48 protein-coding genes and 2 pseudogenes are annotated in these 52,899 nt (G+C 36.7%); 6 read left to right on the top strand and 44 right to left on the bottom strand.

Annotated features, from left to right (window positions below):
* Nucleotides 1-393: 393 nt before the first annotated feature.
* On the top strand, nt 394-993 hold the full coding sequence (locus tag IEV91_RS17675; protein ID WP_188498757.1) for a competence protein ComK: 600 nt from the start codon (nt 394-396) through the stop codon (nt 991-993).
* A 2-nt stretch (nt 994-995) separates the two neighbouring features.
* On the opposite strand, the gene IEV91_RS17670 is transcribed toward IEV91_RS17675, so the two are convergent.
* The 18 genes from IEV91_RS17670 to IEV91_RS17590 form a co-directional block, all read right to left on the bottom strand.
* Complete coding sequence (locus tag IEV91_RS17670; protein WP_188498756.1) at nt 996-1,922, bottom strand: sulfatase-like hydrolase/transferase; 927 nt, start codon at nt 1,920-1,922, stop codon at nt 996-998.
* A gap of 1,857 nt (nt 1,923-3,779) precedes the next feature.
* Nucleotides 3,780-4,403, bottom strand: a complete 624-nt coding sequence (locus IEV91_RS17665) for a YesL family protein (RefSeq protein WP_188498755.1) — start codon at nt 4,401-4,403, stop codon at nt 3,780-3,782.
* Nucleotides 4,404-4,420: 17 nt separating this feature from the next.
* Complete coding sequence (locus tag IEV91_RS17660) at nt 4,421-5,260, bottom strand: carbohydrate ABC transporter permease (protein ID WP_188498754.1); 840 nt, start codon at nt 5,258-5,260, stop codon at nt 4,421-4,423.
* Nucleotides 5,261-5,263: 3 nt separating this feature from the next.
* Nucleotides 5,264-6,175: a carbohydrate ABC transporter permease gene (locus IEV91_RS17655; RefSeq protein WP_188498764.1), complete on the bottom strand. Its 912-nt coding sequence runs from the start codon at nt 6,173-6,175 to the stop codon at nt 5,264-5,266.
* Nucleotides 6,176-6,334: 159 nt separating this feature from the next.
* A complete protein-coding gene (locus IEV91_RS17650; RefSeq protein ID WP_338106081.1) occupies nt 6,335-7,462 on the bottom strand; it encodes an ABC transporter substrate-binding protein in 1,128 nt (375 codons plus the stop codon).
* Between the two features lie 33 nt (nt 7,463-7,495).
* Nucleotides 7,496-7,630, bottom strand: coding sequence for a hypothetical protein (locus tag IEV91_RS21995; RefSeq protein WP_308420046.1), 135 nt, complete (start codon nt 7,628-7,630; stop codon nt 7,496-7,498).
* A gap of 180 nt (nt 7,631-7,810) precedes the next feature.
* Complete coding sequence (locus IEV91_RS17645) at nt 7,811-9,112, bottom strand: ABC transporter substrate-binding protein (RefSeq protein ID WP_188498753.1); 1,302 nt, start codon at nt 9,110-9,112, stop codon at nt 7,811-7,813.
* 20 nt (nt 9,113-9,132) lie between these two features.
* Entirely contained in the window at nt 9,133-10,692 is a 1,560-nt protein-coding gene (locus tag IEV91_RS17640) for a response regulator transcription factor (protein WP_188498752.1), read from the bottom strand.
* A complete protein-coding gene (locus tag IEV91_RS17635) occupies nt 10,670-12,451 on the bottom strand; it encodes a sensor histidine kinase (RefSeq protein WP_188498751.1) in 1,782 nt (593 codons plus the stop codon). The genes IEV91_RS17640 and IEV91_RS17635 overlap by 23 nt, the downstream gene beginning before the upstream one ends.
* Before the next feature lie 284 nt (nt 12,452-12,735).
* Nucleotides 12,736-14,820 carry a glycosyl hydrolase 115 family protein gene (locus IEV91_RS17630; protein WP_188498750.1) on the bottom strand — a complete coding sequence of 695 codons (2,085 nt, stop codon included), beginning with the start codon at nt 14,818-14,820 and terminating at the stop codon, nt 12,736-12,738.
* A 209-nt stretch (nt 14,821-15,029) separates the two neighbouring features.
* Entirely contained in the window at nt 15,030-16,331 is a 1,302-nt protein-coding gene (locus IEV91_RS17625) for a Gfo/Idh/MocA family protein (protein ID WP_188498749.1), read from the bottom strand.
* Between the two features lie 800 nt (nt 16,332-17,131).
* A complete protein-coding gene (locus IEV91_RS17620; RefSeq protein ID WP_188498748.1) occupies nt 17,132-18,127 on the bottom strand; it encodes a type I phosphomannose isomerase catalytic subunit in 996 nt (331 codons plus the stop codon).
* A 9-nt stretch (nt 18,128-18,136) separates the two neighbouring features.
* Nucleotides 18,137-18,814, bottom strand: a complete 678-nt coding sequence (rpe, locus tag IEV91_RS17615; RefSeq protein WP_188498747.1) for a ribulose-phosphate 3-epimerase — start codon at nt 18,812-18,814, stop codon at nt 18,137-18,139.
* A 24-nt stretch (nt 18,815-18,838) separates the two neighbouring features.
* Nucleotides 18,839-19,756: an ABC transporter permease gene (locus tag IEV91_RS17610; RefSeq protein ID WP_188498763.1), complete on the bottom strand. Its 918-nt coding sequence runs from the start codon at nt 19,754-19,756 to the stop codon at nt 18,839-18,841.
* 62 nt (nt 19,757-19,818) lie between these two features.
* Nucleotides 19,819-21,330 carry a sugar ABC transporter ATP-binding protein gene (locus IEV91_RS17605; RefSeq protein ID WP_204871335.1) on the bottom strand — a complete coding sequence of 504 codons (1,512 nt, stop codon included), beginning with the start codon at nt 21,328-21,330 and terminating at the stop codon, nt 19,819-19,821.
* Between the two features lie 33 nt (nt 21,331-21,363).
* Nucleotides 21,364-22,365: a sugar ABC transporter substrate-binding protein gene (locus tag IEV91_RS17600; protein WP_188498746.1), complete on the bottom strand. Its 1,002-nt coding sequence runs from the start codon at nt 22,363-22,365 to the stop codon at nt 21,364-21,366.
* Nucleotides 22,366-22,450: 85 nt separating this feature from the next.
* Nucleotides 22,451-23,686 (bottom strand): anhydro-N-acetylmuramic acid kinase, encoded by a 1,236-nt coding sequence (locus IEV91_RS17595; protein WP_188498745.1) that lies wholly within the window; start codon nt 23,684-23,686, stop codon nt 22,451-22,453.
* A gap of 90 nt (nt 23,687-23,776) precedes the next feature.
* Nucleotides 23,777-24,850, bottom strand: coding sequence for a LacI family DNA-binding transcriptional regulator (locus IEV91_RS17590; protein WP_188498744.1), 1,074 nt, complete (start codon nt 24,848-24,850; stop codon nt 23,777-23,779).
* Between the two features lie 259 nt (nt 24,851-25,109).
* Between IEV91_RS17590 and IEV91_RS17585 the strand changes: the two genes are divergently transcribed.
* A complete protein-coding gene (locus tag IEV91_RS17585; RefSeq protein ID WP_188498743.1) occupies nt 25,110-25,490 on the top strand; it encodes a helix-turn-helix domain-containing protein in 381 nt (126 codons plus the stop codon).
* A 207-nt stretch (nt 25,491-25,697) separates the two neighbouring features.
* On the opposite strand, the gene IEV91_RS17580 is transcribed toward IEV91_RS17585, so the two are convergent.
* The 5 genes from IEV91_RS17580 to IEV91_RS17560 form a co-directional block, all read right to left on the bottom strand.
* Nucleotides 25,698-26,081, bottom strand: coding sequence for a VOC family protein (locus IEV91_RS17580; RefSeq protein ID WP_188498742.1), 384 nt, complete (start codon nt 26,079-26,081; stop codon nt 25,698-25,700).
* Between the two features lie 108 nt (nt 26,082-26,189).
* Nucleotides 26,190-26,552, bottom strand: coding sequence for an ArsR/SmtB family transcription factor (locus tag IEV91_RS17575; RefSeq protein WP_188498741.1), 363 nt, complete (start codon nt 26,550-26,552; stop codon nt 26,190-26,192).
* Nucleotides 26,552-26,971, bottom strand: coding sequence for an SRPBCC family protein (locus tag IEV91_RS17570; protein WP_188498740.1), 420 nt, complete (start codon nt 26,969-26,971; stop codon nt 26,552-26,554). The genes IEV91_RS17575 and IEV91_RS17570 overlap by 1 nt, the downstream gene beginning before the upstream one ends.
* A gap of 515 nt (nt 26,972-27,486) precedes the next feature.
* Nucleotides 27,487-27,891, bottom strand: a complete 405-nt coding sequence (locus IEV91_RS17565; protein ID WP_188498761.1) for a VOC family protein — start codon at nt 27,889-27,891, stop codon at nt 27,487-27,489.
* Nucleotides 27,892-28,166: 275 nt separating this feature from the next.
* A complete protein-coding gene (locus tag IEV91_RS17560) occupies nt 28,167-29,111 on the bottom strand; it encodes a helix-turn-helix transcriptional regulator (protein ID WP_188498739.1) in 945 nt (314 codons plus the stop codon).
* A 393-nt stretch (nt 29,112-29,504) separates the two neighbouring features.
* Between IEV91_RS17560 and IEV91_RS17555 the strand changes: the two genes are divergently transcribed.
* Entirely contained in the window at nt 29,505-29,873 is a 369-nt protein-coding gene (locus tag IEV91_RS17555) for a VOC family protein (protein WP_188498738.1), read from the top strand.
* A gap of 212 nt (nt 29,874-30,085) precedes the next feature.
* On the opposite strand, the gene IEV91_RS17550 is transcribed toward IEV91_RS17555, so the two are convergent.
* The 3 genes and pseudogenes from IEV91_RS17550 to IEV91_RS17540 form a co-directional block, all read right to left on the bottom strand.
* Complete coding sequence (locus IEV91_RS17550) at nt 30,086-30,412, bottom strand: hypothetical protein (protein ID WP_188498737.1); 327 nt, start codon at nt 30,410-30,412, stop codon at nt 30,086-30,088.
* Nucleotides 30,413-30,671: 259 nt separating this feature from the next.
* Nucleotides 30,672-31,580, bottom strand: a complete 909-nt coding sequence (locus IEV91_RS17545; RefSeq protein WP_188498736.1) for a hypothetical protein — start codon at nt 31,578-31,580, stop codon at nt 30,672-30,674.
* A 752-nt stretch (nt 31,581-32,332) separates the two neighbouring features.
* Nucleotides 32,333-32,479, bottom strand: a pseudogene (locus IEV91_RS17540) (VanZ family protein); the annotation flags it as partial.
* 832 nt (nt 32,480-33,311) lie between these two features.
* On the opposite strand from IEV91_RS17540, the gene IEV91_RS17535 reads away from it, so the two are divergent.
* Nucleotides 33,312-34,082: a hypothetical protein gene (locus IEV91_RS17535; RefSeq protein WP_188498734.1), complete on the top strand. Its 771-nt coding sequence runs from the start codon at nt 33,312-33,314 to the stop codon at nt 34,080-34,082.
* A gap of 131 nt (nt 34,083-34,213) precedes the next feature.
* Here IEV91_RS17535 and IEV91_RS17530 read toward each other — a convergent pair whose 3' ends face one another.
* The 5 genes from IEV91_RS17530 to IEV91_RS17510 form a co-directional block, all read right to left on the bottom strand.
* Entirely contained in the window at nt 34,214-34,630 is a 417-nt protein-coding gene (locus IEV91_RS17530) for a VanZ family protein (RefSeq protein WP_188498733.1), read from the bottom strand.
* 4 nt (nt 34,631-34,634) lie between these two features.
* A complete protein-coding gene (locus tag IEV91_RS17525; protein WP_188498732.1) occupies nt 34,635-34,874 on the bottom strand; it encodes a hypothetical protein in 240 nt (79 codons plus the stop codon).
* 241 nt (nt 34,875-35,115) lie between these two features.
* The gene (locus IEV91_RS17520; RefSeq protein ID WP_188498731.1) at nt 35,116-36,237 is read right to left on the bottom strand and encodes an AAA family ATPase; all 1,122 of its coding nucleotides are present in this window, start codon (nt 36,235-36,237) and stop codon (nt 35,116-35,118) included.
* Nucleotides 36,237-37,400, bottom strand: coding sequence for a coiled-coil domain-containing protein (locus IEV91_RS17515; RefSeq protein ID WP_188498730.1), 1,164 nt, complete (start codon nt 37,398-37,400; stop codon nt 36,237-36,239). Before IEV91_RS17515 ends, IEV91_RS17520 begins: the two co-directional genes overlap by 1 nt.
* Before the next feature lie 11 nt (nt 37,401-37,411).
* A complete protein-coding gene (locus tag IEV91_RS17510; protein ID WP_188498729.1) occupies nt 37,412-39,091 on the bottom strand; it encodes an AI-2E family transporter in 1,680 nt (559 codons plus the stop codon).
* A 1,083-nt stretch (nt 39,092-40,174) separates the two neighbouring features.
* Here IEV91_RS17510 and IEV91_RS17505 point away from each other — a divergent pair.
* Nucleotides 40,175-40,447, top strand: a complete 273-nt coding sequence (locus tag IEV91_RS17505; protein WP_188498728.1) for a hypothetical protein — start codon at nt 40,175-40,177, stop codon at nt 40,445-40,447.
* 753 nt (nt 40,448-41,200) lie between these two features.
* Here the strand turns inward: IEV91_RS17505 and IEV91_RS17500 are convergent.
* The 10 genes and pseudogenes from IEV91_RS17500 to IEV91_RS17455 form a co-directional block, all read right to left on the bottom strand.
* Nucleotides 41,201-42,274 carry an ADP-ribosylglycohydrolase family protein gene (locus tag IEV91_RS17500; RefSeq protein ID WP_188498727.1) on the bottom strand — a complete coding sequence of 358 codons (1,074 nt, stop codon included), beginning with the start codon at nt 42,272-42,274 and terminating at the stop codon, nt 41,201-41,203.
* Nucleotides 42,275-42,308: 34 nt separating this feature from the next.
* Entirely contained in the window at nt 42,309-43,139 is an 831-nt protein-coding gene (locus tag IEV91_RS17495) for a carbohydrate ABC transporter permease (RefSeq protein WP_229745637.1), read from the bottom strand.
* A 12-nt stretch (nt 43,140-43,151) separates the two neighbouring features.
* A complete protein-coding gene (locus tag IEV91_RS17490) occupies nt 43,152-44,111 on the bottom strand; it encodes a carbohydrate ABC transporter permease (RefSeq protein ID WP_229745636.1) in 960 nt (319 codons plus the stop codon).
* Between the two features lie 53 nt (nt 44,112-44,164).
* Nucleotides 44,165-45,487: an ABC transporter substrate-binding protein gene (locus tag IEV91_RS17485; RefSeq protein WP_188498726.1), complete on the bottom strand. Its 1,323-nt coding sequence runs from the start codon at nt 45,485-45,487 to the stop codon at nt 44,165-44,167.
* An 86-nt stretch (nt 45,488-45,573) separates the two neighbouring features.
* Complete coding sequence (rpiB, locus tag IEV91_RS17480; RefSeq protein ID WP_188498725.1) at nt 45,574-46,041, bottom strand: ribose 5-phosphate isomerase B; 468 nt, start codon at nt 46,039-46,041, stop codon at nt 45,574-45,576.
* 81 nt (nt 46,042-46,122) lie between these two features.
* Nucleotides 46,123-47,070 (bottom strand): ribokinase, encoded by a 948-nt coding sequence (gene rbsK / locus IEV91_RS17475; RefSeq protein WP_188498724.1) that lies wholly within the window; start codon nt 47,068-47,070, stop codon nt 46,123-46,125.
* A 21-nt stretch (nt 47,071-47,091) separates the two neighbouring features.
* On the bottom strand, nt 47,092-47,310 hold the full coding sequence (locus tag IEV91_RS17470; protein WP_188498723.1) for a substrate-binding domain-containing protein: 219 nt from the start codon (nt 47,308-47,310) through the stop codon (nt 47,092-47,094).
* Nucleotides 47,274-47,645 (bottom strand): annotated as a pseudogene (locus tag IEV91_RS17465) (extracellular solute-binding protein); the annotation flags it as partial. The gene IEV91_RS17470 and the pseudogene IEV91_RS17465, both read right to left, overlap by 37 nt.
* Nucleotides 47,646-47,664: 19 nt before the next feature.
* Nucleotides 47,665-47,946, bottom strand: a complete 282-nt coding sequence (locus tag IEV91_RS17460; protein WP_188498721.1) for a hypothetical protein — start codon at nt 47,944-47,946, stop codon at nt 47,665-47,667.
* Between the two features lie 309 nt (nt 47,947-48,255).
* Complete coding sequence (locus IEV91_RS17455; RefSeq protein WP_373284465.1) at nt 48,256-48,486, bottom strand: helix-turn-helix transcriptional regulator; 231 nt, start codon at nt 48,484-48,486, stop codon at nt 48,256-48,258.
* Between the two features lie 160 nt (nt 48,487-48,646).
* Between IEV91_RS17455 and IEV91_RS17450 the strand changes: the two genes are divergently transcribed.
* A complete protein-coding gene (locus IEV91_RS17450) occupies nt 48,647-49,006 on the top strand; it encodes a helix-turn-helix domain-containing protein (protein WP_188498720.1) in 360 nt (119 codons plus the stop codon).
* Nucleotides 49,007-49,514: 508 nt separating this feature from the next.
* Here IEV91_RS17450 and IEV91_RS17445 read toward each other — a convergent pair.
* From IEV91_RS17445 to IEV91_RS17435, 3 genes are all read right to left on the bottom strand, one after another.
* Nucleotides 49,515-51,908, bottom strand: coding sequence for an AAA family ATPase (locus tag IEV91_RS17445; RefSeq protein ID WP_188498719.1), 2,394 nt, complete (start codon nt 51,906-51,908; stop codon nt 49,515-49,517).
* Between the two features lie 193 nt (nt 51,909-52,101).
* Nucleotides 52,102-52,260: a hypothetical protein gene (locus tag IEV91_RS17440; RefSeq protein ID WP_188498718.1), complete on the bottom strand. Its 159-nt coding sequence runs from the start codon at nt 52,258-52,260 to the stop codon at nt 52,102-52,104.
* 414 nt (nt 52,261-52,674) lie between these two features.
* The gene (locus tag IEV91_RS17435) at nt 52,675-52,845 is read right to left on the bottom strand and encodes a sporulation initiation factor Spo0A C-terminal domain-containing protein (RefSeq protein ID WP_188498717.1); all 171 of its coding nucleotides are present in this window, start codon (nt 52,843-52,845) and stop codon (nt 52,675-52,677) included.
* Nucleotides 52,846-52,899: the final 54 nt, after the last annotated feature.

Below are 52,899 nucleotides of genomic sequence, written 5' to 3'. Positions count from 1 at the left end.
ATAGGAATCATCTTCTAGTTGCTTAACCTCTTTTTTTATTGTGTCCTTGACATAGGTGCCAGATTAAGAAGTGACTCTCTTTTAATCTAACCATAAATTGATGCTGCCCTCTATTTCCTTTTTCAGGTTAAAGAGGGTTTTTCTTATGCGTCCTTCGGGAAAACCACCGCAAGACACATCTAAATTAGCATGTTAAAGTTTTTAAATTGATAGGATGTTATTAACTTGAGGAAACCCCATAATGGGAAATTGCCATTTTCAGTGGAGAAAAATGACGTTTTCAAGGGAATGAGACCTCAGAAAAACACATTTTCTGACTTATACATTTTCGGAGGCATTCTGCATAATAAATTCAAGAAATCACACTAATCTTTTAGGAGAGGAAGATCGACAATGGAAACCATTCATTCTCAAGCCCATTATGTGATTAACCCGGAGACCATGGCCTTATTACCTATTGACAGTCCATTCGGAGAGCATTGGACACTGGTGATCGAAAGCTATCGCGTCCTTCAGGTGACTCGCAAGCCCCTCACGATTATTGATGAGTCATGTAAATTCTTCGGTTCAAGTTATAAAGGGCGGAAAGAAGGGGCAGCAGCCTTATTAAATTACACACATATGGCGCCGATTGCCATCAGTGATGCTTTCGAGATCACCCTCTTTCCCCTGACCTCACCCAAGAACCGCGAATGTATCTGGCTCATCCACCAACACATTAAAAATTGTGAGGATGCACAAGACGGGACCCTAATCCAATTCACCAACTATCAAGTTAAAACTCTCCCGATCCATTTCGGAACCTTTGAAATGAAACTCAACCGTGCCGCCCAATACCGGTGCAAGCTCCTAGAATCCCGTCAATACTATCAATCCTACACTCCCCAACTCCAGTCCAGCAGTCTAATAGATTTAGAAAAAGCAATCAAGATGAAGGGAACGGGGATGTTTACCATCGAGGAAGATGAGAGTGCGTTTGTGGAGTATCCTTAAAATTAACGGGTAGGAAGCGAAGCCATTGCCTGGGACAGTAAACCTGTCCCTATGTCCCGCTTCACAAGTGACTCATCCAAAGTGGGCGGTGGCGCAATCGTTGGAACATCTTCACCGACATCAAACTCATAATAGGGACTTTTCTCAGTGAGCTCTCCGAACAAGGTAATATCGTGTGGATTCACAAAAGAGGCGACCATGAGCCAAGGGTTGTCTTTCCCTGATTCGCTTTTATCGAGTGTCTCTATGAGCTTCACCGCTTCCTCACTGTAGATAACATCACGACCGCTTAACCCAATACGTGCTGATGAACCTGAATTACGTGGGTCTGTTCCATGAGGTTCCGGCCCTATCCAACCCGTAAAACCATAATCATCGAGTCGATTGGCATCCCTGTAAATTCGTTCCTTTTTAGGTAAGGGGGAACCGTTTTGTGTATTATAACTTGGGAAAGCATTATGAGTGGCAGGAATAAGAATATCTTCATCTGAAAGATGCCATTTCCCTTTATAAAATGTTTGATAACCGGCCTCTCGAAAATAATCACCCATCGTTGGAACGGTGCTCTGATCTAGCCAATACACATCGGGATCAAAGGCACCCTTCGCTGCTCCGGTTGTTTGCGTAACACCATGTAAGGATGGGTATTGTCCCGTGAACAATGTTGTTCGACTAGGGCTACACGCTGCTGAACCAATATAATGGTGCTTGAACTCCACCCCCTTTTCTCGCATTATTTCGTGGAATATTAAGTTTTTCTTTCTCCATTCTTTAACTTCCTCACTTTCGTAAACTGGCGGATAGCGTTCTTCATCAACCATGAGGACTAAGATATTTGGACGTTTATTAGGGGAAGTACGTAATGAATCTGTGCCTTTTCTTTCCCAATTGTCATTAACATTTTGGTAGGAACTCCTTCCATTCAACATAAGCACTCCTTTAGGTAAAATGACTTTCTCTATAATATATGGTCAGCAGCCCAAAAGGTTATCACTTTCTATTTATGGAAGTTTTTATCTTTGAAACCTTAGGATAGCAAAGGTTAAAACAGGGTTCTCTTTTTTTATGATTCATCAAGAAATAGCACCATTTCGTACTCTTGAACTTCCTTATCTACTATATAGATAGACATCAAAGTAAGAACTATAAGCAATTTTCATCCCTTTAATAGATTTCTTCAGTGGTGACAGGTACTTGGCGTTCAAAAACGTATGGATTCAAGAGTCGCAATCATCGCTATTGAACCCTAAGTATATTTCATTTATAATGGCTGATGAGGAAAACATGCACTTCCTCAATGCTTCTACTTATCTCCGTCCGCTCGAAACAAATGGAATCACAAGAATCGTATCCATTGAACTCAAAGTATAATAAATATATAATGAACGTATAATAAAAAAGAGACTAAGCGCTGTGAATGCTCAGTCTTTCGCAACTACATGCCGCAAAGTGAGCGGCTGACCTTATTAAGGTTCTATGAAATAGTCACCTAGCGGGCCAAGCTATGGGTGGCTATTTCTTTTTTGTTATCGCGACGACAATACCAACAATAGTAGCTGTATAGACAGCTTCTAAGGTTAGAGCTGCTATTACAATTGTTAAAGTTTCAGATGTCGTCATAAGCTACACCCCCTTCCTAAAGGGAGTGTCAGCCGCCACCCTGCTATGTAGTTGCTCGTTTTATTTTATCATAGATACACAACGAACGGAATGTATGTTCCTGAATATTATTTGATAAATTTCGTTTGGTAACAGGCACCTAGGCTTTATCTCTATTGAACATAAAGTATATTTAGAGTGAATTTGTGGGGTATCCTTAAAATTAACGTGAGGGATAGCTATGGCTCTGGGACAGTAAACCTGTCCCTATGTCCCAAAGAGCTTCTTTATTGAACCCTAAGTATATTTCATTTATAATGATCGTATAATAAAAGAGACTGAGCGCGGCAAACGCTCAGTCTGGTGCAACTACATGCCGCAGAGTTAGCGGCTAACCAAATTTAAGTACTAAGAAATAGTCACCTAACTTGGGAGCAGGGTGGCTATTTCTATTTTGTTATCGCGACGACAATGGCAACAATAGTTGCTGTATAGACAGCTTCTAAGGTTAGAGCTGCTATTACAATTGTTAAAGTTTCAGATGTCGTCATAAGCTACACCCCCTTCCTAAAGGGAGTGTCAGCCGCCACCCTGCTATGTAGTTGCTCGTTTTATTTTATCATAGATACACGAATAAGAGAATGTATGTTCCTGAATATTATTTGATAAATTTCGTTTGGTAACAGACTCCTAGGCTTTATCTCTATTGAACATAAAGTATATTTAGAGTGCGTTTGTGGAGTATCCTTGAAATTAACGGATAGGAAGCCAAGCCATTGCCTGGGACAGTAAACCTGTCCCTATGTCCCGACATGCACTGCTTCTTTATTGAGCCCTAAGTATGTTTCATTTATGATGGCCGTATAATAAAAAGAGCGGTTGACCCAAAAGATAATAGTAACAAAAAAGAAAAAAGTAACTGCCTACTCTCTATCTGAGGCAAGGCGGTTACTTTTTTCTCTGTAAGACGGGCATCACAACATATTGACCCAGGCTTTTTAAGCAAGTCTGCATGAAGAAGCCTCAAGACCCGATCTTTTCGTGAATTTCAAGTTGCGGATTACTCGCGGAAAGCGCGTCTATTTTTGCTTACTTATAAAGCAACAAAGTTTATGAAAACACCTTAATAAATAGGTTTAATCTTCTACTCTCGCTACCCCTTAAAAGTGGAAGCAACGAGAAAGTCCTTAAGTTCGATGCTTGACATAGATTTTGTTAAACGCATTACAAGCGGGCTTCATGAATAATAAGGCAAGGAGATTTCCGCTAAATAAGAGACTAATAGGCGGCACAAATGTTAGGCCTAAGATAATGAAAACACTGCCGAGGAGCATAAAAAAAGTAGGGATCGGATTCATCAACACGACAAAAAAAGAATTTTTAATAACTTGTGGAATCTTCATCTCATAATGAACAAATATCGGTATCATATAAAACAGCATACATACGAACAGGCAAGTTACAATCAAAAATGGAATATAAAGTAACGATGTGATCCCATTATGGAACCTTTGCAAAAATAAAAAGTCTAAGAGTAAAACGAGGCCGACCAAAATAATGGCGATTCCTAATAGATTACTTTTTAGAAACTCTCTTTTATAAGCCGTCCAGAAGGTTTTTAAAATCGGGATCTCTTCGTTTCCAATCATCCATTTTCGAACAACGCTAAACATGGCAACTGTAGAGGGAAAGAAACCAAAAACAATGAGACCCGCCAAAGAAAACAAAATCCATAGAATATTTAAGATCGCAAGTTTCATGATCCAGTCCATCGCTTTGTATAAACCACTCCAAATACCATAGGTATCCATGTAGTCCCCTCCTTCTATTAACCTTTTAACCCGCTTGTACTAATGCCTTCGACAACTGAACGCTGAAAGATAAAGAAGACCACCAAAACAGGTATGAGTGTCACTACTGACATCGCAAACATGGCACCCCAATTTGAAACAGATTCATTGCTCAAGAACATATTTAATGCCATAGAAACGGTGTACTTGGTCGGGCTGTTTAAGTATAAGACAGGTCCTAGTAAGTTATCCCAAGACCAATAAAATGAGAAAATAGCAATTGTAGCTAATGCTGGCTTGATTAATGGCACTATAATTCTTGAAAAGATACTAAAGGTGTTGCACCCATCAATAGTAGCGGCTTCATCAAGCTCTCTTGGTATGGTACGTATAAATTGAACCAATAAAAAGATAAAGAACGGTTGACCAAAATAGCCAGGCACAACGAGTGGTTTTATGGAATTGAGCCATCCAAATTTGGAAAATAGAATGTATTGCGGTACCATAACGACTTCATTTGGAAGCATTAAGGTGACAAGCATCACCGCAAACCAAAAGGCCTTTCCTTTAAATTCCAATCTAGCAAACCCAAAGGCTATGACTGAGCAAGATATTATTTGTCCAATCATTGTCAGGATAACGAGCACAGCTGTATTCTTGATAAACAGACCAAAAGAGTTTCCACCAATCCCCTTCCAACCATCTAAGAAGTTAGTCCATACCCATGGATGTGGAATCAGTGATTGGGCCGTCGTAAAAATAGTATTACTAGGTTTAAAAGAACTCATAAGGAGCCAGATAACTGGATATAACATGAGAACGGCAAAGCCACCAACAAGAATATGGTAAATCCACCACTTAACTGATTTAGCCCGCATAGGTCATCTGCCTCCTTCTGATTCGTAATGAACCCATAATTTTGAGGTCAAGAAAATAAAGCCTGTTAATATTCCTACAAAAATAAGCATGATCCAAGCCATTGCAGAGGCATAGCCCATATTGAAAAATGAGAAGCCTTGCAGGAAGAGATAAAGTGAGTATAAAAGGGTGCCATCCAATGGACCTCCCGTACCTTTTGAAATGATAAAGGCGGGTACGAAGGTCATAAAAGCACTTATAGTTTGCATAACCAGATTAAATAATATAATGGGACTAAGCATAGGAAGCGTAATTTTATTGAATCTCTGCCATCCGTTGGCACCATCCATACTTGCGGCTTCATAATAACTTTTAGAAATACCCTTCAATCCAGCCAGGAAGATAAGCATCGATGACCCGAACTGCCAAATGGACAGAAAAATTAACATCCACAGAGCAGCTGACGGATTTCCGAACCAGTGAACAACTGGAATCCCTAGAAATTTTAGCAAAAGATTGATAATCCCTTGATCTCCAAAAATATTACGCCACATAATCGCAACCGAAACACTACCTCCGATCAAGGATGGCAAGTAAAATAAGGAGCGGTACAAACCGACTGCCCTTGATGCGGTGTTTAACAGCATAGCAATGAGTAGAGCGAAGGCAAGCCTTAATGGAACTCCTGCAAATACATAGATAAGGGTCACTCTTACCGAATGCCAATATCTTGGGTCATCTGTAAACAGTTTTTTATAGTTTGCGAATCCGATCCAGTGTGGTGCGGAAAACAAATTATAATTTGTAAACGATAAGTAGAGTGATGTAAGAATAGGAATGATGGTAAACGCCAAAAATCCGATAATAAATGGACTTATAAAGGCATAACCCTCTAAATTTTTCTTAAGTTTACTTTTTTTATTTTTTGGCCTCATAACAGGCGCAGACATACTATTCTGCTGAATTTCTTTTTCAGCTTTCTGAACACTCATATAGCCATCTCAACTCCTCTTTCTTTAAACAGTCCCCAAGAAGAAAGGGGAATAGCTGATCCGAAAAAGGATCAGCTATCGGATTAGGTTATGAAATATTTCTTATTTTGAGGTAGCTAAAATTGCATTAGCTTGTTGTCTAAACTGTTTGGCCGCTTCTTCCGGCTTCATTTTCCCATAAGCAATTTGATCAGATACGTTGGTTAAAAGAGTGATCACTTGACCAGCTCCAGAAGGATCTGGACCGTTATAAGCTGAACTATGGTCTTGAGCCCAAGCCATATATTCAAATACTTGTTTATTCGCTGGGGTTAATAAAGGTTCTAATGCTTTTTGGACTTTAGGAGATCCAGGAACACCGCGATCACCAAGCATTAATTTGTTCGCCTCAATATTATTGGTCAAGAAATCGACGAACTTGGCAGCCTCTGATTTATTTTTGGAGCTGTTAGCAATTGACCAATACATGGAGGGCTTTATAAACAATCCCTTATCAGCGTTTGGCCCTGGCATACCGGTTATTTCAAGCGGTCTGTTGGCTGCTTCCTGTAGAGGAGCCATTTGGGTAGCCCATTGGACAATACCGATCGATTGTTGTTTGACAACAGGATCATCTTCAAGTCCTTTTACTTGTGCTTCTACATCGGGTGATGGAATCGCTTTCCCTTTGACCATTTCGGCATACATTTTAAAGTAGTCTACAAACAGCTGGTCATCTGTATAGCCCAAGGATTTGCCATCTTTACTGTACAGGCTTTTCCCAAAAGTTCTTAAATAATAGTTGAATTCAACATCTGGAGCTTGCCCTGGTCCATCTACAAAATATAGACCTGCGGCAGCTGCCTTCTTAGCCATATTTTCATAATCAGTCCACGTCCAATTTTCAGGGATGGAATCAATGCCCGCCTTTTTCAACAACTCAGGGTCGTATTGGTAACTGACAGCAACGCCCCCCGCACTAAGTCCATAATAGTTGCCATTAATTTTTCCAGTGTCAAGAAAGTTCTGGCTGAGATCACTTGTGTCTATTTCTTTGCCAAGATATGGCTTCAAATCTGCTAATTGATTGTTGTTTGCATATTGTGTAATGTAAGATGGATCCATCTGAATAATATCTGGTAGTTGATTAGCTGCTGCTTCCGGAGAAAGTTTTTTCCAATAATCATCCCAAGTTGCATACTCAGGTTCAATTTTTACATTCGGATGCTTTTTCTCGTACATTTTAATAATTTTTAATGTATAATCATCTCTCGGTTGATTTCCTCACCAAGCAATACGAATCGTGACTTTTTTGTCACTTCCAGAGCTGTTATTACTATTAGTACTGGCGCTTCCACCGCAAGCGGTTAAGGCAAAAACAAGTAATAGCGAAAACAGTGCCATAATAACTTTTTTCATCGGTTCTTAATCCCCCTTAGAAATGTAAGTGTTTACATTTATAATTATAGGCTTGTGTTATAATTTTCTGAATTCAAATAACAGACCTCTTTGTTTAAAAAACCGTTATTTTATTTAGGCAAAAAAATAAGATTCTATCTCAACAGGAATCCTGTAAATATAGAATCTTACCAAGTTAAATTAGCCCTTTTTATTTTTCGAAAGGACAAGGTTTGCTTCTTTTCTAAAGAGCCTTGCCCCTTTTTCTGGCGTTATTTTTTTAAACAACACTTGATTTGAAATATCCTCCAAGTTATCAACAACTTGGACAGCTCCAATGGGGTATGCTTTTTCAATGTTAGGATTATTACTTTCAACACGTTCCACATAATCAAAAATCTTTTTCTGGTCATTAGGCAATTCCTTTTTAACTTCATTCGCTACATTAGAAGCCACTGGAACACCACGTTCTGCTTTTAATAGTTTGTTCGCCTCAATATTATTAATAAAGAAATTAATGAATTTAGCTGCTTCCTTCTTATGTTTTGATCCCTTCGCTATCGAAAAAAACTGACCAGGCTTCACAACCAAACCCGAATTTTGGCCAGGGCCTGGAGGAGGGAGGATTTGAAAAGGCTCTTTGGCAGCCTGTGAAAAACTATAATACTGATTGGAATGTGTCCAGGTCATGGCGGCTTGCTGATTAACTAAAGGTTCGTCTGCAATTCTATTGATTTGCTGCATAACTTGAGCAGTCGGCATGGCCCCTTGATTAAGTAAATGTAATTGCATATTAAAATAGTCAATAAATAATTGATCGTTATCATATCCTAGAGATGTCCCGTCTGAGTTATATAGACTTTCTCCTTTTGTTTGCAAATAATATTGAAAAAACACTTCCGGTGATTCTAGACCATTTGTTCCATAGAGTTGACTGCTTTTGTGAACGTCTAGAACTATATTTTCAAAATCTGTCCATGTCCAATCCGCTTTTGGGCAGGATAACCCTTCTCCTGAAAGCATTGATTTATTCAAAAGAACAAGAGGCGCATTGAGACCTAACGGCATTCCGACTAGTTTATCATCTACTACACCTGATGAAAGAACCTTCCCATCAACGGATTTTGTATCAATAGTGTGGTTTTTAATATAAGGGGTCAGGTCCTCCAATAAATGGCTTTTACTGTATGGTTTTAAATAAAGCAGGTCCATTTGGATAATATCCGGTAATTGATTCGCAGCTGCCAGCGGATCGAGCTTCTTCCAATAATCGTCCCAGTTTAAATATTCAAACTCAATTTTAATATCCGGATGCTCTTTTTCAAACAAGTGGATAACCTGCTCTGTCGCATCATTCCTTGGCTGTTCTCCCCACCAAGCCATTTTAAGGATCACAGGCTCCTGACTCTTTATTGAAGCAGAGGTCGAACGATTGGTACAACCGCTTAAGATCAAAAAAAATATAAGAGGAACAATAAAGACGATTTGTTTTTTTATGATCATGATCCTCCTTTACATTACCTCTATACACCATAAGCCATTTCTCGTTTATACTCTGATGGCGTAAAACCTGTTTGCTTTTTAAAGACTTGACTAAAATATTGCGAATTCTCACCAAAGCCCAGTTGATCCGCTAACTCGAAAATTTTAACATCACTCTGGGTTTCAAGCATATGAATCGCGGTATCAATTCGGATGCGAGTTAAAAAGTTTGTAAATTTCTCTCCCGTTTCTTTTTTAAAAAGCTTACCAAGATAATCCGCATTCATATATAACATTTCATTGGCCACCCACTGCAGGTTTAAATTGGGATCACTGATATGCTCTTTAACGATTTCAATGACTTGGTTAATAATAGATGAGTGTTTGTTTTTATTTTGATGATAGAAATATCCGGTAAGTTCATTTGCGATCGTTTGAAAAAAGGATTGCATCGCTTGGATTGTCTCCATTTCCAAAAGAATAGGCAGTTTGGATAAATAAGTGTTCATCTTTTTGGAATCACACAAACGAATCATGGCATTAAAGAGTTGAATCACATAGGATTTGGTTGCATAAGTATCAATTCTTAAATCGATCAGGCGCTTAAAAAAATCATGGATCTCTAGCTCCACATCCTCCCAGCATCCGGATTTAACAAGTCGGCAAAATTTCTGATCATCATAATAAACTGCTTTTTGATCAGGGCTATTTCTAATCCCAATATCTCTAGTTGTGATAATGCTTCCTTCCCCTAAATAAAAACGATAATGGAGACATTCGAGAGCTTCCTTATACAATTTATTGGCGTGATTCAGTTTTCCTGAATCGCTGACGGCAATCGTGCAATCCAATTTATAATATTGAAAGAAAGTCTCTCTAATCCTTTCAAGCTTCCTTTGAATTTCTATATATGCTTCCACGTCTTTTATGAGAATTAAAATAAGTTCTCCTACGGTACAGCACAGAGTGTATGTTTCAAAAGTGTGCTCGCTTATATTTTTCAAGGCAAATAATTGCTCATATTGAAAGTCCCCTTCTAATTGGAACAACATTAAACGGACATTGGTCATCATTAAATCAGTTTGGAATAAATGTTGATATGAAGATAGATCACTATTTTCATTTATATTTGTTACAAATTCCTTTAGTTTTTGCTCCTTGGCGTACGGGAGAACATCCTCAAGCGTATCCTTCATTCTTTGAATAAACTGTTCATGCTCGCTCGCCTGATTCAACTCCCCACAAATTTCTCCCAATGCTGCGATAATGTTTTTTTCATTACATGGCTTCAACAGGTAATGCTTAACACCAAATTCCATGGCTTGTTTGGCATAATCAAATTCACTGAACCCTGATAATAAAATAAACTTTGTTTCTGGGAAGGTGTTATTCACCTTTTTAACCAATTCCAAGCCATTCATCCCTGGCATTTTAATATCACTAATCACAATGTCAGGTCGGTTTTGTTTGATAATCTCGTAGGCTTCTATCCCATTTCTGGCCGTTCCAATTAAACGTGTCCCGAGTGATTCCCATTTAATCACCTTTGAAATTCCATCCACAATAATGCGCTCATCATCAACTAACATCACTTTGAACATGTTCTTCACCCCTTTTGTAAGGAAGAAGTATAAGGATTTTTGTTCCGTTATTAGGTTGGCTTTCAATCGTTACACCATATTGCGACCCAAATAAAAGCTTAATTCGTTCATCTATGTTGGATAACCCGATGCCTTGCCCCCGGGTTTTGATTTCTCCCTTTTTTACCTTTTCTAAAATAGCAGGATCCATTCCCGGACCATTATCCTCAACAATAAGCTGGAAGTTCTCTTGATATAAAATAGACTCGATGCGAATGTTGCAAGATTCAATCCTAGTCTCCAGTGCATAATTGATAGCATTTTCCACAAGTGGCTGCAGGGTTAGCTTCGGGATTAAAAAGTCAAATACATCAGGATTCACATTAATCGTGAAGTTTAATCTCTCCTCAAATCGATACTTTTGTATAATAATATAATTTTCAACAATATTAAGTTCAGATTCAATTGTAATCAGCGGCTTTTTTAAACTAATGGAGTTTCGAAGCAAAAATCCAAGAGCTTCTACCATCTTTGAAATTTGTTCCTGATCCCCCATTTTGGCCAACCAATTGATGGATTCCAAAGTATTATATAAAAAATGAGGATTAATTTGAGCTTGTAAGGCTTTGAATTCTGTTTCTTTTATTGTAATCTGCTTTGAAAGGTTTTCGTTTACAAGCTCGTCAATTTTTTGAATCATTTTTTGAAAGTTTTTGTGCAGCTGTCCCACCTCATCATCATGCAAAAAGGCAGGCTTTAAGAATCCTTTTTGTGCCTCTTTAAAATCTCCGATTTGTGCATAGTGCATGCCATTTACGAGATTCTCTAATGGGCTTGTGATGTTTCGAGCAAATCTGAGTCCCAAAATGGCTACAATAACATACATGATGATAAAAATGAGGATTAAAGCTGTTTTTACAACCCCAACCTTTTGAAAAATTTCATTAAATGGGATGACATTTACATAATCCCAGTCAAGGTAATGGGATTTAAAATGGACAATAAAGTAATTCTTTTCTCCCATTTTCCTAATTTCATATCCAGAATTTTGGTTTAATGAAAGTGTCAGATGTTTGTAGGCGCTGTTGATTCTTTGAGGATAAATAAGCCCTTGCTTATCAAAAATTATAAAATCCCCGTTTGACTCATTAGTTCCCTGCAGCAGTCCATTTACAAGGTGATCAATATCAATCCTTATAATCAACGTACCAATCGACCTAAAGCTTAGGTCATTATACTCTCGAACCTCTCGAGCTATAAAAAGAGTTAAGTCTTTGCCCTCAGGATTGATCCAGACTGCTGTGCCGTGTTCCTTTTTAGCCATATTGATGATCGTTGTCTGTTGTTTCTCTGTTAATTTAACTGTTCTTGTCCCAACATTGCTATCCTGTCCATTTACATCCACTAAATCAATGGATTGAATGTATGGATTGTTGTTAACATAGCTTAAAAGCTTGTCTGTCATGTTAGATCGAATCAAAAATCGATCATAGCTATTAGAATGTGTAATTTGGGAGATCAAGTCCTTTTGAACCTGAGGGTCTGTGACAATATTATAAGAAACATCTTTTATTTTTTGGAGCTCGTTTTCAATACTGCTAGATGAAGAACTCAGAAGCTGGGATGATTTTCTGTAAAGTTGCTTATCGTAACTATAAAAAGCATATTGGAGTCCTATAAAGGTAAAAGAAAAGGAAATGATCATAATTAATGAAATTAAAGTAAACAGCTTGTATTTAAATTTAAGATCACCATAACTCTTTTTAAACATCCGTGTCATTTGTGATGTCTCCAATTTGGCTCTTTTTAGAATTTTATTAAAAATGATAACGCATACATAGACCCTCAAAAAAATAGACGCGACTATCAGAACACTTGATACGCTTCCTAACCTTCTCTAGTCATTAAACTTATTTTATACTAACGGGCAAATGAATTAAACGGGAGAAAGGTTTTAAGTATAGACAGCACTTAAAACCCTTCGGCAGAAACAGATGAATGAGGAAAAGAACCTAGTAAAAGTGGGTCATCGCTTTTCCTTTATAACAGCATGATTCTAACAACTCATCCAAGATGTTTTCTAAACAGTTCTTCTAATTGCTGTGCGAGATCGTCATCTGATAATGGCTTTCGATGAGTATTTTCCAGATAGATATACTTTTCTGTTTCTGACATTAAGTATTTTTTGTACCATAGAAAGAAGTCCGGGCTGTCCTCCTGCATCCTAATATATTTACGTAATGATTCCAAACTATATAAAGTACTTTTTATGTTGGTTAGCCAATCGGCCCGGTAAAAATGCTTCCATTTATACTGTTCAGCCTTCCGTAATGCAAGAAGACTTTCATTGTAAGAACGAATCGACTGGGAGACTTGTACGAAGGCAACAGCATAGTTCTGTTTGGCAAACGAATAGTAAGCGTCACATAAAGCAATCATTCCCCTGCATCCGGAAGCATGTAATTCAACTTGCATCATGAGTTGGTCATAGAAACGCCTTTGATCCTCATCCCCCAGATGAATGAATAAATCGCAGCACTCCTCTAATAAATCCATCCAGCCCAAAAGAGCCTCCTCACATTTCGCCTTAAACCAATTGATTTGATCGTTAAAAGGAACCTCACCAGTCGCCCAAAATAGACTGCGCACAGGTAAATGACACTTACCTTGAAGCCAATGTCCGATAATGTGTCTAGCAGGGTGATGATAGAATTGCTCACCTGCCTGATCATCTGGATGGGGTCCATAAGATATAGTGTGGTTTGAATAATCCCGATACACATGCTCAATCCGCTTGTGGTATGATGAATAAAGTCGCTGAACAAAAGCCTCTAAATGCGGAATAATCTGGACTTCTCCGGTTCTCCATAAATGACTGACTAAATCTAATGGATAGAGATGCATCCGAATATTCCCGCTATTGAGCAATAGATAGGAATGAGCCCCAGTTTCAAAGGCCTGTTCGATCTCTCCTTTTACCAATTCAAGAGGGGACGGAAACATTGTTAAATGATTGGATGCTTGCAGGTCATGAAAAGTGACATGATAGTAGATTCCATGTTCTCCCGGGTCTCCATAAGCAGGTAATGAAGGTATTCGAAGGTTCTCATTTTCACGTCTCCGTGAAACCATCTTTCCGTATCCATTGTCAGCCCAAATTTTAATAACACCATCTGGAACACTTATATAGCCTTGTTTGTACAACTCTGAGATTTCACCGTACAAGGCCATGCAGCAAACGGGATTCTCGATCGATTCACATACCATTTGATATTGTTTTTCAACCACTTTTGAAATCATCTCACCTCGTTTTTGAGGTGTATCGAACTCAGGCGTATTTAACCAGAAAGGAGCATCACCCTGACCGCGGAACGAAAGAACCCAGATCACTTTTTGATCTTTTTGTTTTAAAATGGCCTCTCTCCAAAGCTGTTCGAACAACTCCGGATGTTCCATATAATTTGGATTCTTCCCAGGATAAGCACGCAAAAACATTTCCGCCCCTAATGGTTCAGCGTGATGATGCGTGACCCATAGGCCCATTTCCGAAGCCAGCTTGGCATGAATGCCCTCTTTCGGAAGATCCGTTCCAGGAATCACCATATTCCCTCCACACCGTAATAAGGCTTCAAAGACGGGGTACCATATTTCTTTTGACGGTGGATAGTCTTCCTTCCACCCAATTAAACAGACCTCATCATTAACAAACCAGCCGCGATACTTCACTTTGAATTTTTCTGAATTATAGTCAGTTGTCGGTATCTCCACCCTTACCTTTGTTGAGATTGGCAAGTCGGCCCAAAACCAGAATGGATCAACCCCTAAATAGTGTTGACTGTAATACAGCAGTCCATAGATAATTCCAAGATCATCCTGGCCAATGATGTGCATTGTCCATTTCCCATTGATCAGATGAAACCGAAAACAAAAGGTCTCTGGCCAATTTGGACAGCGGTCTTCAGGCAAGGCATAGCGGACGATCAAATCAGGAGCAGCACTAGGAGAGTTTGTTAATTCAGGTATCTTACCAAATACTTTTTCGTGATCCCGTCTAATCATATTTAATGCGTGCTGCACAGGGGAAGAAATGGACTCTGGCGGACGTATTATCGTATTTTGATCAATTAGAACAAAGGCATCCTTACTCATAGTGAACCTCCTTGTCTTACAGGTCTTCTTATATCAATCACGACATGAAAAAATTGCCAAAAAGATAAAATCTCCAACCTAAGTGGGCCACGCTATTTCTATGCCCTTAAATGATTAAACTCTTGAAATCTAGTTATCTAATAAACTTATCAGGGGGCAGAAGACACCCCCGCCTAAAAAGGAGAGTGTTACGCCACATCTCTCACCATTTAATGAGAGGGATGGCTGGGCTCTCGAAGCAGTTCTTCAATGCTAAACGGTCTATTCTCTTTACTAGACCGCCAAACAGCTTCTCCCATTGCAATCGAATAGGCGCCAGCCTCTGCTCCAGCTAAAATAGGAAATGGTCTAACGGGGTCCACCCCTAGAAAAAGATCTTCTTGAAGCAATGGGTCACCTCCGCCATGTCCCCCTTCATTTTGTACAACATGGATCACCTCTTTTGAACCAAAGAGGGGATAATAGTCAATCGTTTGTTCAGGAATAGGGAATGGAACCCGGCTTGGTTCATCAAATTCTTGTGTCTCAATTCTTCCTTTCGTTCCATTGATCGCAAGTCGATAACCTTCATAGGGAAGAGAGAAATTAACCGAATAGCTTAAGAAGGCCCCTTGTTTATATTTAACCGTTACAGCATAGGTATCTTCTATATCAATTTCTTGGTCAAAAATGCAAGAATCTGGACGATAATTGGTATAGTTTCGTGAAGACTTTTCAATACTGTCCACCTTAATATGGTCATCCTTTGCAGTGATATTATTTCTTCGATTGGACCACCGCATATAATATTGGCAGTTGATCTTCTCCTCACAACTACCACAATAACGATTGTCAATTGGACTGGGATTCAGTTCACCATTCTTTCCATAGTAATTCAAAGCACCATAAGCAAAGATTTGCTCCGGGGTTTGATTAATCCACCAATTGACCAAGTCAAAATGGTGTGTAGATTTATGAATCGATAACCCGCCAGAATGTTTTCTGTTGCGATTCCATCTTTTAAAATAACTCGCACCATGGTATGTATCCACATACCAATTCAAATCAACGGATGTAACCCGGCCGATTTTACCTTCTAAAATCATCTCTTTAATTTTTCTATGAAAGGGATTATATCGATAATTGAAGGTCACAATTACTTTTCCGTTGCTGTTTTTTTCTGCCTCCACAACTCTCCTGGCATCGTTGGCATTTATAACCATAGGTTTCTCGGTAATCACTGTTAAATCGTTTTTCAAACCCTGTAAGATATAATCAATATGGGTATTATCTCTGCTTGTAACGATTATCGTATTCGGCCTAATTTCTTCTACCATTTGTTGAAATCGATCTGGGCTAAATAAAGGGACAGTATTGAGCTTGGGGAAACTTTCCTTTGCTAATTCATAACGGCGAGGGTCAGGGTCAAGAAGACCAACAATTTGATTGTTATCCGAGAAATTAGTGAAGATAGGCTCGATATACATTCCCATTGCCCTGTTGCTTAATCCACAAATTGCAATTCTATTCATTAGTTAATCCTCCAAACAGAGAGTGTTTTTACCCTTCCTTTTGTATCCCACAAAGCTTTGTCCAAAGAATCTTTTTAAAACTCTTATGAACTGTCACCGTTTAATTCCCTCTTTATTATATGAAATCCCTTCCCCCCCTTAAATTTAAAATTCAGTTTTCTTTTATAAAAAAACAGTGTTTTGTAAAATTAATGGCAAAAGAGGTTGAGACAAAAAAACAATGAAGACAAATACCGAGCAATGTAAGTTCAAAGATTGAGTAGGAAAAGGAGAACGTGGTCAAAATACGGAGACTCAAAAAATCGTGAGAATGACGATTTTTTCTGAGAGTATTCTCCTAGTTACTTTCCTTAGTCCTACGGGAACAGCACGCGTCCGAAGATTCACTTTGGAGCACTAAAAGACCCAATCCAAAGTGAACTGAGGCCGTGCCCGTGGAAGGCGAAGTATTTTAGCGGAACGATTCGCCTCATACTAAGTATAAAGAAAAATCAGTCAATTCATGAAGGGTTTTTTGAAGAGAGGTATTAAAAATTTTTCAAAACAAGATAGCTTAATGAAATGATCATTTTGAGTGTAAATAATTTTTACAATATTATAGAGTTGTAAACTCCATAAAATAAACCACAACGGAGTAGCTCCTTCAGAATCCAGGTTTTCCGGTCCCTAATTGACAATTAAGGAAACCTTTCTTCTTGGCTGAGCTTTGGTTGTGGTTCTAATATTAATTATAAGTTTCGAAACTAAATCAATCTATTAACTTTTAAAATGTTTTAACCTTAATTTGGTGTAATAAAAATTTATTTAGACTCCTGGCTTCCATATTCAATCTCTCTCAATATCTCTTCCCTCACATTATCTAGTTTAGGAACATAACTTTTTAAAACTTTCATTCTCCCCTCGAATGTATACTCCCCTAGTTGAGCAGGAATTAAGAAAGTTTCTCCACTGTTAATTGATTCATATGTGTTGTTATAAATAATCCTACCGTTCCCTTCCACGCAGGTAAATAAGTAAAATCGTTCAGGATCACTTTTTTCTCTGAGACTTTGTTCTATTGTATAGTTTTCCCAAGCAAAATGTTTGTCTAAGCATAAGTAGCTTTTTGTGTAACCCTGTCGTTTTGTTTCTAGACCCTTTGTGATCAATTCGGTGGACTTTAAATCTGCAACTTGAAAAGCATACTCTAAATCCAAGCCCCTACCCCTGCTATAATCATAAATTCTGTAGGTTGTGTTACTATTACAGCATAGTTCCACAAGAGTGACATCTTCGCAGATTGCATGTATAAGACCACTAGGAATAAAAACCACATCACCCTTTTCTACATAAACTTTCTTTAAATAGTTTTCAATAGTACCATTAAGTGCTGCCCTCTTTAAAACGGTCTTATCTCCTGTTTGGACACCCGCATATAGAAAGGCACCTTCTTTTGCATCTAATATATACCAAGCCTCTACCTTACCCATTGGTTCTTTTTTCTCATGGGCGAATTCATCAGTAGGATGGACTTGTATAGATAGTTTCTCTTCAGCACTTACATAGCGAAGCATTAATGGAAACCAATCAGACTCAATTTTAGTTCCCAATAGTTTTTGACCTTCTAGTTCAATAAGATCTGTTAATTTCATTCCTTTAAATTGACCATTGGCAATAATACTTACATTTTCCGGATGGCAGGATATTTCCCATGTTTCTCCTATAATCCCCTTTGGTAGATTGGGCTTAAACTCTCTCAACTTTCTGCTTCCCCATGGTTTTGAGATATAAATAGTATCAAATTTTATGGGATACATAACAGCCTCCTATTTTGACATCTTTTGTTCAGTATATTTTCTTATTTGTTCTACTTCTTCTTTATAATCTGTATCTGGACCTTTAAATATTGAGGAAGTCCCAAGTACAAGTACATCTGCACCTGAATTTATTACCCTTGGTATAGTTGTTTTATTAATATTGCCGTCCACTTCAATCATTGCATTTACATTTTTTAACTCTAGAAGCTTCTTTACCTCTGTAATTTTCTCCAAGGTATTTTCTATGAATGCTTGTCCTGCAAAACCAGGATTAACAGTCATAATTATTATAAGATCGATATCTTTTATGACATGTTTAATGTTTTCAACTGGTGTAGATGGATTTAATGCAACACCAACACACATTCCCAAATCTTTGATTTTGTGTATGATTCTGTGTAAATGTAAGGTTGTTTCTGAATGTACTGTGACAAAGTCTACCCCTATTTCCGCTAATTCCTCTAAAAACAAATCAGGATTCATAACCATTAAATGAACATCTAGTGGTATCTTGGTCTGTTCTTTAAATGCCTTTAGCATGTATATCCCTAGTGTTATATTAGGAACGAAAACACCATCCATAATATCACAATGAATCATATCTACTTTAGCTTCTTCTAATCTTCTTAATTCCTCACCTAGTTTTAGAGGGTTTCCGCACATAAGAGAAGCTGATATTTTTATCAATAGAGAAATACCTCCCCAGTTACTTTAATCTTTACCACGACGTCCAAGAGTATCTAATAAAACAGCTAGAATAATAATGCCTCCCTTAATGACCATTTGATAATAAGAGGAAACATTCAAAAGTGTTAATCCATTTCCTAAGATCCCAATAAGTAATACACCAATAAAGGTTCCACTAATATTACCCTTACCACCTGATAAACTTGTCCCTCCCACTATGACACCAGCAATAACATCTAATTCAAATCCGTCACCTGCACTTGGCTGGCCAGATGCTAATCGTGAGGCTAGAATTACTCCAGCTAAGCCCGTTAAGAGACCGCTTATTGTATAAACATAAATTTTTACTCGATCGACCTTCAACCCTGACCATTTACTCGTCTGTTCATTTCCTCCAATAGCGTAAATATATCGACCAAAACGAGTAAATTTTACGATATAGGATCCTAGTAATAGGATAATAATCATGATATATATCGGGATGGGGATGCCCCAAAAATAGCCTGTTCCTATATAGATAAAACTTGGGCTTGTTTCAGAAATTGGCATTCCATCCGTAAATATATAACTTAATCCCCTTATTGCACTCATTGTCGCAAGTGTGGTTATAAAACCCGCAATTTGACCTTTTGCTGTGACAAAGCCATTGAAGAAACCAACTGCTGCCCCAGCTAAAACACCTACAAAGAGAGCTAAAAATGGCGACTCTATAGAACTGTACATCATTGCAGCCATAACGCCCGACAATGCTAGAATGGACCCTACTGATAAATCTATCCCGCCGATTAAGATAACTAGAGTCATTCCTACAGAAGCAATCGAAGTAACCGACAGTTGCCGAGCTATATTCATTAAATTTGAGACTGCGAAGAAATTATCAGCTACCAAGGACATGACAATAAATAATACGACCAATGCTAAAATCAATCCATACTGTCTCATACGATCAAAACTTAATTGTTGCCCAAATGGGAAAAATACTTTATCCTTTTTAGCCAACTGAGTCATTTTCTTACCCCCATTGCATATTGCAAAATGGTTTCTTGATCTAATCCAATATTCTTATGATCAAAAGTGATTTTCCCCTCATGCATGACAATTACCCTATCACTAACATTAAGTATTTCAGGAAGTTCAGAAGATATCATAATAATACTCATCCCTTCATCTACCAACTTTCCCATCAACTTATAAATTTCGTTTTTAGCCCCAATATCAATTCCTCTTGTAGGTTCATCTAAAATTAAAATTTTTGGGGAAACGGATAACCATTTCGCAATAACAACTTTTTGCTGATTACCACCACTTAATTCTGCTGTTATCTGATTTGGACCAGAAGTAGCAATAGAAAGATCATTAATATATTGGGTTGACATCCGATTTTCTAATTGTTTTCTTAGAATGAAAGGATTTAAATATCTTAATTTTGTTAGACTCATGTTGTTTTTTATAGGTAAATTTAAAATTAATCCTAGATCTTTTCTATCTTCAGGGACTAATCCGATGTGATGCCTGGTAGCTTCATAAGGATTCTTAATATTTACCATCTCCCCCTCAATCCATACCTCTCCATATTCCATTTTATCTATACCAAAAATGACCCTAGCTAATTCAGTTCTCCCCGCACCTACTAATCCAAAAAAGCCTAAAATTTCTCCCTTATTTAGATTGAAATTAATATTTTGTAACAAACTCTTTGAACTTACATTTTTCACGGAAAAAATCGTTTCTTTATTTTTATTGACCTTTGAAGCATTATCCCTTGTTTGAGTAATTACTTCCTTTCCTACCATCAATCTTACAAGTTCATTTTCCGTGGTGTCACTAGTTTTTAATGTATTTACATAGCACCCATCTTTCATAACTGTAATCCGATCAGTGATCGAAAAAATTTCTTCCATTCTGTGAGAAATATAAATGATGCTATATCCTTTTTTCTTAAGATCTTTTATTAAATTAAACAGATTCTTAATTTCGTAGTCTGTTAAGCTTGCAGTAGGCTCATCCATAATAATAATTCGAGAATTAAGAGATAAACATTTTGCAATTTCAACAGATTGTTTTTGAGCTGTACTTAGTTTCCCAACCTTAAGTTTTGTATCAATCTCCATACCAATTTTCTCTAAATACTTTTTAGATTCCTGGAACATCTTTTTCCAATCAATATGTTTTAGTGAGTTAATGGGTTCCCTTCCCAAAAAGATATTTTCAGCAATACTGAGATTGTCCACTAAATTAAACTCTTGATAGATCATGCTTATGCCTTTTTCTAAGGCTTGGAGAGGGAATTGAAATTCAATTCCCTTTAACTCTCCATCCCCATTTCCAAGGAGAATGGCACCTTCATCCTTTTGATAGATTCCTGTTAGTATCTTCATTAAAGTTGATTTCCCAGCACCGTTAGCTCCCATTAACGCATGAACTTCACCTTCATTAATCTCTAACTGAGCATTATCCAATACCTTAACTCCGGAAAAGGACTTACTAATATTCTTCATTGATAAAATACTTTTCACACTATCACCTTTTCCTTAACATTTTCACACTAATTATTTGTTATACTGAGAATCTCTTTTAATAAATTTTTCCACATTCTCGGAGGTTACAAGGCTAGTTTCAACAGGTATTGTCTTTTTTGGTGTTTTACCATTTATAAAATCCACTGCATTTTTCACAGCAAGTTCCCCCATTTTATAAGGGTCTTGGGCAATGGTTGCCTTGAGTGGTGTATTATTCTTGATAGCATCCAGTACATCAGGGGTTGAATCAACACCAGCAATAAATAAATTTTTACTTCCCCTTGCTTGAACTGCACTCAGAGCTCCCGTAGCAGCGCTTTCATTAACTCCAAAGAAAGCATCAATATCTGGATGAGCTTGAAGTATATTTTCTGCTGCTTCAAGAGCCTTTGACCTTTCCATTCCAGCTCCTTGATTAGCAACAACCTTTATTCCCGGTGATTTTTTAATTTCCTCGAGAAATCCAGTTTCTCTATCTTTGCAAGACGTAATTGTTGGCCAGCCAATAATTGCTATCTTACCCTTCCCATTCAATTGTTTTGTAACATATTTAGCTGCCGCTTTTCCTATTTCTTTGTTATCTGAAGCAATAAATGAAGTGGTATCTGCCCCAACCACACCGATATCTACTGTAAACACACCGATATTCTTATCATTTGCCTCTTTTACAACATTTGATACTGCCTTTGAATCAATTGGATTAATCAACAAAGCATCAACGTTTTGTTGCAAAAGGTCTTCTACATCTGCTAACTGATTTTCTATCTTATAATTTGCACTGGTCATTTTTAGATCTACATTTAATTTCTTTGCTTCATCCTGGGCCCCTTTTTGCATTGCGACAAAAAACGGATGAACACCTTGTCCAAAAGAAAAGCCTAATTTGATCTCACTATTGGATGTAGAATCTGAGTTCCCAGCATTTGGATTTGAACTTGAACTTTCCTGATCTCCATTGGCACAACCTGATATAAGAAATGCCATAATTATGATGGTAACGAGTAATATGAAACTAGTACTTTTCTGTTTCAAATTTCTTCCCCCTGTGATACCATAATTTTGATACTATTTTTAAAGGAAGCTGTAATGACTTTGTCGGGTTATATACAGTTTCCTCTTATTTTTTCTTAGGCAAAAGTCCAATAGCTTTAGCATGCCTTGGTGCATACGCAACTTTACCCATAATGGCATAATTGTCCGCATGGCTTGCACCTGGAATATTATTGGCCACTTGATGTAGAGTTGAATAACCTATAGTTGCAAACTTTATCGCCTCTTTAAATTGTGGTGGAATCCCATATTCATCCGACGTTGTAAGACGCATACCCTTAGGCAATTCCTCCTGAATATATTCCATTAGAACCGGATTAAAAACTCCTCCACCGCTTGCAATCATAACTTTGATATCCTCAAATGAGGGAATATTATCCTTCGCATTTTTTGCAATTGCCTTCGCTGTAAAGGCACAGAAGGTTGCCATAATATCTTCACCAGACAAGTGACTAAATTTCTCCAAAATGGAATCGCCATATACTGAAGAAAAGTCATTTCTCCACGCAGATCTAGGAAGTTCTCGCTCAAAGTATGGATGTTTCATTAGTTCTTGAAGCATTTCATCATTAACTTGACCTTCAGCAGCAATCCTCCCTCCTTTGTCATATGATATGTTGTAAAGTTTTCTGCAAGCATGATCCAGTAGGACATTTCCAGGACCTGTATCAAAGGCAATCATTTGACTTCTGTCCTTCTTTACAAATTGAACGTTTGCTATCCCACCTAAATTCAAAGTCAGTGTTGGTCCATTATTTTTAAAAACAACCCAATCCAAGTACTGCATGAGCGGTGCACCATTTCCTCCAAAAGCATGATCCGCCTGTCTGAAGTGGGTAATTGTAGTAATGTTAGTATGGGCCGCAACCACATTCGACTCTACAAGTTGATAACAAATTGGATAGGGACCATTGAACCATCTACCGACAAGGTCACTTTTTTCTTCATCAGTCATTTGATTAATTTTCTTGTGATCTGGTTGCTCTTGGTAGATGGTTTGACCATCTACTGCAATCCCATCAATCTCAAATGGTGATAAATTCAGTTTATCGAGTAGTGCATTAGCTACATTGGCGAACACAGCACCAGCAACATAGTTTAATCTCCCTAACCCTTCCATATCAACTTTGTTGGCAAATGTATCTAACATCACCTTTTGGACTTCTTTAGGCCATTGCATCGATAATCCATCTATATATTTAGGTGGATTTGGATGACCATCAGCTCCCATAGTAATTTCGATCAAAACTGCATCAATTCCATCAAAAGATGTTCCACTGTTAAGACCAATCATTAACGACATTGATTTTCCCTCCTTAAATTTATAAAAGACTTTTTCAAACCAATAATACTGTAGATATTCTTTACATCTAAATCACCTCCTTAAGTTAATTTAATACGTGACATTAGAACCACAAGACCCTCTAATCACCAGTTCAGTAGACAAAATGACCTTCTTTTCTTCATTTAAAATAGTATTTGGATTCTCTATTTGTTGAAGTAATCGACTAATAGCAATTGTGGCGATGTTATAAGTTGACTGTTTAACTACTGTAATGGGTGGATTAAGAAGTGATGCCAAATCAAAATCATCCCAACCAATAACAGCAACATCATCTGGTATTTTGAGACCAAGATCATTAACTGCAATCAATACGCCGGTAGTCAGTAGATTATTTAAGGCAAAAATAGCTGTTGGCCTGTACTCTCTATATTTCAAAAGATTCTTTGTAGCATAAATTCCTTCACTCACATCCCCTGGTTTGACATTTTTATAAGATTTATTGAAAACAAGATTAGTGTCAAAAGGGAGTGAATGATCAAGCATTGCCTGTCTATAACCTTCGACGCGTCTAAAAAAGGTACTAATCGTTGAACCAATAATCCCTATTCTTTTATGACCTAATTTAATTAAGTGACTAGTTGCTTCATAGGCTCCTCTAAAATTATCCGATGCAACTGTCGGAAATTTTAGGTTTGAAATTTCTCTATCGATAATAATTGTTGGTATAGATTCTTTATAGGTCATATTAAATTGAGAATCCTTTCTCTCAGACTCTTTTAAAGCACTAGCAATCATTAATCCGTCAATTCTCTTTTCATACAACATCTTTAGATAAGAAATCTCTCTATCCCCATCCTCGTCAGTATTACAAATGATAATGTTATAACCCTTTTTCACTAAAACACTTTCAACTATTCTTGCAATTGAGCTGAAGTAAGGATTACAGATATTAGCTACAATCAATCCAACAGATTTAGTCGTTTTCTTCTTCATGCTTTGAGCAATTCCGTTAGGGATATAATGGAGTTTATTTGCGGCCTCCCTAACTGCTTGAGTTGCCTCATGAGATGCACTTCCATATCCACCTAAGACCCTCCCAACTGTTGCAGTAGAAACACCAGCTAGTTCAGCTACATCTTTAATCGTGTATTCTTTACTTTTCTGTTCACTCTTCCTAGGCATAACATTCCTCCACCATTGAGAACGTTCTCATTCATTGAAAATAAAGTGATAACGTTCTCACTTAAATCCGTCTAAACATAGAATTCAGAAATCAAAATTATCTTTTATATCTGAATAGAAAAAATCCTCGTTAACTAGGATTATATATAACATTTTGTTGTTTGTAAATAACCTTTACAACATTTAGGTACTTTTTGATAACCCCTTTACCAATTAGTTATATAATGCACGCAAATTGGGATGGGGAGGTTGTCCGATAATGAAGGTTTTCCAAGAACGTCTGCGGTTACTAAGAGAAAATGCGGGTCTTAATCAAGAGGAAATAGCAAAATTACTTAATATCACCACTAGCGCATACGGCTATTATGAGCGGGGGAGAAATGAACCTTCCTTAGAAACCTTAAAGCAAATGGCTTCAATTTTTAAAGTTTCAGCTGATTATTTACTTGGGACAATTAATGACTATCACCATACTACAGTCTTCCAAACACCTGATGATTTAACACTCACAGAGAAAGAGCTCCAGCTTATTAAGGAATTGAAAAAAGATGAGAGCTTCGTCAACGAACTAGCAGCTAATCCTTCAGAACATATTCAAAAATTGAAGCGGCTATGGCGTTTTATTCAAGAGGAATATTAAAATTAAGCCCCTTAACTTTTAATAAATGTAAAAAAATAGTCACTCCAATAGGAATGACTATTTTTAGTAGGTCTAATTACAACCTTAAGAAGTACTCCTCTTACATTTTTCACAAAAGCGTACACCACTAACCTCTACTGTCTGCCACCATAAAATATCTTCAGAAAAGCACTGATTTACAAGATAATAACACGGAAGGCCACAACCTCATTTCTTCCGAGAAACAATCGCAATCCAATTGTCATCAGGGTCGGTCACATAAGCTCGGCGATTTCCCGACATATGATCGTGTGTTTCGATAACGACCGGTACTCCGGCCTCACGTAAATGCTCGACAGCTTGATCCGCAGCTTCAGCCCAAACCGTGAGTTGGAAGGGGTGGCCAGGAGTGGGTGCTGACACGCCATCATCCTTTACCGCATCATTGGTTGTCAAAGCGATCACTGAATCTCCGAGGCGAAGTTCAACATGGTCCGGTTGTCCTTTGTCCGGGAACTGAAAGGTCTGTTTAAACCCGAGAAGATCACGGTAAAACCGCAAAGCTTGATTGATGTCCTGTGTATAGACATGGGGGTAAGCAGATAAAAACATAAAAAATCTCCTCCAATACAATGATTTTCGTTTCATCTAACAGATACTTACTCTCTCGAAATATCGGAAACACACATCAGTTTTAAAAGCCTTACTTGCATGCACATATCACTCTTCATGATCGCGTTTCGAACTTTCTGCAGACTGTTTAAGACGAAGAAGCCTTTCATCCCAGAATTTTTCATACTTTTGAACCCACGGCTTTAACACATCCCTTATAACCTCCGGATTGATCCGGTAGATATGCTCCCTGCCACGCTTAATGCTGTACACAAGGTTTAATTTACGCAATTGCATTAAGTGTTTTGAAATGCCGGAACGAACCAGATTGGGGAAGTGCTCGCTGAGTTGTGTCACTGTCATTTCACCACGTTCTGCCAATAGATCTATAATGGTACGACGTGTATTGTCCCCGAGGGCCTGAAAGAAGTCTTTTTCATTCACGTTTCCTGGTTCCTTAGAGGGTGCCATTAACCCTCAGCTCGTGCCTTTAAGTTCTCCAGTAGGTGGTGACGGGTCCAGCCTTTCTGGTATTCGTTATAAGTCCGTTCCCACCCTTGCTTTCTGACTTCTTCAAAGCCTGAATGCGTGACATGAACCCTGACGCCTTCGGATATTTCCTCCAAGCGGAAGGACACTGTTGTCGGATTCAACCAATCGGAGCCCTCTTCATACCAGGAGATGGTAATCCCCTCCAAAGGACTGATTTCCAATACTTCGCCACAGATGATCTGGCTTCCCTCAGGATCCGTGAGTCGATATTTGCCATGAACGCTCATGTCAATCTGAATATCCGCGCCAAACCAATCTTTCATCCCTTCCTCGGTAGAAATTAACTGCCATACCTCTGATACACTGGCCTTGATATCAATAAAACGCTCAACAATCAAACTATTTCACTCCTTATGTTACTGAAGGGTAACGCGTTACTATATAGTAACATAACTGTTAGATTTATAATTGTCAAGGTGTTTTTAAAATTTACTGAAATTATTTATGGCTTTAAACAAGAGATGAGTCAGATCCAGAAGCCATAAATGGTGCTAGCCCCAAGAATGCACCACTTCATCTATGTTCTCCGTCAGTAATGACGATGAAATCTCCATTTGCAAACAAAAACTTTTACCAGTAGAAGCCTTAGATATTTAAAAAAGCCTCATCCCCTTATTCTTACTGAGGCATGAGGCTTATGGCTTTCCGCGATTGTACCAGATTATGAATTGTGATTTTCTATTGCAGAGTGCGTTGGGCGCGTAATCATTAAATCTAGTCTTATCAACAAGCTTATTCAATACCCTAAACAAAAAAAGAAAAATAAAGGAACAAACTTAACATGGAGACATGGTCTCTTTTATATGAAAAGAACACCCTGCCTCCGGATTGACTCCTCATTCAAACCTCTTTTTCAACCTCTTCGGCTGAACCGTTCGATAGCCTCCTCGGTGACCGGCTCAAAGAGATTAACGAGGTTTCCGTCGGGATCACGGAACAACATCGCACGGTTCCCCCATGGCATCGTGGTCGGTTCCTTTACCCACTCATCTACAAACGATTTCAGGCGCTCGTATTCGCCATCAATATTATTGACGCGAAACTCAATAATGAGGGAGTGATTGTTAGCAGCCACTGCGGAGCCAGGACCAAACAGTGGTACCGTCTGCAAGTGACCGATCGCAAGAGTACACGATGGCAAAACAAGTTCAGCAAAGACAGGCGCAGGGCGTTCAGCCGAAATACCCGTAACTTTTTCATAGAATTTGACAAGACGATCCACGTCTTCAGTAATGATACGAACAGAAGCAAAATTCACAACTATCATCCTTCCTTTAGTCAATGAGGCAATCTCATCCTATGCATTTAGGTCAATACCAGCGGAACTTTTTAAAGGGTCCGATTGAATGAGAAACTAAGCCATTTGGACCCTGACCACGCTTGCTACTGATCGTCCCATAATTTATCCCAATAACCCTTCTAAATGTCAATTGCTAGTGTCCTCCTTCTAAGCAAGACATCCTTTGCGTTTATCTCTCACTCCTTTATGTTGACTCACTCTGATTATAAAACGACGCTACTGACATCAGTATGTCAGTAGCGTTTTAAAATTTTTTGAGCTTCCTCACAAATCCGATGTTGGAGTGCTTTAGGCTCCAAAACAACTGCATCAGCTCCCCAACCAAGGACCCATTGCAAAACTTCATCCAAATGCCGAACACGTAGGTCTACATAAAATCCATCTTGATGCTCTTCCATATCCACGATGTAATGATAGTTTGATTCCTTCACCTTATCAGCGATGTCATGGTTAAAGCGAATGCGGACGAATAAAGAGCGATCATCTAGTGGGGTATACTGACTCAGTTTAAAATGCAGGGGTAATTCGAATCGCTCCTTCAAGTCTATCAATTCTGTGATTCGGGATAAGCGGAAATGACGAATGTCTTGACGCAGATCACAATAGGCAACCAGCATCCATGAGCCTTCAACGAGCACCAACCCATAGGGAGCCACAGTACGAACACTATGCCGCTCTCCTTCAGCATCTGCAAATTTTTTAACATAATGAAAGTTGATTTTTCTCTTTTCTAATATCGCTCGACGGATCCTTTCTAGATATTCTCTTTCTTTTGACTGATGCTCCTTATCAGAATGGAGCAAACGCATAACATTGCGTACACGAGAAGTTTCATCGAGTACACGCTCCGGCAGAATGGCCTCTATTTTGCAGCGCGCCTCTTGAGCCTTGACACGATAATCATCATCAAATTGTTGTTCGATAAAGTCCGTTCCCATCAGCAAACTTACGGCCTCTTGAACCGTGAAACTAATAGGGGGTAGGAAAAAGCCTTCCATTAGGGAATAGCCTGTCCCAGGTGCCCCGATTATTGGTACACCGGCCTCACATAGTGCTTGGATATCGCGGTAGATCGTCCGTACGCTCGTTTCAAATAGCGCCGCTAAATCTTCAGCCCTTCTGACGTCTTGACGTTGTAACTCGAGCACGATGGCTAACAAACGGTCTGTTTTATTCATGAGTCTACCCCTTAATGGTTATTGTTAGAAAACTTAGCCTTTCGACAGCCTTATTGGCGAGGCCCATAGTTGCACTTATAAGGTCCTCCAAGATTCTGACGTTATAAAATAAACATACCATAACTGTACGGGGAAAATGATTGAGTGAATCTAGAGTTTTTAGTCATAGAAGGGGATGAATAGCTATGTGGGAATCTCTAAAAATAATCTGAGCCTTCAGTTTGCGTTTATCCGTCAACTGGCCCACTTTTAAAATATAAATAGAAGAAAACATGACAAATCAGCATTAAGGATTTCCCCTATTTAAAAAATTAAAACTTTTACTGTTGGAACCGTCCAATCTGGATTATGATATAAAGGTACACATACTCTTTTCGGTGGGAGGAAAGCATTATGAAAATGGAGCATATTGGGATCATGGTAAATGACATGGATGAGTCTTTAGCTTTCTATCAAAACATTCTGGGTTTAGAGCTAAGAAATAGAGAGTGGCTAAATGATAGTGTTGAATTGGCCTTTTTATTTTTTCCAGAGCAGCCGAGTGTAGAGATTGAACTTGTCTATGGTGACAAGATCGAAACCGAAGGCATCGTGAACCACTTAGCCTTTACCGTTGAAGACATTGAAGCCGAACTCTCACGACTAAAAGAAGCCGGCGTGACATTAGTTGATGAAGAGCCTCGAGGAATTTTAAAAGATACCGTCAAAATCGCCTTTTTCAAAGGCCCGAATGGCGAGAAGCTAGAATTGGTAGAAAGATAAAGGCGACAAAAAACAAAGATTTCTATCGTCAAAATGATTAAATGGGCGGTCCGCCGCTCTCTTTTTATTGAAATATTTATTTATTTCCCTATAAAGCATTTTTCTTTCAAATTTTTCCACTCAATAATCAGAAAGACTTCATTCCAATAACTATACAAGAAGCCCCCTTGAATAAGTCTTGTACTCTATAAAAAAATAAGCCCCGAAGGACTTTATCTGATAAATTCTTTGCATTTTTTTGATGAGGCCACAAATCTCCCATCGATGTATCTCCATTCGCTGATCTCTAAAACCTCTTCAAATAGGAGCACATCATCATTTTCTTCATCAAGTAAGTGATCAGGAAAATAATGTGGCTTTTTAAGGCGGATTGGATGACCCTGATATTCTAACAACCGGCATAAATCATCCCTCGAATAAATGGTAAACCAGATATAATCACTCAAAAAATCCTCTTGAGCTGTATAGATTGGAAGTACCCCGTGCCAGCCATCGTCCCTTTTGACTTCCACTAAATACTCTTTGTCCATCACTTCCAAGCCCAACACCTCCTTCACATTTTCTCTTAATACACTCTTTCGACACAAAAACTCAATTTCCTTTTTATTTCCACAAAAAAAACCTCTTTGGGAGGATTTTTTAATGAATCTGTATTAAAGTTACCCCTACGTTACATGAAGCGCTCAACCCCTTATACATATATCTTCTATACGATTGGTTCTCATATCTATATAATATTCCACCACTAGTAATAAGATAATTTTCTCTTATCAGAACAATTATTAGAATATGTAGGAATTAGTCTAGCGCCTCTACTAAATTATTATTTACAAATATACCCAAGTCCTCTAAGTTATAGAATCTGATATCGACGTCCGCATATGTCTTAAGTTTATCATTTATAGCTTTTTCAATTTGAGCTTTATTTATAAAAGGCTTAACTGATACAAAGGCAAAAATGAATTTGAATTTTTTAATATCTCGTTTGCTCTGTAGGATTTTCTCGACTAAGTTACTAATGTCTAATACTTTACTCATATTAATTCTACCACTTTTAAAGAGTTTAATTTCTATACCAATAATCTTATTGTTCTTAAACGCCATGCCATCAAAACTTATTGTTTGGCTCCCTAAATCCAATGCCATTTGTCTCCTAACAGTGACCCCTAATTCGGATTCCAATAATCTCAAAACAGACTCTTCTGTTAAAAGACCAAGATTGGACAAATTTGAAATAATATTCTCTGCGTTATCATGAATAAAACTTAGTACACTTTCACCGTTATTATTCGCCTTGTCCTCATCACCATTATTAGCCTTAACCTCTTGCATTGAATCATTATCACCAGCATCTTTTTCTTCATTTTCAACCTTTAATAGATTCATGACCTCTTCTTGACGTTTTTCCCTTTGTTCTGACGTACTTAACTGTCTAAAGAAATTATTCTCATCTCTAAAATCACTTGGCCCATATAATTTCTGATGATGATAGACTACGAGGTAAATGAAGGCGGATAATACAATTAACGGAAACAGCACAATAAATAACACTAAAACCCAATTTTGATTTTTCGATAATGCACTCGTTGATACTGTCAAAACCAAACTCGCTATAGCGTAAATTAATGAAATAAAAAGAGCTATAATACCTAAAGGATTCTTTATCATTTCTTTAGCATTGCTCATAAAACCATTTACAGTTTTCATAGCTCCTCCTCTTTCAAGTTATTTTCAATAGTATTGGCTTGAAATTTCTAGTATGATATATCTTGATATTCGTCAAATGTTGATTGAAAACCTCCATTACTTCTTCAACTTTTTAATGGCGATTGATTATTTGTTGAATAAAAGCCCAGATCAATGAAACATTATAGCTATGTCCCATTGGCCTCAGCTAAAACTCGTTCAATCACAATAAATGCGTTTTCAATATTATCTTGGGATTAGGTTTACTTCTCTAAATTAAATAAGATCAAGAGAGTTCATTAATTTTTTCTACAGATTGTTGCCATATGACAACGGTACCCTTTTTGAAAGGATTTCTAAATTTGAATTAGTCATTCCAGCATTAGAGCAGGCTGGGGTTAAAATTTCTAGAACCCGGCTAATCCTTGAGCCTCAAGTTTTAAAGGAAGATTTTCCAACCTTAAAACTACATAAAGGCGAACCGGTATTATTACTTTGCTGTATAGCTTTTGATGAGCATGAACACCCCGTGTCATTGATTGAACACCTCATTACAAGCCAAGGCGCACAAAGCTTACTCCATTTTGATTTTCCTAATAACTAGTAATAAAGAACCCCTATTAATCAAGTCATTGATTAATAGGGGTTCTATTTCAGCCACGTACAACCTTATAATAGTTTTCTACTTTTTTCTATTTCAAATAAGTTCTTTCTTTATCCGCTTCAATGAGTGCCGTTCTTGATAACCCAACCCCCGTGGACCATTCATGATTTCAGTTGATCTTGGGTAATAGCTTCCAATCCTCATCTTTTCTACTAGTCATTCTTAACACTGAATAAAACACGCTTCCCAGCAAAGCCCCTAATGTATTCAAAATCACATCATCAATATCTGTGCAGCGGTTAGGCATAAACAACTGAGAAGAGTGATAAAAGGTATGAAAGAATAGCTCCTTTCTCTAAAGTGTCAACAACACTCACATTTCGAAATGTTGTTATTGAAATGTGAGTCAATCAGATCCGTAATAAGGCGGCTATTCATCATTAAAAATCCCAATATTAGGGCAACCATCTTGAGATGAACAATATGAGGCGCGCTGGTTTAAACTTAAGTAAAAGATCCTAAATTTGCAGGTGTACCCCAAATTTATACTTTCAGTAGTCGTATTCATGGCTGTTGAACCTAATGTATATTTCATTTATAATGAACGTATAATAAAAAGAGACCAAGCGAAGCGAACGCTCAGTCTGGTGGCAACTACATGCCGCATGAAGAGCGGCTGACCTCAAGTGAATAGTAGTAAACAGAAAAAAGTAACTACCTTTACTCTTTGGTCTGAGGGGGCGGTTACTTTTTTCTTTGTAAGACGAGCATCACAACACTCGAGAAGACTCCTATCAAAACTAAGTTCGAATTGAGCGCTATCATATTCAAGCAATTTTTTTCATTAAGTGAGGCGAGACAGCTATATGCAAATTTCTTATTATCTAGTCTTTCAAAATCTATCATACCCACACCTCCAAATGCTTTTTACAGAAAGCATAGCATAAATAAATGCAGCCAGGGCATGAATTTACAGGCTTAAACACGGTGTATAACCCACTTAAGTCTAACTTGATTGCATACTAAAAACTTAAATTCCCCCACTTATCAAAAACCCTTCTAACTTCATTTTTATGTAAAATGCACTAATTATTTTCTTATGTATAGGACAAATTTACTACCTCATATATTGATATGGGGTGATAACCATGGGTTTAACTGTTCGTTATTTAATGATTGATGATATCAAGGAAATACTTTGTGAAGAGGAATTCAATCATGATATAACGGGTCTCAGAAAAAGAGAAGAATACCTCAATTTTTTCAACAATTTAGATGCAACTTTTATAGTTGAAGAAATGGAAAAAGGATACCGTCTAATTACTGGTCATAAGGATTATTACGTCCTAAGAAATAGAAACAGGCGAGGTACGCTATTACCATGCCGCTTATATAAGTATAGAAATAATCGAGAACGTCTAATTCATTTACTTGCTCATTGCTTAAAAGAATCCAAGACGACCACTTGGAATTTAAAACACAATATTCTCTTAAAACTTCTTGACTCCAATCTATCGGTTCAAGAAGTTGCTAATCAAATAAGAAAACCGATAAATGAGGTAACCCAATATTTAATTGTTGAGGATGTTCCCGCAGAGTTCCACACACAAGTTGAGGAGAATCAAGCAGCCACTACTGTTAATGACATGGCTCGCTTTCTTAGAATAGACAACACTTTAGATGAAGCTGTAAAATACCATTTATTCGAACTAGCAACATTACCTGTAAATAATCCGGAGCGTCTTATTAAACGACGTTGGGATATTCTTAAATTATCCATTGAAAATGCCAATAAACTAGGCCACTTAACAATTGAAGAACAGCTTAACTGGATTAATTTAATCTTCCATTATGAAGAAATTGTGTTCAGACAATCCCAAAACTATATTAATCAACAACTCTCTACTCCATTTATTTAACATAATACTCTTCTAATAGTAGGAGGCTATCCTGTAATTTATACTTCCAATTGAACTAATGTTTAAAGCCCTTGGGTATACATTGAATAATATCCCTTTATCAGCACCTCCATTAAATACAAAAGGCGAGTCTACTTCTTCCAGTGGTCATTCTTCCAATTCGAATAAATTACCCATCCCAGCAAGGTCCCTACTGTATTCAAAATCACGTCATCAAAATCTGTGCACCGGTTAGGCATGAACAACTGAGTAATCTCAATCATCATTGATAATAGGCAACCTATACCTACTATCCTCCACTTATTCTGATTGGGTAATCTCATTGATAGGGTAAAGCCAAAAGGGATAAACAACATGACATTTCCTATATTATTAATGATGAAAGAAGAGAAAGACGCAAAGTGGAACATAGCCAGTGGATTAAGGTTAAGATAGCCCTTTTCTACACCAATACCTAAAGAGCTATGCGGAAGAAAAGTAAAAAATAAAATAAATAAGATGGATAATACCAGCAATGCATTTTTGCGGTTTGTTACTATGTGCCTCAACGGATCAATCTCCTAGTTCTTTAAGAATATATTCAACAATAGCATGAATCTGATCACCCTTATCAACGGACTCATCTATCTGACTGTTCAACTTAGCCAGAAGCTTTTCATGGAACTGCAAATCCATCACTTCCTCCCACTCAATGAGGTAACAACGGTTCCGATCTTGCAAATATTGAATAGTATTCTCGTCTTCCCTCATTCCTTGGCGGTGAACGATAATCAGTGGTTTGTCTAATTGCATTAGAGCTATTCACAATCGTGCCAGATTGTGGACTATAATCTTCTATTTCATAGTAGTGTTGTACTGTGCAATAGTTATTAAATTAAGAAGCAGAGTCAATCAAATTTCCGCTCAGTGTGGTTCCTTTCCTGCAGTAACCAGAATAGAATCACCAACCTTAATGCTATCTTCATAATCGAGGTAATAATAACTTTTGTATCCTTCATCAAAGGTTCCTATTACTGAGTTTTTGATTGTTGATTTATTGCTCTATGGAAAAAAGCCCACCATCTTGAGGAACATCCTCTTTAGTAATTAACATCAACGATTCTTTAGCAATATGCTCCGTCAACTTTGACAGCCTCTTCGACTGATTCAGCGTTATATCATCAAACAAATTCCGAACAAGACGACCATTTGAAAAGTGATCATCTTTTTCATTTAATTTCATTTGCAACAAATCGCGAACTTTTTCAATAGCTTGATCTTCGGCAAAATAGTCATTTTGATTGCAGGTGTAAATGAATATTTGAACAAGCTCATCGAGTGAATAATTACTAAATGAAATAAATGTATTGAATCTTGACTTTAATCCTGGGTTGGATTCAAAGAATTGCTCCATTAAATTCGTATATCCAGCTACAATTACAACTAGGTCATTGCGATAATCTTCGAGAGCCTTTGTTAGCTCAGTAAGACTTTCTCTCCCATAACTATCGCTATGGTCATTCTCTGTTATACTATACGCTTCATCAATAAATAGGACTCCACCTTTTGCACGATTAATTAATCTTTTTACCTTGATTGCCGTTTGTCCTTGATACTCAGCAATTAAATCAGTCCTACTCGCTTCAATAAATTGTCCTTTACTTAATAATCCGATAGCTTTATACATCCTCCCAACAATACGAGCAACTGTAGTTTTGGCTGTGCCCGGATTACCAAGAAATGCCATGTGCAAAGTTTTGTTAGACTTCTTCAAACCGTTTTTCACTCGTAAATGTTGTATTCGATTATAGTCAATCAAATCACGGACTTGTTGCTTCACATTTTCGAGACCAACCAGTTCGTTTAATTGGTTAAGTAGCTCATCCAGTGAAACATTTGATGACTCTTTTAAGTCTTGGAAAAGCCCATCAACTTTTGATGCTCCTAGATATTTGTATAATATCTCAATAAATTTTTCTTGCCTTTGCTCCATCTTAGGCAAGGATTGTTTCTTAGTTAAGATACCTAAGTTTTTTATTAACTCTAAAACAGCTTTATCATTCAGTTCATCAGTTATTTCTTGAGCTAATTTTTCAAAATTAGACGTTTGCCCTAAGGTAACATCTATCTGCTTAGCCTCTTTAATCAACTGGTGTTTGTAACTTTCTGAAATCATCATAACACCCCAATTATCACCAAAATCACTAGAACACATGTTATAGCAATACTAGCAAATGAAATAAGTTTAGTAGTCTTCAAAATTCTTGATAAGTTTCCTGTCAATAGGCTAAGCTCAGTGATCTCATTTTTGGCTATAGACAATTCAGAGTCAAGATAGGCAGACATACTTTCTCCTTGTTGCTCGATTCCAACCTTGAGTTCCTTAATAGCATTTTCAAAATTTATCTTGTTTTTTGTGACTTCGTTAGTAGTTGAATGGAGTTTGGCATCAAACTCAGAATTGTTTCGAGCAACTTTTTCAGATAAGGTCTGGATATCAACCTGAATTAATTGTTTTAGATCACCAAGTTTCTCTCCGTGAATAACAGCTTCTTTATTTAGAGTTTCGATATTTGTACTGTTTTCTTTGCTTATTTCTTCGATTTTAGAAATACTTTCATTTTGATTTGAAACCAATTGCTTCACTGTTTGAAATTGCTTAACTTGATTTGCTTTTAGGTGATTCAAATTATCTTGAAAAAATGACTGTGACGATAACAATGCTTTCATTTTATCAGTCAGGTCAGTTACTCTCAGTTCTTGAGCTTCTATCTTTGCATCGATTTCTTTAACATTACTTTGCATTGTAGTAAAGACAACAAAAATTTTATCCACATCTGCCAAGTGTTCTATCTTCTCAATCTTTTCTTTAAAGTTATTCAGAACTTGAATTACCTGTTTTTGTTGATTAATGATTTGTTTAATCTCATTCTGATTTTCTTGAACGCCCTCAATTCCTTTTAATGCTTTTGAATTAGCTTCTTCAGCTGCTTTCAATGAGACTAAAATTCCCTGAATGTACTCTTGATCTAATGCAGAAAATGTATCGTAAATAGTATTAAACTCTTGAATCGTTCTAACAAGTACTTTATTCTGCTCAATCATTTTATCTTGAATACTTTCAGTTAGCCTATTTAAGTCACTACCCGTCACATCATAATTAAACCACCCAAATAACCCTCCCGAAATTGGGACACTAGGTAACTCTGCTTCTTTAGGCAATTTCTCACTGAATGCCTTTAGCTCGTTTTTCTTTTCATTGAAAACATTGGAGCTAGTGGTCACATTTCCTTTCTGCTCATTATTTTGAGTTTGCTCTCTCTCCCTTATATCCAACACTTCTCATCACCTCAAAGTAAGTCTTCTAAATCATTTTGAATACGAGCTAAATCACTCTGATTTCCACTAATATTTTTCCTATTTTCAGAATTATTAGCGGTATCATCCTCATTATTAGCATTATCATCCTCAAATATCTTATTAAGCGATTGTCGCATTACGTCCTTCGCTAATGCATGATTCTCTGAAATTCCGCTCATGAAATTTTCTTTCAATGCTACTACACGATTTTCAGCTACAGAAAGTTGTACTTGTTGAAGATTTAAAATCCCATTTTTCTTATCGATAATTTGTTGGTCCTGTTCTTCTTTTAACTTTTTGGCAATAAACTTATTGATAAGATTTAAAACTATTGCTCCAATTAATCCAGAAACTAAACTTGATAAAAATAAGCCAATCATATTAGCAAGAGTTCCAATCAGTGGTATCTCAATTTGCATGCCAGGAACTGTTATTAAGAATTTTTCGAAAACCTCCCCTAAGAAAATCGCACTACCACCAACTAATCCAACTGTTATTATTTTCCCAACTTGTGCTACCTTCACGGTAAACGGCTTATCCTTATTCCTCTTATCTCGAAGATAATTAACTGCTTCAATAACAGAAGATATCCCTTGCTTAATTAAACTTGCCAATTTCTTAAAAAGACTTACAATAGGTCCGAAGATTTCAGATATAATTGTACCAATTAATGTTGATGCTCCGGTCTGAACAACACTTAAAATTTTGGAAAAGAAGGATTTTACCGATTCCTTCATTTCAGATAAAAATCCTTTAAACGACTTAGATTTTCCTTTTAAAAAACGGATTAGACCATTCATGATTTCTTTCAACAACGAAAAAAGTGCTGAGATGGCCATAGTCTTTAGAGCATCTTTTCCAGCTTTTTTCCCGGTTTCTTTTGCTGCATTAACTCGAATATCTTTATTAATTGCTTTTCTTGCTCCTTTATCGTTTTGCATCATAAGATTGTCATCAGCAGCAAGCTTATCGTTCAAACGTTTGTCATTTTTTTCTTTTTGCAAACGTTTTTCAACATCTGATTTGTTTGATTCATCGACTTTTTTATTCGCCTTTTCGTTTTGTTCAATAAGTGATTTTTCCCTAGTCTCCCGGGTTTTTACATACTCTTTGTTGCTCTTGGCACCTTTACTCTTATTCAATGATTCGTTTGTCGGCTTTAGATTTTCTGCTTTGTTAGCAAGGTCAGCCACATCTAAATTTGCTTGCTTTCTTCTTTGATTTTCAAATAGTTCTTTTCTAGTTACTACATGGTCTAGATTAGCTTTTTCACTAGGCTTTAAGTCTTTTCCTGTGTACTTATCCTTTAAATTTCCAGCTTGTTGTTGATCCCTCATTGCCTTATTGGCATCTTTGTATCGTTTGTCTTTCATAACCGAATCAGCAATATCCTTATACTGCTCAGGATGCTCTCTATCATATTTTTGAATTAATGTCTCATTTGTCACGTCGAGTCCAATTTGGTTCCCAAACTGTTTCCAAACTTCATCCAAGACTACTTTTCCTAAAGAATCAGGATCAGAAATGGTTGCTCTATCTTTTTCCAGTAGCTCTAAATCAGAAAAGCTTTCTTCCAACTGTTTTGATAAGAGACCTTCCACTTCCTCAAAATCAAATTCAGTTTCAATATTATCAATTGCCATATTTTGATTTGCATTCTTATAAGCCATAAGTTTAAACAATCCTTCCAAATAAGTTCAATAAGAATTTTGATAACAATACCACCGTAATTTTCTTTCTTGCGTGTTTCTGACTGATATGAGCATTTCCCAAAATGAAGGGAAAAGATATGTTAATCTCTGCTGCCCATCAAGTACTGTGTTTTTGTAATCTTCACATCAATCTTGCTTAATTCATATTCACACTATCTGCCTGTTCTCTATTACCCAAAGTAATCCCAGCCAAAAAATTACAGATGTATATATCCTTGGTTACATTAGTATCGTCAACGTTCTAGAACAGAAATGTGTCAATAGCTTAATCCAACAAAATGGAACCCCATAGTTTTTTCTATTTGCTTCATACCCCATAAAAAACAAATTGTCTTTGAGATGCAGATATTATATATTTTTCCATATTTAATGTTCTGTAAAGCCTCGTATATTGTAATACTGTTATCTATTAATTTGCTAAACCTTGTAACATATTTAAGTATCTCTTCAAATCAGCTTTTATCACTATTCTTTCTACTCACCATTACATTCTATTTCCGGCCCATACATGATGGTGAAAACCAGTTTTCCACTTTCAAAAACTGTAATGGAGCATATTTAGGAGTGTACTTGTCGCTTGCCATTTTCTTCGCTTCAGTTCTTAATACCCTCTTTTTTATTACGCAGTATAAAGTCTACTCCGCATTACATATCGTGGAGTAACATTAATTAAACAAAATAATCCAATGGCAAGCGTCTGTTATTTACTGGTACAATGTCCACTTTATGTAGTTGCTAAATTCATTTTAACACAGATACACAACAGCAAGAACCAGTGTTCCTAAATATTATTCAGCATAATTCCGGTGGTAACAGGCACCTGAATTTATTTTACACACCTTAGAGCTGAAAGCCCTTTTATATTTAATTAACTTACCTGAATGCAACGAATGATTGTTAATTAAGATTATATACAACGTTTCCTCGCTTGTAAGGTCTTTCAGAAAAAAAGCAAGCACCTCCACATATAACAAGGAAGTGCTTGCTTTTGGTTATATTATTTAGTTGATATTTGCTGCCGACTGGTTCGGTGGACCCCATATGGCATTAAAGTGGGACAAGGTGCCTGTCCCTCTGTCTCTCCATGAAGCAGCGTTTTTTAAGGCCGAAAGGCACCGCACCAAAAAAGTTGTCGAAAAACCTCTTTTTACCGTCTATAGACGGTGGAAATTTCTCTTTTTACGTTGGATAGTGTCGTTAAAAAGGGTGTGGAAATTGAATATTGTGATAGATCTAGAGAAGCAGCATCAACTTTTCACCTCAGGACACCAATATTTCCTCTTACTTCAAAATAAATTCGATCAGTTAAATTAATTAATAACTCAATTCGATCAGCCTCAAATTCCTCCTTATATTTCGATAATCCTCTAATAACCAAATAAATTAATTTACCAATTGTACTTTTTCCAGAATCATTTTCTCCAGCTACAACAGTTACTCGAGCTTCTTGAAATGCCCTTAAAAACTGTAATATAAAGATTAACAAGCTACTGAAAAGTCAACTCCAACAATGGATGCAGGTTATCTCACTATATTAAGGTTTACTTGCCTATTTCAGGGTCCGAAAGTTGAGTTAACACAATAAATATAGAATTATTTAACTAAACTTGCTCATCATTTGATGATTTTTATAGTTTTTTGTCGTTGGCAATATTCCGGATAGGCAAGCGATTCCATAGCACAGGCATGAAATATTTTTCTTAGTTCTTACACAAAGAAACCATTAGAAGGCGTGTCAGTAAGTTTCGTAGCATGATATAAAGTTATTAAACTCATGTGTTTGTATCGACCTTATATCCGTGACAGCACAATATCACATTGAAAGGAGCCACGAATCATATACATTGTTGTCCGACACAGCGTTTGCCAATGTTACATACACATGAAAATGTTCAACTATTTCTATGATATAGAATACCCCGAGCGAACTTAATCCAACGAATAAGTTCACTCGGGGTGGCAGTCAACTCCCAGCTTTAGTTACCAAAGTAACTAATAGTGGAAAATTGTATGTGACCGAAAAAGTGAATCATCCCTCCACTTTGAATAGCGGATGCCCATTACTTATTAGGCCTTTTGCTCAACTAACATTTTTTCCGCAAATTCTTTCATGTTCGTAAGTCTGGATTGATATGCATTGAATAAACCATCTGAATGTTCTCGTAGAGTTCTTTGGGAATTTGTATATTTGTTTAAGCTTGTAGCATAGTCCGTTTGCTTGATCCATTCTTCTGGAATAGATGAAGCACCTGTAAGAGAACCCGATATTCCGGATGCCACAGCTGTAATGCAATCAACATCTCTTCCCATATTAACAGCCGATACCATTGCATCTTTTAAATTGCCGTCAACCATTTTAAAAATACAAATACCTTTTGTCACTACTTCATTTGCCCATGCGAACGCATAGTCCATTCCTCGACCTGAATAGACACTATCAAATGCTTCTCTTAACTCCCTAAAATCCTTACAATGAGCGGTATGTTTTAGTTCTCTGTCAATTTCCTTTACAACGCGGTCTTGATCACATAGATCATAAATATCTCCAATTACGCTGTCAACTGTCGCCCCAGGCTTAGTAGCAGAAGCTATTGATACCGCTGTCACAGATGCCCATTTTAATCCTCTACTATTACTTGATTGATACAGTTGTCCAACTTCCAATACATCTGCTAGAGCACCACTAGGGTCTCCAGCATTTATTAAACCAATAGGATGACAAGCACGAGCCATACTATTTAGGCCAGCGTAATCACAGTATTTACCTAAATCCACAGCTGGGATTCCACTTTTCGCCATAGCAAGTAGGGTTGCTTCAAATGGTTCAGACACCATTCCTGCTGACTCTGGTTTAATGTCTCTAATCCAGATGCTTTTAACATCTTCAGCATTAACACGATCTTGCTTTTCGATCATTGCCGTAATCATAAGTTTTTGTCTTTCCACACCATCTTCGGTTGTTCCAGGTTCTCTGACCCATCCATTGTTGTAGTGTTCATATTTTAATAATTCCTGCAAAGTCCCATAGCGTTCTTCTATTTTTTGATAATCCCAGCCCTCAACAGCAGCCCCCATTGCAGATCCAATATGAACACCAGCAATACACCCAAAGAACTTTTCTCTTAAACTTTCATTACTCATTACTAACACTCTCCTTTATTATATTGGTATATATTCAACCCTTGACACCGCCAAAGGTGATGCCCTTAACAAATCTCTTTTGAACGAAGAAATATAAGAGAATTACTGGAAGTGCTATTAAAACGGATGCTGCCATTAGTGGCCCCCAGGCAGTATCTTGAGCCTGCCTAAATTGTTGTAATCCCAATTGCAAAGTGTATGAAGTTTCATCATTTAGATAAATTAATGGTCCTAAGAAATCATTCCAAGACATCATGAATTGAAACAACCCAATTGTTAAAAGGGCGGGCTGACATAAAGGAAGCATAATTTTAAAGTATATTCCAAATTCATTACAACCATCTATTCTTGCGGCATCTTCCAAATCCTTTGGCAATTGCTTGAAAAACTGGCGCATTAAGAAGATGAAAAACGGTACTCCAAAGAAAGTTGGTATAATGAGTGGCAAAAATGTGCCCACCAAATTTACCTTTGACCAGATAATAAAAAGGGGGACCATTGTCACCGGAAAGGGAACCATCATAACAGCTAAAGTGATTATGAAAAGTATATCTCTCCACTTCCATTTCAGCCTAGCAAAACTATACCCAGCAAGAGGACAAGAGATGATCACCCCTATTGTAGAAAGACCTGATATTATAATCGAATTTTTGAATTGAGTAAAAAACTCAATTTCAGTAACTGCATGAACATAGTTCCCCCAATTCAATGGGTGGGGTATCCATACGGGTGGATGAACAAATAATTGTGTAAGCGGCTTTAGGGATGTTGATATCATCCAAAAAAAGGGGAGAACAAAACCTATACCAAAAACAATTAGCACAACATATATAAGTATCTTTCTGAAAGTAGAGTAGTTTTTCAAGTAATCCACACCTCATTCGTCGCCCTGGTAAAATACCCATCTACCAGAGGTTTTAAATAAGATTAATGTTACTACCATGACAACAATAAATAAGATCCAAGCCATTGCGGCAGCATAACCCATTTTCATATACATAAAAGCATTATTATACAAATACATACTGTAAAATAGAAGTGATTCAGCCGGGTTTCCTGTACCATATGTCAAGGCATACGGTAAAGTGAATTCTTGTAAAGCATTTATTACTCCCATTATCATGTTAAAAAAGATAACTGGTGTTAACAGAGGTAATGTTATATTCCAAGCCTTTTGAAACCAGTTTGCACCATCAATTTCTGACGCCTCATAGTATTCTTGAGAGATATCCTGTAAACCCGCTAAGTAGATTAAGACAGCATTTCCTAATACCCAAAGTGTCATAATTACTAAAGATGGTTTTGACCACACAGGACTACCCAGCCAAGCAGGACCATCTATGCCTATTTTTCCTAACAAGGAATTAACAAGCCCGAATTGAGGATTTAAAAGCCATTGCCATAAGATTGTTGTTGCAATTAAAGGCAATAAAGACGGAAGAAAAAAAACTGTTCTAAATACGCCTTGAGCTATTAAAGGTATGTTCAACAAAATTGCCAGACTGACACCTACCAATATACTCAGTGGGACTTGCATTAAAGCAAACAATAGTGTATTACTAATACCTTTCCAAAACAGATCATCTTTGAATAAAGCAATATAATTATCAAGGCCAATCCATTGAGTTTCACTAATAATATTATAGTTTGTAAAACTATAATAGATTGAACTAAGTAACGGATATGCAAAAAAGGCAAGAAGACCAAATATCCAAGGAAGTGCAAATAGATACCCCGCCCTCGCCCTTCTGCTTTCTGTACTTAAATATTTCTTTTTAGACGTGCCTTTTTTTATATTTACTTTTTCTTTCGATGAAAGGTTTGTATGACTCGACACCCAACACAACCCCTTTTTATGGAGGAGAAGGGAAAAAATCACCTTCTCCTTCTTTAATTAGCTTTTGCTTTCTTACTTTTAATCTCCTTATTAATCTTTTCATTTATATCATCCAATATGCCCTGTGGTGTTCCCTTCCCATTCATTACAAGATCCGGCGCTTTCGCCAATTCATCCCACATCATATTTCCAGCCAGCACAACGGGACGGTGTTTACCATTTGGTAGTACCTCTAAAAACTTTTTTTGCTGAGGATCATCTCCGTAAAGTTTCTCATTAACATCGGGCATTGCAGCAAATTCTCCTGTTATTTTCTTAAAGCTTTGACCTTCTTCATTTGCGCACATCCACTTAACAAACTCCCATGAAGCATCTAAGTGTTTAACCCCTTTTGGTATTAAAAGGACACGCCCCCCTACAAACGTCGTAAAATCATCCCCTGTTGGAGTGGGAATATAACTGACACCATAATCGAGATCCGGTGCATATTCCTCAATTTGTGACAGCATCCAGTTGCCACTTATCATCATAGACAACTGACCAGTCATAAAAGGATTTGTGGCATTTGAACCGGCTGAACTGACAAAACTCGTAACGTCTTGAATGCCATACTTTTTCGCAAAATTCGTTTCCCATTTTAAAGCGTTAACAATTTTAGGATCATTGGCGGTTACAGTTCCATTTCCATCTACAAATTTACCACCAAAAGCCCACCCCCATGTATAGAGCCATCCTTCTCCAAACCATGGAATTAAACCAAATCTAGTATAATTACCGTCTTTTTTCTTAGTTAATTTCTCTGCCGCTTTTTCCAATCCATCGATAGTTGTTGGCGGGTTTTCAGGGTCTAACCCCGCTTCCCTGAAATGGTCTTTGTTGTAAAATAGAGCTCTTGATGTTCCATCATATGGCAATGCAAGCAATTCATCCTCATATGTTGCTTCTCCCCACGCCCATGGATAAAACATGTCTTTAGTAATATTATCTTCCTTTGCAAGATCTGTAACGGGTGTAATAGCATCCTTGTATTCCGCGATTCCATATCTACTAGCCAACATGACATCCGGAGGATTTCCACCTGCGACAGCAGTAAGTAATTTTGAACTTACTGAGTCTCCTCCATCGGGAGCCACATATACTGGTTTAACTTCTATATTTGGGTGAGTTTCGTTAAACTTTTCAACAGACTTTTTTATTGATTCGCCAGATGGGCCCGTCTCCCAGTTATGCCAAAATACTATTTCAGTTTTTTCCTTTTTATTTGTTGAGCCTCCATCTTTCGATGAAGATTGATTAGAACAACCTGTTGACCCTAAAATTAACATTATACAAACCAGCATTACGCTTAAAAACTTTACTTTTTTATTATTAAACATTTCTTCCACTCCTAATGTAAATTTGCATTGTGAAAGCCTTTGTTACAAAATAAGTAATAAGTCTTTTCTATGGCTGGTAATTACAACTATTTTTCTTTTAATTCTTTTTCAGCTTCTAATTCCATTAAATTTAATTTTTCAACTCTGCGTCTAAATTCTGGTTCTGTACTAAACTCTGCATTCAAAAATGCATCAATTAAATCGTAGGCTAACCATTCGCCAATAATTTTTGCTCCTAAACACATGACATTTACATTATCATGTTCAACACATTGGTGAGCTGAATGAATATCATGGCAAAGAGCAGCACGAATTTCAGGGATTTTATTGGCTGCTATACTTGCTCCAACTCCTGTTCCACACACCATGATCCCCCGTTCTGATTCTCCGTGTTTAATAGAACTACAAACTTTTTTTGCTATATCTGGAAAATCCACCGGTTCAGGAGTATAGCTTCCATGGTCAATTACCTGATGTCCTTTTGAGTGTAAGTGTTCCATCAACTTACTTTTAAGAGGAAAGCCAGCATGGTCACAACCCAATGTAATAATCATAAAATTTCTCCTCCTTTTTATCGATAACACGAAAGCTCTTTCATCAAATAGCAGCACCTCCTTAAAGAGATTATTTAATTCTTAAATAGGTTCACCATCTTGTAATATAGGAACTTCCACGCCCTGTTCTTTCAAAAATTGATTAATATCCTGTAATGTCGGCATCCCAGGCTGTGCTCCATTTTTCTGCACAGTCAGTGCTCCTACAACATTGGCAAACTCGCATGCCTTTTCCAGAGAATAACCCGACCCTATGGCTACAGCAAAAGCTCCATTGAAGGCATCGCCAGCTCCTGTCGTATCAACGACGTCCACATCAAACCCAGGGACATGGACTAAATCATAATCATTTAAATAATAAACACCATCCCCTCCTTTCGTAACAATGCACGAAGTTCCTATTTCTCTAATTAAATTTTCCATTGATTCATCAGACTTTGTACCTCTTTCCAATATTTTTGATAACTCAAATTCGTTTGGTGTTATGTAACTGACTTTGCTCAATAATGATTCGGGTAAGAATGTAGCAGGAGCAGGATTTAATATAACTTTGACACCATATTGATCAGCTAGGTGAATAGCTGTCTCAACCGTTTCAAAGGGAATCTCAAGTTGTAAAAGAATAACATCACTCGTTGCTATGCATTCCTTTTTAGCTAGAATCTTATCAGGGGTTAGTTGTTTATTTGCCCCAGGAATAACAATGATACGATTGTCGCCACGAAAAACAGTAATATTGGCAACACCGGTTGAGATTTGTGTAACCGGTTCCGCATTTTCAAAAAAAACACCTTCATCAATAAAACGGTCTATAATTTCCTTCCGAAACACATCGTTACCAACGCATCCAATCATTCTTACCTGTGCGCCAAGCCTTGCAGCAGCAATAGCTTGATTCGCCCCCTTGCCGCCTGGCTTTGTTGAAAAGGAGTCCCCAAAAACAGTGACCCCTTCATCGGGAATGATTGATGTATTCGTAATAAAATCCATATTTATACTTCCAATAACAGTGATTTTCGGATGATTCATAGATTGGATTTCCTTTCTCATTTACCTTGTTGTTTGTCTTTTAGTTAGCTTTATTGGCATTTCATAGAATGCCTTATCTAAAGATTTGTTTTCTATTCGTTTAATTAGCATACGTGCAGCCAAAAGCCCTATATCATAAATCGGCTGGGACATTGTCGTCAATTCTGGATGGATTATTTCTCCAAGGGTTATACCGTCAAAGTCTACAATGCCAATATCTTCAGGAATACTTTTCCCCATTTGCTGGATTCCCATCCCCATGTATACAACCAGCCCTGGCCTAACCATGGTGCAAACCCAAGTTGCTTGAAGCGACTTCCGTCTTTTTTAGTCAGCTTGTCCGGATATTCTTCTAGTTGATCCATCGTCGTTGGTGGCTTATTCAGGTCAAGCCCAGCTTCCTTAAATTCGTCCTTATTGTAAAACAGCAATCGATCACCTGCTGAAATAGGGATCGCATATAGCTTCCCATTATAACTAGATTCATCCCATGCAAATGGATAATATTGATCTTTTGTTACGCTATCTTTTTCAGCATAATCACTTAGATCCGTCAACGAACCTTGATTCGCCCATGAGGCAACTTTAAACCGATCAAAAAAGCAATATCAGGCGAGTTACCACCTGCAGGAGCTGTAGCAGCTTATCATCATTTGTTTCATCAGTGGCCACATAAGTTCCCTTGACTTGAATGTTTTCATGATTTATGACATTCTTGATCCCATCTTCATCTTTACCCGTTGCACTGTACCAAAAGGTTACAGTTATAGCACCAGATTTCCCCTTAGAACTGCCAGAGCTCGAAATTGAACATCCAACCAAGACAGTCATCAACACTAATATAATTGTTGCTAAAAGCCCTATAGATTTTCTCAAACTCCCCCCATAAATATTAATATGAACAAACTATGTTCTAAGAAAAAACCACCCCCTTTAAGTTTCTATATAAATGTTTGTTTTTAATTGCAAAGCTATTTATAAGCACTTAATTCATTTAATATTAGATTTAATAGAGAAAGTGTTTGAAATTCATAGATGAGGATTTTATGAATACGAAGTTTTAAAACTATTTCATGAGGACTTTCTTGTTGGGAAGACTGACATTTACTTTACAAACCACTTCTAATCAAAATACTTAAATAACCATTCACCCTCACCGCCCTTTAAATTCATTAGTTATCCCTATCATTCAAACGGTCTTTTTTGTTTTCGTGATGTTTTGTCACGGTTTTCTACAAAAAAAAGAGTCCAATCGAAGTTTAAGACTTTAGCAATCCTTTGTGCGACTTTTACACTCGGCATCGTCCCATTCTCAATCTTTGTGTAGTACGATCTCTCTATTCCTGAGAGTCTCGCAACTTGTGCTTGTGTGTACTCTTTGTTGTTTCGCTGCATCACTAACCAATGATTTTTCAAGGAATGACACTCCTTGCCTTTAACTTCAATCTTTTATAGTGATATATTATCACACTATAAAATTAAGTCAATATATTTTGTGATTTATTATATCATTATGTGATTTTTATTCACATCTATTTTAAAATGGGGACAAATAATATTAAAGGAGAAAACAGTCATGACTGTTGGAGAAAGACTTAAACACTTGAGAAACAAAGTTGGCTTATCTCAGGAAGCACTCTCTGATCAATTAGGCATCAAAAGAGCAACTTATGCAAAATACGAGACTGATGTTAATCAAGCCGATTATGATATGCTTCAAACATTCGCACAATTTTTTGATGTCTCTATCGATTATATTTTAAGTGGTCATACCTACCTACAAGATAAAAATGTTGATCAAAGACTTCTGGAGATTATCACTGATCCTGAAATACAAACAGCCTTTAATGAAATCCCCGGATCGCCTGAAGAGGTAAAAAAAGAGATCTTAGACATATTACGCTACATAAAGTTTAAAAAACAGAATGAAGATTGAAATCTAGCATGAGGCATTATCAAGTGAGGTAAATAGCGCATATGGCTATTATGAACGGGGAAGAAATGGACCCTCTTTAGAACCTTAAAGCAAATGACTTCCATATTTAATGTTTCAGTTGATACCCTATTGCTAAACACCATTGCATCCAGCTAGTGAGAGGGAATAGGCAATTTGCCATGCTTTTCACCACCAGTTGCCACGGAATTTACCGCTTATTGTCAAAGCATTTACCACTGGAAAATTTAGAGATAGTAAATTTAAAAGCCTAATCCTCATATTTTTACCGAGAACTAGGCTTATAGCTTTCTGTAATCGCGCAAGATTGTGGACTATAATCTTCTATTTCATAATAGAGTTGTACTGTGCAGCAGAAAATCCAGATAGTATAACAGTCCTAGTTCAACTAATACCCTATAGAGGTTTCTATAGTGTTTTCAAAGTAAAGTGCCTGTTTTTTTAAAACAAGATTGCTCTAATGATATTTTTTTATAGATTTTGAAGTAACCTAAACTCCAATCTCTTCTTTCGGTTTTACTCCAATACTATCTAGTAATGAATTAAATTGTTCTGGGTCAATTTCTTCAAGTCGTTTGATAATAATTTCAACACACATTTCCATCTCATCTACATCAACAGGTTTCCAACCTCTGTCAAGGTAGACCAAATGAGAATATTCATTTATTACTCTATTTAATAGAGGGGGTACATTGCCATTAAACATTTGCGGTAAATTTTCTAGTGGAGTTGAAGTATTTGGGTATTTATAAAACAAATAACATTCAAGAAATTTTCTTATATTGTTAGGTATATTATAAAATTGATTATATGTGTTCTTTAAAAGTTGCTTTCTGTCACCCTTTACCTCTTTATAAAGGTTATAAATTTCATTAAACAAGTAGTTAAATTCAGTTACATATTCTTTTAAATGGACTGGCATTTTACCTAAAAAACTTTTACTATCATTTTGTCTCAGTCTTCTTTCAATAAGAAAATGGTTTATACTTCCATCTCCATTTGGTTTTGTTAATCTTTTAAGGTATTTAAGAAAATCTAAATTATGTGTAGAAATAAACATTTGTAAATATTTTTTTCTTTTTGCTATGATACTTTCTATTAAACTAAACATATAAAAAATATGATTTCCATCTAAACTTGAAATGGGATCATCTATATATACTATTAGTTTTTCCTTACTACGGTCTGCATTTATTTCATCTTCTATTTGTGCCATAAAATAGCAAAATGATATTAGACTGCATTCTCCCTCACTTAAATTTTTAGCTTCTTCTGAATCCCTAATTATTTTAAATTTAACATTAGGTGATTCTCCTTCGGAAACCAATTTAAGTTCCTCATGTCCAAAGAAATTAGTTAAATGAGTATTAACTAATTCTGCCCCTCTACTTTCATCTTGAATTTGAATTTCTAAATCTCTTTTTTCGCTTAGTACCTGTTCTATTTCTTCTCTCTTCTCAACACTTAATGATTTGACTTGCTGGAATTCTCCTTCTAATCTATTGATGCTATTAATTTCTTCATCATATTGTATCGTATTATAAAAATCAGCAACATTATCCATTAATAGTTCTTTTCTTGCTTTCTCTTGGTCGCTATTAAGATTTTGTGTTTTATCATTATTATTCTTAATAAGCTTATTAAGACTTTCAATCTTTGTATTTAATGCTGTATTAAAATCTAATGAAACCTTTATAAGTTCTTTTTCATTAAATATGTCTTTTTCTCTCTCTTTTAGTTCAGATATTTGTTTGTTTAAATTCTCTTCAAATTCTTTTACACCCATTTCCCATTCTCTAACCAGTTTATCAAGTGAATCATGGAGTTGAACATAAAAGTTATTCTTATTAAGAGTTATATAATTCGTTATTTCTAACCTTAAATTTTCTATTGTTTTTAAATGGATGGTTATTTGATTTCTTAGACTATCGGATTCCTCATCAAAATGTGCCCCTAACTTTTCCCATAAATCCTGATTTAATATACTGCCACAAAATCCACAAGTATCTCTTTTACCTTTATGATGCTTCATCCCTTCTCTAACCCATTCTTGTAGCAAATTATCATTAATTAATTCTGTAATTGGTTTACTAGGTTTTATTTTTTTAGTAAGTAATGCATTAGTTTTTTCTATGTATTCTGCGAAATTCTTTTTTATTTTCGATATTTTAGGTATAGTGGTTTTGGCTTCTTCTCTTAATAACCTTTCATTTAAAGTTTTACTATCCTTATCAAGGATAAATGAAGAAATCCCGTTCTTACGTATTAAATCTAAGTCCCTTTTAATTGATGTAATGTTATAAGTAGGTTTGTTATAAATATCTCCAGTATTCTTAATATCTTGGGCTTTCCCCTTTAACTTCTTATCTAATTTATTTTGAGTTTCCTTTGCCTTATTTAGTTTTGATTCAAAATCCTCATTTATTTTATGTAACTCAAAATACAACCCTTTACTATCTCCCACACTTCCTAACTTCTCTTTAAGTTTTAATAATTGTTTTTCAATCTCAACATTTTGTTCTCCTAAAATTGTAAAGGGCTGAATGGTTCCATCATCGTTAAAAAACCAACTAAGATTTGTTTTTACAAAATCTGTATTATATACCCTCATTGTGATATTTTCTTTAATATGTTCTAGATCATCATGTGTAATTTCCGTACCATCATTAAGATGAAAACTAAATTCTGAATCAAGATAATCATCATGGATTTCTCCATACTCAACACATTGAAAAATACGAGATAAGGTTGTTTTCCCGGAATAATTTCTTCCATAAATTATATTTAGGTCTTTAAAAATAGAATTGTCATCATTACCTACATTTCTTTTCCATTCATAATCTTTAAAAGAACCAAAGTTCTTTATGTCAATCTTCTCTATCAAATGTAAACTCCTCCTTTTTAGATTTAGTTCATTCGTTCAACCGTGAATATACGATCACTTAAAAACATAATCGTCTCCGTAATTTTTCAACAGTATATTTTACTGAACAATAGTATTTAAATAATAAAAACTACACGGTATAATGTAGAGATAAGATTAAATTTCAACCCAGCATTTCTTAAAGCTTTTTCAATCATTTTTGCTTCATTTTGCTTCCCCATTTTACGAAGTTCAATAGCAAATAGTGGCCATAGTGGATGTATTGCCCTATAAGGATTCGAATCTGGACCTTATATACTCCACCACCCGGACCTGTATACATATTTCGAATCCACGATACTGATTCAGTCATTTTTTGCCTCCTTAAACAGATTATAAATACATAATTCGACATAGTTATTACCAATTCCTTTTTATTCCCATCTATTCTAATTTTGGAAAACTTACAAGACCACATTGCCTTGATTTCCTTAAATTACGATCCTTCCAAAACGAAATTATTTATTGCGCAGTATAAAGTCTACTACGCCATACATATCGTGGGAGTAACAAATACAAAATTCATTGACCGTAATCATTTTGACACACCTTTTATTTACTAACAAGGACACGAAAAAGCATTCACCAGTCCTAATCATTTTTATTGTAGTGCCTGCACTCCCAACATTGTTCGACAAATCCCAGTGGTGACAGGTACCTGAATTTATAGACACTTATAATACCTCTAATAGATAGTGGGACATGGTTCCTGACCCCATGTCCCACTTTATCTTTCTTTTAAGTTTCTTCTTATATAATCAGCAATGAGGTGCAGGTATTCGCTATTTGTTGGCTTTGCGTTTCCTTGTATGACTGCAGAGCCAAGGATAGGTGCCATTGCCTCTTTATCTCCTCGGTTCCAGGCAAGTTCAATAGCATGGCGAATTGTAAGCGTCAAATAAATTACACGTAGGAAATTATAGATCACTCATGCGATAATCTTCTTAGAAAT

The organism is Pullulanibacillus pueri (assembly GCF_014639255.1).
Taxonomy (GTDB): domain Bacteria; phylum Bacillota; class Bacilli; order Bacillales; family Sporolactobacillaceae; genus Pullulanibacillus; species Pullulanibacillus pueri.
Note: the sequence above shows the minus strand (reverse complement) of the source record. Positions and strands in the feature narration are given on the sequence as shown.

Excerpts from the sequence above, each read along its gene's own strand:
- IEV91_RS17675 (WP_188498757.1), top strand. The coding sequence starts at position 394 with ATGGAAACCATTCATTCTCAAGCCCATTATGTGATTAACCCGGAGACC.
- IEV91_RS17670 (WP_188498756.1), bottom strand. The coding sequence starts at position 1,922 with ATGTTGAATGGAAGGAGTTCCTACCAAAATGTTAATGACAATTGGGAA.
- IEV91_RS17665 (WP_188498755.1), bottom strand. The coding sequence starts at position 4,403 with ATGGATACCTATGGTATTTGGAGTGGTTTATACAAAGCGATGGACTGG.
- IEV91_RS17660 (WP_188498754.1), bottom strand. The coding sequence starts at position 5,260 with ATGCGGGCTAAATCAGTTAAGTGGTGGATTTACCATATTCTTGTTGGT.
- IEV91_RS17655 (WP_188498764.1), bottom strand. The coding sequence starts at position 6,175 with ATGAGGCCAAAAAATAAAAAAAGTAAACTTAAGAAAAATTTAGAGGGT.
- IEV91_RS21995 (WP_308420046.1), bottom strand. The coding sequence starts at position 7,630 with ATGAAAAAAGTTATTATGGCACTGTTTTCGCTATTACTTGTTTTTGCC.
- IEV91_RS17645 (WP_188498753.1), bottom strand. The coding sequence starts at position 9,112 with ATGATCATAAAAAAACAAATCGTCTTTATTGTTCCTCTTATATTTTTT.
- IEV91_RS17640 (WP_188498752.1), bottom strand. The coding sequence starts at position 10,692 with ATGTTCAAAGTGATGTTAGTTGATGATGAGCGCATTATTGTGGATGGA.
- IEV91_RS17635 (WP_188498751.1), bottom strand. The coding sequence starts at position 12,451 with ATGACACGGATGTTTAAAAAGAGTTATGGTGATCTTAAATTTAAATAC.
- IEV91_RS17630 (WP_188498750.1), bottom strand. The coding sequence starts at position 14,820 with ATGAGTAAGGATGCCTTTGTTCTAATTGATCAAAATACGATAATACGT.
- IEV91_RS17625 (WP_188498749.1), bottom strand. The coding sequence starts at position 16,331 with ATGAATAGAATTGCAATTTGTGGATTAAGCAACAGGGCAATGGGAATG.
- IEV91_RS17620 (WP_188498748.1), bottom strand. The coding sequence starts at position 18,127 with ATGTATCCCATAAAATTTGATACTATTTATATCTCAAAACCATGGGGA.
- IEV91_RS17610 (WP_188498763.1), bottom strand. The coding sequence starts at position 19,756 with ATGAGACAGTATGGATTGATTTTAGCATTGGTCGTATTATTTATTGTC.
- IEV91_RS17595 (WP_188498745.1), bottom strand. The coding sequence starts at position 23,686 with ATGTCGTTAATGATTGGTCTTAACAGTGGAACATCTTTTGATGGAATT.
- IEV91_RS17590 (WP_188498744.1), bottom strand. The coding sequence starts at position 24,850 with ATGCCTAGGAAGAGTGAACAGAAAAGTAAAGAATACACGATTAAAGAT.
- IEV91_RS17585 (WP_188498743.1), top strand. The coding sequence starts at position 25,110 with ATGAAGGTTTTCCAAGAACGTCTGCGGTTACTAAGAGAAAATGCGGGT.
- IEV91_RS17580 (WP_188498742.1), bottom strand. The coding sequence starts at position 26,081 with ATGTTTTTATCTGCTTACCCCCATGTCTATACACAGGACATCAATCAA.
- IEV91_RS17575 (WP_188498741.1), bottom strand. The coding sequence starts at position 26,552 with ATGGCACCCTCTAAGGAACCAGGAAACGTGAATGAAAAAGACTTCTTT.
- IEV91_RS17560 (WP_188498739.1), bottom strand. The coding sequence starts at position 29,111 with ATGAATAAAACAGACCGTTTGTTAGCCATCGTGCTCGAGTTACAACGT.
- IEV91_RS17555 (WP_188498738.1), top strand. The coding sequence starts at position 29,505 with ATGAAAATGGAGCATATTGGGATCATGGTAAATGACATGGATGAGTCT.
- IEV91_RS17545 (WP_188498736.1), bottom strand. The coding sequence starts at position 31,580 with ATGAAAACTGTAAATGGTTTTATGAGCAATGCTAAAGAAATGATAAAG.
- IEV91_RS17535 (WP_188498734.1), top strand. The coding sequence starts at position 33,312 with ATGGGTTTAACTGTTCGTTATTTAATGATTGATGATATCAAGGAAATA.
- IEV91_RS17525 (WP_188498732.1), bottom strand. The coding sequence starts at position 34,874 with ATGCAATTAGACAAACCACTGATTATCGTTCACCGCCAAGGAATGAGG.
- IEV91_RS17520 (WP_188498731.1), bottom strand. The coding sequence starts at position 36,237 with ATGATTTCAGAAAGTTACAAACACCAGTTGATTAAAGAGGCTAAGCAG.
- IEV91_RS17510 (WP_188498729.1), bottom strand. The coding sequence starts at position 39,091 with ATGGCTTATAAGAATGCAAATCAAAATATGGCAATTGATAATATTGAA.
- IEV91_RS17505 (WP_188498728.1), top strand. The coding sequence starts at position 40,175 with ATGGCATTAAAGTGGGACAAGGTGCCTGTCCCTCTGTCTCTCCATGAA.
- IEV91_RS17500 (WP_188498727.1), bottom strand. The coding sequence starts at position 42,274 with ATGAGTAATGAAAGTTTAAGAGAAAAGTTCTTTGGGTGTATTGCTGGT.
- IEV91_RS17485 (WP_188498726.1), bottom strand. The coding sequence starts at position 45,487 with ATGTTTAATAATAAAAAAGTAAAGTTTTTAAGCGTAATGCTGGTTTGT.
- rpiB (WP_188498725.1), bottom strand. The coding sequence starts at position 46,041 with ATGATTATTACATTGGGTTGTGACCATGCTGGCTTTCCTCTTAAAAGT.
- rbsK (WP_188498724.1), bottom strand. The coding sequence starts at position 47,070 with ATGAATCATCCGAAAATCACTGTTATTGGAAGTATAAATATGGATTTT.
- IEV91_RS17470 (WP_188498723.1), bottom strand. The coding sequence starts at position 47,310 with ATGGGGAAAAGTATTCCTGAAGATATTGGCATTGTAGACTTTGACGGT.
- IEV91_RS17450 (WP_188498720.1), top strand. The coding sequence starts at position 48,647 with ATGACTGTTGGAGAAAGACTTAAACACTTGAGAAACAAAGTTGGCTTA.
- IEV91_RS17440 (WP_188498718.1), bottom strand. The coding sequence starts at position 52,260 with ATGACTGAATCAGTATCGTGGATTCGAAATATGTATACAGGTCCGGGT.